Source organism: Herbaspirillum sp. WGmk3, assembly GCF_023952535.1.
Classification (GTDB): domain Bacteria; phylum Pseudomonadota; class Gammaproteobacteria; order Burkholderiales; family Burkholderiaceae_D; genus Herbaspirillum; species Herbaspirillum huttiense.
Window position 1 is genome coordinate 859922 of record NZ_JAKYWT010000002.1, and the last position, 56517, is coordinate 916438.

The window sequence follows — 56517 nt, forward strand, 5'->3', positions numbered from 1 at the left end:
GCGTTCGCTGGATGCGCTGGTGTCCGACGTGGCCGAGGATTCGATCGACCTGGGCATCCCGCTGGCCAAGCTGGGCAACAAGGATGCCAAGGGCCGCCTGTACTTCCAGACCAAGCTGCAGAACGCCGCCCTGCCGGAAGGCCTGCCCGAAGGCAAGGCCGACAACCAGATCCTGGGCGTGGTGCGCGCGCTGGACCAGCAGTATCCGGAACGTCCGGTGGTGCTGGTCTCCAAGGACATCAACATGCGCCTCAAGGCGCGTGCCATTGGCCTGCCCGCGGAAGATTACTTCAACGACCATGTGCTGGAAGATACCGACCTGCTGTATTCGGGCATCCAGCAGCTGCCGGATGACTTCTGGAACAAGCATGGCAAGGGCATGGAGTCCTGGCAGGAAAGCCGCCACGGCAGCAGCTACACCTACTACCGTGTCACCGGCCCCTATGTGCCCTCGCTGCTGGTCAACCAGTTCGTCTTCATCGAGCCCAAGAATGGTGAACCGGCCTTCTACGGCCAGGTCAGCCAGATCAACGGCAAGACTGCCGTGCTGCAGACCCTGCGCGACTTCGGCCACGCCAAGAACAGCGTCTGGGGCATCACTGCGCGCAACCGCGAGCAGAACTTCGCGCTGAACCTGCTGATGAACCCGGAGTGTGATTTCGTCACCCTGCTGGGCCAGGCCGGTACCGGCAAGACCCTGCTGGCACTGGCCTCGGGCTTGGCGCAAGTGCTGGAGACCAAGCTCTACAACGAAATCATCGTCACCCGCGTGACGGTGCCGGTCGGTGAAGACATCGGTTTCCTGCCGGGCACGGAAGAAGAGAAGATGGGCCCCTGGATGGGCGCCTTCGATGACAACCTCGAAGTACTCAACAAGTCCGATGGCGATGCCGGGGAATGGGGCCGCGCCGCGACCCAGGACCTGATCCGCTCGCGCATCAAGATCAAGTCGCTCAACTTCATGCGCGGCCGCACGTTCGTGAACAAGTTCTTGATCATCGACGAGGCCCAGAACCTGACGCCCAAGCAGATGAAGACCCTGGTCACCCGTGCCGGTCCCGGCACCAAGATCGTGTGTCTGGGCAACATCGCCCAGATCGACACGCCCTACCTGACCGAAGGCTCCAGCGGCCTGACCTATGTGGTCGACCGCTTCAAGGGCTGGGCGCACAGCGGGCATGTCACCCTGGCGCGTGGCGAACGCTCGCGCCTGGCCGATCACGCCAGCGACGTGTTGTAAGCACTTTTCTTCAGCATCAAAGCAAAAAGCCACGTGAAAACGTGGCTTTTTGCTTTTGGGCGGCCGCCGCGCTGGCAGCGACCATGAATGACGGCTTGTTACAGCACGTGCACGCCAATCCACCAGGCGATCGCCGCCACGAAGGCCGAGGCCGGAATGGTGAAGATCCAGGCCCAAACGATGTTGCTGGCCACACCCCAACGCACGGCCGACATCTTCTGCGCCGCGCCCACGCCGACGATGGCACCGGTGATGGTGTGGGTAGTCGAGACCGGAATGCCCAGGGCGGTGGCGATGAACAAGGTGATCGCACCGCCGGTTTCGGCGCAGAAACCGCCGACGGGCTTCAACTTGGTGATCTTCTGGCCCATGGTCTTGACGATGCGCCAGCCACCGAAGAGCGTACCGAGGCTGATGGCGCAGTAGCAGGAAATGATGACCCACATCGGCGGCGCATCCGGGGAGGAATAACCCGAAGCGATCAGCAGCATCCAGATGATGCCGATGGTCTTCTGCGCGTCATTGCCGCCGTGGCCCAGACTGTACATGGAGGCCGACAGCAGCTGCAGACGCCGGAACCAGCCATCGATCTTGCGTGGCGTGGAGCGGAAGAAGATCCACGACACCACGAGCATCATCAGGGAGCCAAAGACCAGGCCCAGCACGGGCGAGAGCACGATGAAGAGAATCGTCTTCAGCAGGCCCGCCGAAATCAGCGCGCCGGTACCGGCCTTGGCCACGGCCGCGCCAACCAGGCCGCCGATCAGGGCATGCGAGGACGAGGACGGGATGCCGTAATACCAAGTCACCAGGTTCCAGAAGATGGCCCCGATCAGGGCACCGAAGATGACGTACTGGTCAACGATGGCCGGTTCGATGGTGCCCTTGCCCACCGAAGCCGCCACGTGCAGTTGATGGAACACGAACACGGCCGCCAGGTTGAAGAAGGCGGCCATGGCCACGGCGGTCTGCGGACGCAGTACGCCCGTGGAGACCACGGTGGCGATCGCGTTGGCGGCGTCGTGGAAACCATTCATGAAGTCGAACAGCAGCGCCAGGACGATCAACAACGCGAGAATATGTAAGCTGATTTGGATTGTTTGCATGGGGGAAACCGTTGTGTGAAACCAGCGGCGTCCCCGTCGGAAATCGAGGGAATCGCCGCTACGCCGCGAGATCAGGCGTTTTCGACGATGATGCCTTCGATGATGTTGGCCACGTCTTCGCAGCGATCGGTGACGGTTTCCAGGATTTCGTAGATGGCCTTGAGCTTGATCAGGGTGCGCACGTCCGGTTCATCGCGGAACAGCTTGGACATGGCCGCACGCATGACGTGGTCGGCGTCGGATTCCAGGCGGTCGATTTCCTGGCAGATCGACAGGATCTGGCGCGAGTTGTCCATGTTCGACAGCAGGCCTACGGCGGCTTGCACCTTCTCCGCACAGGACAGGCACAGCTCGGCCAGGCGTTTGGCTTCCGGCGTGATGGCCTTGATGTCGTAGAGCGAGATGGTCTGGGCCGCATCTTCGAGCAGGTCCAGGATGTCATCCATGCGGGTGATCAGCTGGTGGATGTCATCGCGGTCCAGCGGCGTGATGAAGGTCTTGTGCAGCAGTTCGATGGCATTGTGCGTGACCTTGTCGGCTTCCTTCTCGACGGCTTCAATGGCGTGCACGCGAATTTCAAGGTCGTCGAAATTGGTCATCAGCGCCACCATTTCTTTCGCGCACTTGACCGCCAGCTCTGCATGCTGATTGAAAAGGTCAAAGAATTTGCCTTCAGTCGGCATCAATCGTCCAAACATTTTTCTCTCTCATCAATGGTTAGCGCTCATGTAAAGCGCCGTTTCGAACCGGCCTGCGGCTACCCCCTTGGAAGCCGGTACCCCGCCCTGCCGGTCCTGCACGAACGGCCTTGGGGACCGCTCGCCTTGCATGACACGGGCGGCCCGACGCCGCCCGTGATCCTTGTGCAGCGACACGCCCTGGTGGCGCGCCGCCGATGGCATCAGTCGCCGCCGTAAGGCTGCGCCAGATTGCCGATATAGTTGTCGTACTTGGTATACATCCCCAGGAAGGACAGACGAATGCTGCCGATGGGGCCATTACGCTGCTTGCCGATGATGATTTCCGCCGTGCCCTTGTCGGGCGAGTCCGGATTGTAAACTTCATCACGGTAAATGAACAAAATAACGTCAGCATCCTGTTCGATAGCGCCTGATTCGCGCAAGTCGGACATCACGGGACGCTTGTTGGGACGTTGTTCCAGCGAGCGGTTCAGCTGCGACAGCGCGATCACCGGGCAGTTGAGTTCCTTGGCCAGGCCCTTCAGGCTACGCGAGATTTCCGAGATTTCGGAGGCGCGGTTTTCAGAAGAGCTGCCACCGTTGCCCGACATCAGCTGCAGGTAGTCGATGATGATCAGGCCCAGCTTGCCGCATTGGCGCGCCAGGCGGCGCGAACGTGCGCGCAATTCGATGGGCGACAGCGCCGGCGTTTCGTCGATGTAGAACTGCGCATCGTTCATCTTCTGGATGGCGTGCGTCAGGCGCGGCCAGTCTTCGTCCAGCAGGCGGCCGGTACGCAGGCGGTGCTGGTCCAGGCGTCCGACTGAACCCAGCATACGCATGGCCAGCTGCGCGCCACCCATTTCCATGGAGAACACGGCTACCGGCAGGCCCGACTCGATGGCGACATGTTCGCCGATGTTGATCGAGAAAGCCGTTTTACCCATGGAAGGACGGCCGGCGACGATGATCAGGTCGCCCGGCTGCAGGCCGGAGGTCATCTTGTCCAGATCCATGAAACCGGTCGGAACGCCGGTGATGTCGCTGGTATTGTCGCGATTGTAAAGTTCGTCGATGCGCTCGACCACTTGCGTGAGCAGCGGCTGGATTTCCATGAAGCCCTGAGAGCCGCGCGACCCTTCTTCGGCGATGGCGAAGATCTTGGATTCGGCCTCGTCCAGCATGGACTTCACATCCTTGCCCTGCGGATTGAAGGCATTGCCGGAAATCTCGTCGGCCACGGTGATGAGCTTGCGCAGAATGCCGCGATCACGGACGATCTCGGCATAGCGGCGGATGTTGGCCGCAGAAGGCGTGTTTTGCGCCAGTGCATTCAGATAAACCAGCCCGCCCACCTCTTCGGCCTTGCCGCTGGTGGACATGGCTTCATAGACGGTAATGACGTCGGCCGGCTTGGTACTGTTGATGAGCTTGACGATGTGCTCGAAGATGATGCGGTGATCGTAGCGGTAAAAGTCTTCAGCGCTGACGAAGTCGGCGATACGGTCCCAGGCTGCGTTGTCCAGCAGCAGGCCGCCCAGCACCGATTGCTCGGCCTCGATGGAGTGGGGCGGCACGCGGAGCGCATCGATCTGGGGATCGGATGACTCTCTCTGGCCACGGAAAAATTCTGGATTGCCGCGGGACGATTCTTTCATGGCGCGCATTATAACCTGCTGATGTGAAGCCGTAGGTCCGGCCGAACGTTTTTGCACGGCCAGATGCTTCATGCGAACGAATGCAATATGAAGCCATTGACAAGCCGCGCCATGACGATGACCAGTGGCGGCGTGTCTTGGTACAACTGACAATAAAAAAGCCAGGCGAACCCGGCTTTTCTATTGCAAAACGAATTGCAGCAAACAGGCGTATTACGCTTGCTCGCCCTTGACTGCGATGGTGACATCGACCACCACGTCGGTGTGCAGAGCCACCGACACGGGGTGTTCGCCAACGGTCTTCAGCGGGCCGTTGGGCAGGCGCACTTGCGACTTCTCGACAGCAAAACCCTTCTTGCCCAGGGCTTCAGCGATGTCGAAGTTGGTCACGGAACCGAACAGACGACCGTCAACGCCGGCCTTCTGCGACACTTCCACGGTAGCGCCAGCCAGCTTTTCGCCTTGGGCTTGGGCAGCGGCCAGCTTCTCGGCGGCAGCCTTTTCCAGGTCAGCGCGCTTGGCTTCGAATTCAGCGATGGCTGCATCGGTAGCGCGGCGGGCCTTGCGTTGGGGGATCAGGAAGTTGCGTGCGAAACCGTCCTTGACGCGCACGACATCACCCAGACCGCCGAGATTCACGATTTTTTCCAACAGAATGACTTGCATGTTTTTCTCCTATTTCTCGACGCTGATTAGGCGTTGTGCAGATCGGTGTACGGCAGCAGAGCCAGGTAACGCGCGCGCTTGATGGCGGTGTCAACTTGACGCTGGTAGTGGGCCTTGGTACCGGTCAGGCGTGCCGGCATGATCTTGCCGTTTTCCTGGACGAAGTCCTTCAGGGTGTCCACGTCCTTGTAATCGACCTGTTCAACGCCAGCGGCGGTGAAACGGCAGAATTTCTTGCGCTTGAACAGCGGGTTTTGCTGTTGGCGCTTGTTTTTCAGCTTGCTTTTATCGAACTTTTTACCGAATGCCATGGTTGGCTCCTGTATCTAAAAATTGGGTAAGGTCTGTTTGGCTACCTTGCGCCGCTCAATCCGGCGCGACCGGGCCAAAATCAACGATATGAAACACGACGCTCTTGCTGTTGCGATTCCTGCGGGCCAAAAAGCCGGTGAACCGGAAGACTTCACCCAGTGCCGCCCTGTTGAGCGCACCGGAGATTTCCCCCGCTGCCAGCGCCGCGATCTCGAATTCGACCTGACGCTTCATGCCAGCCTCCGTCTGCTCCGACTGATGCTGCAACCTGGCAGTGACAATCGGGATACCGGCCGGCGTATAACGTAGGACATCACGTTCTGCCAGGCTGGCGATGACTTGAAACTGGTTCACTCTCCGCGATGTTCGCAGCGCTTAAGCTGCCGGAGCTTCGGTACGGCTCTTGGCCGCGTCTTCCTTCTGCACTGCCTTCAGGATGGGGGAAGGACCGGTTTCGGCCTTCTTCATCTTGACGGTCAGGTGGCGCAGGACGGCGTCGTTGAACTTGAAGCCGGTTTCGATTTCAGCCAGCGTTTCGCTGTCGACTTCGATGTTCAGGCAGACGTAGTGAGCCTTGGCCAGCTTCTGGATCTGGTAAGCCAGTTGGCGACGGCCCCAATCTTCGACACGGTGGACCTTGCCGCCGCGGGTGGTGACGATTCCCTTGTAACGCTCGATCATCGCCGGCACTTGCTCGCTTTGGTCCGGGTGGACGATAAATACGATTTCATAATGACGCATGTAGACTCCTTATGGACTTATTGAAGACGCCCACCCCGGCGTCAAGACGGGTGTGGGAAGAGGAAAACCAGAGATCATACTAGGTTTCCGTCCTGACAGCAATGCCGGCGTCACGGCACTGCGGCCGCGGGGCCACAACGCGGACCGTGCACATCGCCGCCAGCGGCTCAAAACCAGATTCTTCAGTTGCAGCGCGCTCTATATAAATGAGAAAGCTTGCCTTTTCCGCCCCGGAATATGCATGTTGCCGTTGACACAAGGATTGCACCTGTATAAAAATACAGACTGTTCATCCAGACAGCCTTCCCTCCGAGAAAGGCCACCCTCATGCTCAAACTGACTGCGCGCCAGGAACAGATCCTGAACCTGATCAAGAACGCCATCGAGAACACCGGCTTCCCTCCCACGCGTGCAGAGATCGCTGCCGAGTTGGGCTTCCGTTCCGCCAACGCCGCCGAAGAGCATCTGCAGGCCTTGGCCCGCAAGGGCGCCATCGAGATTTCCCCCGGCACCTCGCGCGGCATCCGCCTGCGCGAATCAGGTACCACAGGCATCAGTACTGCACGCCAGATGGCCCTGCCCCATCCCGCCCTGATGCAGCTGAGCCTGCCGCTGATCGGGCGCGTCGCAGCGGGCTCCCCCATCCTGGCCCAGGAACACGTGGAAAAGACTTACCAGGTCGACCCGGCCATGTTCCCGGCCAAGCCCGACTACCTGCTCAAGGTGCGCGGCATGTCCATGCGCGACGCCGGCATCCTGGACGGCGACCTGCTGGCCGTGCGGCGCGCCGACCAGGCGCGCAATGGCCAGATCGTGGTGGCCCGCCTGGCTGACGAGGTCACGGTCAAGCGCTACCAGAAGAGCGGCAGCGTCATCACCCTCTTCCCCGAGAATCCGGAATTCGAGCCCATCATCGTCAAGCCGGAAGACGACCAGTTTGCACTCGAAGGACTGGCCGTGGGATTGCTGCGCAGCTGGAACTGAATTCGGGGCGGCGCGCAGGCCCGACCGCCGGAAAGACGCTGCCAGCGGCGACTGATCGCTTGTTTATGCATGAACCTCCGCTTAAAACGGAGGTTTTTTGCTTTCTATTTAGCTCTTCACCTGTGACCGGTTACGCATATCATCCTTGCTGGACAGCTATGCCCGGCGCAATGGATGCGCCCAACCAAGAGGACCCTTTTCGATGTCGACGCGCAAGAGCAGCAACAAGCACGGCAAACATATTCCGGCCCCAGCGGCCGCCAAGTCCAACCTGCAGGATCTGCTGGACGTTCGCAAATGTCTGGACCTGCTCGACAATCGCAAGACCGAGGAAGCCAAGGCGATCTGTACAGCCGTATTGGCCCGCGCCCCCAATCTGGTGTTTGCCAACCACGCACGCGGACTGATCGCCATGCAGGAAGGCCAGTTCGCGCAAGCCGAGCAATACCTGCGCAAGGCCATCGAGGCCGATCCGAACAACGCCGAATACCTCAGCAACCTGGCCGGCACGGTGCTGAGCCAGGATCGCATCGACGAGTCCATCGCCATCTACGAGCGCGCCATCGCCATCGACAAGGAAAACCGGGCGGCACGCATCGGCCTGGCCAATGCCCTGCACGAAAAGAACGATCCGGAAGCCTCGATCAAATACTTCGAGGATGCGGCCCGGCGTGAACCCAACGCACCGGGCCCGCTGTCGCACCTGGGCCGCGCCCTGATCGACGCACGGCGCTTTGACGAGGCGGTCGCCACGATTCTGAAGTCGCTCGAATACCAGATCAATTTCGCTCCCTCCCACACCGCCCTGGGCGAAGCCTTTCATGCCATGGAGATGTACAAGGAGGCCGTGGAGTCCCACAAGACCGCCATCCTGCTCGATCCCCAGGACACCTACGCCCACAACAAGATCGCCGATAGTTATCTGAAAATCAACAAGATCGAAGAAGCCCACGAACACCTGCTGCGCGTCATCGAGATCGCCCCCAAGGATCCGAATGGCTACGTCAAGCTCGGTTCAAGCTACTTCAACACGGGCGACCGCTTCGACGATGCCATGCGCATGTTCAAGCAGGCCCTGGCGCTGGACCCCAAGCACGCCCTCACCTACAACAACATCGGCGCGATCCAGCACGATCATGGTGATTATGACGATGCGCTCGGCAATTTCCGCACGGCATTGGCGCTGCGGCCGAATTACCCGACCGCCAAGCACAACCTGGCACTGACCCTGTTGCTGCGCGGACAGTTCGAGGAAGGCTGGGAGTGCCACGAGAGCCGCCTCACCACCAAGGAACGCGCCCACGTCTACCGCCTGATCCACAAGCTGTTCGAGGTCATTCCGAAATGGGATGGCAAGTCCTCGCTGGCGGGCAAGCGCATCCTGCTGATGCACGAGCAAGGCTTTGGCGACAGCATCCAGTTCCTGCGCTATGCCCGCTTGCTCATGGAGCAAGGTGCCAGCGTGGCGCTGCATGTGAAGAATCCTCTGTACCGCCTGTTCCAATCCTTCACACCGGCAGTGACACTGGTGCGCGAAAGCGATCCCCTGCCACCCTGCGACTGCGCCTATGTGCTCATGAGCCTGCCCTATGCCCTGCGCACCCATAGCGTAGAGGATATCCCGCGCTATGCGGAAGGCTATCTGTCTGCCGATGCGTCGCTGGCGGCGCACTGGAAGCAGAAGATTTCCACCTTGACACGATCAGCGGACAATCTGCGCGTCGGCATCGTCTGGGGCGGCAATCCGGAGCATGGCAATGACCGCCATCGTTCGATTCCACTGGACAAATTCAAGCAATTGTTTGAAGTCCCCAAGATGGAATTCTACTCATTGCAAAAAGGCAAGCCTGCCGACGGCCTGAAGGACTTGCCAGCCGATTGGCCCGTCTTTGACCTGGGCAATGAGTGCCAAGACTTCGCCGATACCGCTGCCGCCATCAGCAATCTTGACCTGGTCATCTGCGTGGATACCTCGGTGGCCCACCTGGCCGGAGCACTAGGCCACCCCACCTGGGTACTGCTGCCGCATGTCCCCGACTGGCGCTGGCTCAACGACCGCGATGATTCCCCGTGGTATCCCGGCATGCGCCTGTTCCGCCAGCCGGCAGTCAGTGATTGGGACTCGGTCCTGAAAAAGGTTGGCGAAGAATTAACGCTGCTGCAACATAAGAAAGCCCAAGGCTGAGCTGGCAAGGAGCGCCCAGCCACTGCAGGAAACCGCCCTTCCCGGGCGGTTTTTGCTTTTCGGAACATTTTTCTTGGCCGCAACAGCAATTTTCCTAAAGTTTTTGGAATTGCCGTCGAAAAAGGATTTGCTTGGAGTTTCAAAGCACGCAGTTTTAGTTCGGAAAGCCTTGAAAAAGATTTTTTGCAAAAGCCCTAAACTTTTTCCAAGACTGCCCGATAAAGCAATCAACAGAGGTTGAAACGCCTGGGGCTCATGGGTAGAAGACCAACGTTAGGCACTGAAACTCGGATCATCGGTCTCAAATCTTAGGAGAATTAACATGGCAGCAGTCATTAATACCAATATTCCGTCGCTCAATACGCAACGGAACCTGAATTCCTCGCAGTCGTCGCTCAATACCTCGATCCAACGTCTGTCGTCCGGCCTGCGCGTCAACAGCGCCAAGGACGACGCCGCCGGCCTGGCCATCGCCGACCGCATGAACTCCCAGGTCAAGGGCCTGGCAGTTGCACAACGTAACGCCAACGACGGTATCTCGATGGCGCAAACCGCTGAAGGCGCTCTGTCGACCGTCGGCGACAACCTGCAGCGTATGCGTGAACTGGCTGTGCAAGCAGCCAATGGCACCAACAGCGCACAAGACCGCAAGACCCTGAACGACGAATACACCCAGCTGTCGCAGGAAGTGTTCCGTGTTCTGAACGGCACCAGCTTCAACGGCCAGAACCTGTTCACCGGTGTTGGTCAAGGCGCATCGGCCGGTACCGGCTCGAACGCTTCGAACGTGTCGGCTTCCCTGACCCTGTCGTTCCAGGTCGGCGCCAACGTGCAAGACAACAAGCTGAACGACCAGATCACCATCACCCTGGATGACCTGTCGAACAACTCCACCATCGCTACCGTCATCGGCACCAGCGCCAAGGGCCTGATCGGTCTGGGCGACACCTCCGGCGTGAGCACCGCGCAAGCGACCTACACCTCGGCCAAGGCTGCCTTGGACAACCTGTTCGCTACCGGTTCGTCCCTGTCCTCCTCGGCACTGGCTTCGTCGGCCGTGACCCTGCAAGCTGCCGTTGACAGCGCCAAGCTGTCGCTGGATCAGGCAGTTGCCGCCCCGTCCGCTCAGAGCGACGCTCAGAAGGCCATCCAGAACCTGGACAAGGCCATCAGCCTGATCTCCTCCAAGCGTGCAGAATTCGGTGCAGTGCAGAACCGCTTCAGCGCGGTCATCAGCAACCTGCAAGTGTCGAGCGAAAACATCACCGCGTCGCGCAGCCGTATCATGGATACCGACTACGCGCAGGAAACCGCGAACCTGACCCGTGCGCAGATCCTGCAGCAAGCTGGTACCGCGATGCTGTCGCAGGCCAACTCGGCACCGCAGCAGGTTCTCTCGCTGTTGAAATAAGCCAGATAGCTAGGTAGGATGACGTGCGGGGGATAGACCTTATTCTCCGCACGTTCCTTTAAGGAAGGGAGTAGTACCATGTCGATTGCCCCACTTAATATCACTGCTGCTGGTGACTCCGGTACTGCCTATGCAGCACCGAAGACCGCCGAAAAGCCCGATCCCGTGGTATCGACGGTCGCACCGGCGGCCACCCCGGAAGCACGCCGCGCAACCGAAAGTGAAGTCAACGATGCCGTTGGCAAGTTGAACGACTTTGCAGCCGCCAATGCTGCCGCACTGAATTTCTCGAAAGACCAGGACACCGGCAAGACCATCATCAAGGTTGTCGATACGGCTACCGATACCGTGATTCGCCAGATTCCCAGCGAAGAAGCGATTGCCATCGCCAAATCGATCGACAAGATGCAAGGCCTGCTGATCAAGGAAAAGGCTTGAGTATCCCCTCGAGTCTGGTACGAACTGCAGTGGCTGAACAACCGCATGCGTCAATGCCCGTTCATTGCGCATGACGGAATCGGCTACCCCAGTTCATAACGGATTCAGATAGTTATTCCGCACAGCGTCCCTCTCTGCCCTACCCGACGCCGTACTTGAGAGCCCATCTCCTCTTGACCGCGCTGGACAACCGCACAGCGCTGTGCCTCACGCAAAGTTTCAGGAGTTGAACCGTGGCGACTTCCACCGGCACCATTTCCACATCGGCAGGCCCGCTCGATGTTTCCACACTGGTCAGTCAACTGATCTCGGCCGAAAGCCAGACACAGCTGACGCCGCTGACCACCCAGGCGAGCAGCTACAACACCCTCATTTCCGCCTATGGCAGCCTCAAGAGCGCATTGTCGAGCTATCAGTCGGCCATCAAGTCGCTGACCTCGGCCAGCTTCAGCTCGCAGAAGAGTTCGGTAAGCAACGCCGGCACCGGCACCACGCTGACCACCGACCCGTTCACCGCCGATGTCAACAGCGACGATTCGACCAAGATCCTGGCGCAGAAACTGCAGTCGGCCGGCGTAAGCAGCGGCACGACCTACAACGCCGGCGATTCGATCGCCATCAAGATCGGCACCAATTCGCCCACCTTCATCACCCTGCAAGCCAACTCGACCCTGGCTGGCGTACGTGATGCGATCAATGCCTCCAAGGCAGGCGTCACCGCCTCCATCACCACCGATGGCAGTGGCGACCACCTGGTCCTGGAATCGGCCACCGGCGGCACAGCCAACACCATCAAGGTCACGGCCAACAACAGCCTGTCCGCATTTGCCTATGATCCGTCGAGCTCGACACCGAGCACCATGACGCAGATCCAGGCCCCGCGCGACGCCACCAAAGCCGCATCCGGCACCTATTCGGTGGCCGTGTCGCAACTGGCGCAAACGGCCAAGCTGAGTTCGGCCAGCATCACGCCGGGCACGACCTTTGACAACGGCATTCTGGCCATCAAGACCGGCACCGGGTCCACCACCATCATCAAGCCTGCCACCAACACCCTGGCTGGCGTGCGCGATGCCATCAACAGCAGCGATGCCGGCGTGAACGCCACCATCGTCAGCGACGGCACCAACGACCACCTGGTGATTACTGCCAAGGACAGCGGCGCGGCCAATACCATCAAGATCACCGGCACCGGCAATTATTCCGTCTTCAGCGCCGACCCCAGCGGGACCGTGATCTCGCCCAACGTCAGCACCAGCCAGACTTACAGCTCCGGCACGCTGAGCCTGAAGGTAGGCGACACCACGGTGGCCATCAACCCGACCGCCAATGGCAGCGGCAACATTGACCTGAACCAGGTCATGAGTGCCATCAACAGCGCCAGCGCAGGCGTGACCGCCTCCATCAGCAACGACGGCACCAACAACCACCTGGTACTGACTCCGACCGGCAGCAGTGCGACGGCGGCAGTCTCGCTGACCGGCAGCGGCGATTATTCGGGCCTGACCATGAGCGGCATGGGCCAGTTGCTCAAGGCGCAGGACGCCAAGCTGTCCATCGATGGCGTGGCGGTGACCAGCACCAGCAACAAGGTCGAGAACGCGATCTCCGGCGTGACGCTCAATCTGGCCAAGGTCACCACCTCTTCCGACAACTTCACCCTGAACATCAGCAACGACACCTCCGGCATCACCACCGCCGCCAACAGCTTCGTGACGGCCTACAACACGCTTGCCAAGGCAGTGGCCGGGATGACTGCGCAGACGCCCTCCACCACCCTGGGCCAGGCCAACAACTCGGCTCCGCTGGCCAGCGAGTCGTCGGTGCAGACCATCATGAACCAGCTGCGCAATACCCTGTTCGCCACAGTGGACGGCGGCAATGGAATCAGCAGCCTGTCCGACATCGGCATCAGCTTCCAGAAGGATGGCACCCTGGCGCTGGACTCCACCAAGCTGGCCACGGCGGCTACCAACAATTTCGCCGGCATTGCCAATCTCTTCACTGGCACCGATCCGGATACGACCAACACTACGTCGTCCAAAAATGGTATCGTCACCAAGTTGCAGACCTTGATGACCAGTCTGTTGAGTGACAGCGGCATCATCGCCTCCAAGACGAATGGCCTGCAGGCCAGCCTGAAGATCAATCAGGATCGCCAGACCACGGTGCAGACCCGCCTGTCGAATCTGAAGGATGACTACACCAATCAGTTCAACCGCCTCAACGTCACGCTGGCCAGCATGCAGTCCACGCAAAGCTACCTGACCCAGCAATTGGCCAGCCTGGCCAAGAGCAGTTGAAGCGACACCGCGAACATAGGAGAACGTCATGTTCGGAAGCATGAAGCGCGGGGCCAATGCCTACGCCAACATCGGGGTGGAAACCGGCGTGATCGCCGCCAGCCCGCACAAGCTGATCACCATGCTCTTCGACGGTGCACTGGTGGCCATCGCCTTGGGCAAGAAGTCCATGGGCGAAGGCAATATCAAGGACAAGGGCGAATCCATCACCAAGGCCATCCTGATCATCGACAATGGACTGCGCGCCAGCCTGAACAAGCAAGTCGGCGGCGAACTGGCGCTGAATCTGGATTCGCTGTATGAATACATGAGCCGCCGCCTGTTCGAGGCCAATGCCACGAACAATCCGGCCATCCTCGACGAAATCCACGGTTTGCTCGACGACATCCGCTCCGCCTGGGAACAGATCGGACCGAATGCAGTGCAGTCTGCTGCCCCGCCGATGGCCATGACCCAGGATGTTTCTCTTTCCAGCTTTGCAAAGGCATGACTGACATGAACGGTGACGACGTCATCGCCCTCTATGAGTCGATCTCGCAATTGACCAACGAGATGCTGTCGGCCGCCCGTGCCGGCGACTGGGATCTGCTGGCAGCATTGGAAGCCCAGTGCGGCAAGCACATCGCCAGCCTGCGCGACAGCGAGGAAAACATCACCCTGCCTGAGCCGCTGCGCCATCGCAAGGTCGACATCATCAAGAAAATCCTGGAAGACGACCGCGACATCCGCAATCTCACCGAACCGGGACTGCGCAAGCTGTCGGCGCTGATCCAGAGCAACCAGACCGAACAGAAGCTCCTCAATACCTACGGCATGGGTAGTTGACCATGTTGCCGCGGGCCGATATCGCCAGCGCCGTCCAGCCCGTCAATCCTGTCGAAGCGGCCACGGCCGTCGTTTCGGTTGCTGATGCCCGGCAGGAAGCCTTCAGTCGCCTGGCCCAGATTGCGATCGGCCAGCAGATGTCGGGCCGCATCCTCTCCAACTTCAACGACGGTACCTTCCTGGTGCGCATCGCCAATACGGCGGCGCGCATGGTGCTGCCCAACAGCGCCCAGGTCGGCGACACCCTGACCCTGACGCTGGTCTCCAAGGATCCGCGTCCGACCTTCTCGGTCAATGAAGGCAGCATCCGTCCCGACGAGGAAAGTGCATCGGTCGCCTTGAGCACCGCCGGCCGCGCGATGCAGAAGGACCTCAAGTCGCTGCAGTTCGTCACCCGCGACGAAAGCGGTGCCGGACAGATCGCCCAGAACGAGGACATCGCCGATGCCCAGGCCAAGGGTGCGCGCCAGGGGCAGTCCGGCCCGCCCGCCAGCAGCACTACCACCCTCAGCAACGCCGGCCGTCTCATCGACACGCTGCTGCACGCGTCGCAACAAGGCGACGTCACCGATCACATCAATGCGGCCACACCCTTGCTGCCCAAGGCCGGCGTCCCTGTCGACCAGATGGCCTCGGCCCTGAAGGATGCCATTGCCCACAGCGGAGTCTTCTATGAATCGCACGTCGCTGCCTGGGCCGCCGGCCAGCGCCCGGCCGACGAACTGATGAAGGAACCGCAAGCCCAGGTCGCGGCGCGCCAGGGCGGCAACATCAACCTGCTCAGCGACAGCGATCCCGCCCAGAACCAGTTGGGGCAGATCATCAATCTCCAGCTCAATGCGCTGGAACAGCAGCGTGTGGTCTGGCACGGCGAAGTCTGGCCGGGCCAGAAGATGGAATGGGAAATCAACCAGGAACATGGCCAGGACTCCCCGAAACAGGGTGCCACCGACGACGAAAACGCCCCCACCTGGCACAGCGTGGTGCGCTTCAACTTCGCCCACCTGGGCAGCGTCTCGGCTTCGATCCGCCTGATCGGCCAGCAGATCCACGTGCAGGTCAAGGCGGACAATGACGCTGCCACCGCAGCCCTGCGCGGCAACACCGGCCTGTTTGCCAATGCCATGGCGGCAGCCGGCACCTCTCTCGACTCCCTGATCGTCAAGCAAGCCGATGGAGAAACCTAATATTCCGCTGCAAAATGCCGTGGCCCTGGCCTACAACGCCAGCCAGGCAGCCCCCCAGGTAGTGGCCAAGGGCCGCGGCCTGGTGGCCGAAGCCATCATCGCGCGGGCGCGTGATGCCGGCGTCTACGTTCATGAATCGAAGGAACTGGTCTCGCTGCTGATGCAGGTCGAACTGGACCAGCAAATCCCCCCCGCCCTGTACCGCACTGTCGCCGAATTGCTGGCCTGGCTATATCGTATTGAAAATATGCAATTAAGCGGGTCAGTGATGTATGATACAGGGTCAAACTATTCCAATAATTCCTCTGGGGAAAGCGATCCTACTCGCTGAATTCCGACGTACACGACGCACAGATGGCTAACAACGACGAGATCGACGACGACAGCCCATACCGGGTTCATTCACGGCGGGAGATCATTGCCCTGCTGACCAGCATGATGGAGAAAAACCAGCTCCTGAGCCTGCTGATCAAGGGCGGATCCGAGTCCGTGATCACTTCCATTCTGGAAGTCGATGCCGATGACGACTCGCTCATCATCGACGCGGCTCCCAGCGCCATGCTCAACGAGAGCATCGTGGCCAGCAAGCGCATCGGCTTCGAAGCCTTGTACAACAGCATCCGCATCACCTTCAACGTGGACGGCGCACGGCAGGTGGAGTATCAGAGCCGCCCGGCGCTGAAGGTCGGCATTCCGGAAAGCCTGGTGCGCCTGCAGCGCCGTGAGTATTTCCGCATCCCGACTCCGATCGCCAAGCCTCTGCGCTGCACCTTCCGCATCACGCAAGCAGACGGCTCCTTCGTCACGGTGGTCACGCTGCTCAACAACATCAGCGCCGGCGGCGTCGGCATCACCGACGAGAAGAAGCTGCTGCCCACTACCCCGGGCGCCATGTATGAAGACTGCCAGCTCGAACTGGGAGATAACACCCTGGTCTCGGTCAAGCTGCAGGTGCGCGACTGCAAGGAGTTCAAGATGACCAACGGCAAGGTCGTCAATCGCTTCGGCTGCCAGTTCATCGACATCCCGCGCACCGTCCTGGCCGCCATCCAACGCTTCATCACCAAGCTGGAACGCGAACAGAACGCCAAGGCCTCGGGCATGATGTAATTCAGCGCCGCTTCCCGGCGGCGCCCATGAAAAAACACCCCAGCAACCGGAAACCGGTTCTGGGGTGTTTTTTCATGGAAGGACGAGCAACAATCCAGCCCGCCCCACAGCAGAAAACTTCACACCTGCATGGTCATGATGTCACGGTAGGCCGAAACCAGCTTGTTGCGCACCTGGATGCTGGTCTGGAAGGAGATGCTGGCCTTCTGGGAAGCGATCATCACATCCGACAGATTCACGCTGTCATCCCCCATGGCAAAGGCCTGCGACATCTTGGCGGCTTTTGCCTGGGAATCATTGACCTGGTCAATCGCGCCCTTGAGCACGTCGGCGAAGTCCACGCGCTGCGCCGGCTTCTCCGCCGCGACGCCGCTCTGGACCGGGTCCACGCCACCCTGGGCGCGGGCTGCCGCAGCCTTCAGCTGGGCCACCATTGCCTCGATCTTGCTGGTATCAATCACACTGTCGATTGCCATCTGCCACCTCTTGAGTTCATTTTGCCGCTTGGCAAAAGCACAATACGCACCTTCGCCATCTACAGCAGCACCTTAACACTGCTGCATTGACAAATCGCACCAATAAGCGGGGAATTTGCCATTCTGTTCGGGCGATCAAATTCTTCCTGCCAACGGACAATCCACACTGAGCAAAAAACCTCACAAAGGTAGGCAGTGATCAAAGTCTTTATCAAGCTGGCAATCGAGGGAACGCCAGAGGGGAAATCATGGCGGTAGCAGCCGACGGCACGATGACCGGCGAACCCAACAATCCGGGCGAACTCGGCAATATTGAGGGTATGCCCCAAGGGCAGGCCGCCCAAGGCGGCGTGATGGGCTACGCCCGTTCGCCGCAGGGCAAGCGCATTCTGCTCATCATTGCCGCCGCCGCCACGCTGGCGCTGATGGCGGGCATCTGGCTGTGGAGCCAGAAGGTCGAGTACCGCGTCCTGTTCGCCAATTTCAACGACCGCGATGGCGGAGCCATCGTGGCCTCGCTGCAGCAGATGAACGTGCCCTACAAGTATTCGGACGGCGGCACGGCCATCCTGGTCCCCGAGAACATGGTGCATGACGCTCGCCTGAAGCTGGCCTCGCAAGGCCTGCCCAAGGGCGGCAACGTCGGTTTCGAACTGATGGAAAACCAGAAGCTGGGCATTTCCCAGTTCCTGGAGCAGGTCAACTTCCAGCGCGCGCTGGAAGGCGAACTGGCACGCTCGGTACAATCGCTGGCTTCGGTGCAGACCGCCCGTGTTCACCTGGCCCTGCCCAAGGCCTCGGTGTTCGTCCGCGACCAGCAGAAGCCGACCGCCTCGGTGATCCTCAGCCTCTACCCAGGCCGCTTCCTGGACCAGCAGCAAGTCAGCGCCATCGTCCATCTGGTGGCCAGCAGCGTGCCTGAGCTCTCGCCCAAGGCCGTGACCATCGTCGACCAGAACGGCAATCTGCTCTCCGACACCACCAAGCAAGCCCAGACCAACACGCTCGACCCGACCCAGCTGAAGTATGTCCAGGACATGCAGCAGGACATCGTCAAGCGCGTCGAGTCCATCATCGCCCCCATCGTCGGCAACGGCAACGTCCGCGCCGAAGCCACGGCTGATGTCGATTTCTCCCGCAGCGAGCAGGCCTCGGAGGCCTACAAGCCCAACCAGACGCGCGACACCGCTGCCGTGCGCAGCAAGCAGAGCAGCGAGGCCAACAGCGCGACCTCGGGTACCTCGGGCATTCCGGGTGCGTTGACCAACCAGCCCCCTGCCCCTGCCACCGCGCCGATCGTCAACCCGGCAGTGGCCAATGGTGCGGCCAATCAGAACGGTACGGCGGCCACGCCCAACGGCGCCGCCCCGACCCCGGCGGCCAGCGGCAATTCGCGCAAGGACGAGACCATCAACTACGAGGTCGACAAGACCGTGCGCTACACCCAGCAACCCATGGGTGGCGTGCGCCGCCTGACGGTGGCCGTGGTGGTGAACTACAAGCGTACCCTGGACAATACCGGCAAGATCGTGATGCGCCCGCTGACCGAGGCCGAGCGCAACCAGATCACCGACCTGGTCAAGGAAGCGATGGGTTACAACAAGGATCGCGGCGACTCGCTCAACGTGGTCAATACCCAGTTCAGCACCGACATGGAACCGGAAGTGCCGCTGTGGAAGCAGCCAGGCATGATCGAACTGGCCAAGGAAATCGGCAAATACGTGCTGGTGGCCGCGGTCCTGCTGTTCCTCTACTTCCGCGTGCTGCGCCCGATCGTCTGGAAGCTGTCGGGCCGCGAAGAGCGCGAGCGCCTGGCCAAGGAAAAGGCCGAGGCCGAGGCCGCCGCCGCTGCCGCAGCGGTTGCCGCCGGCTTCGATCCGGACGATCCGGACGCCATCGTCAACCTCTCCGGCGAGCCGGCAGTCGACGAACGGGCACAGTACAAGGCCAACCTGGAAACCGCCAAGCAGTGGGCCAAGAATGATCCGAAGCTGGTGGCAAGCATCATCAAGTCATGGGTGAACAATGAGTAACGACGGCGTTCAGAAAGGTGCCATCCTCATGCTCGCCTTGGGCGAGGATGAGGCCGCCGAAGTCATGAAATACCTGGGCCCGAAAGAGGTCCAGAAGTTGGGCGCGGCCATGTCGGCCCTGCGCAACGTCAGCTTCGAGGAAATCAACGAAGTGCTGGAAGCCTTCGTCGCCGAAACCGGCCAGGCCTCCTCGCTGGGCCTGGATTCGGATGAATACATCCGCAGCGTGCTGACCAAGGCGCTGGGCGACGACAAGGCCACTTCCCTGCTCAACCGCATCCTGGGCGGGCGCGATGCCTCCGGTATCGAAAGCCTCAAGTGGATGGACGCGCAGTCGGTGGCCGAGCTCATCCGCAACGAACACCCGCAGATCATCGCCACCATCCTGGTCCACCTGGAGCGCGACCATGCCTGCGGCATCATCAACAATTTCACGGAACGTTTGCGCAACGACGTCATCCTTCGTATTGCAACCCTGGACGGCGTGCAGCCGGCCGCGTTGCGCGAACTCAACGACGTGTTGACCAAGCTGCTAACCGGCAACGAAAGCCTCAAGAAACAACAGATGGGCGGTATCCGCACCGCGGCCGAGATCCTCAACTTCATGTCGGGCGAGAACGAGACCGCGGTGATGAACAACCTGCGTTCCTACGACGAGGACATGGCGCAGAAGATCATGGACGAAATGTTCGTCTTCGAGAACATCATCGACATCGACGGCCGCGGCATCCAGCTGCTGCTGCGCGAAGTCCAGTCCGAGTCGCTGATCGTGGCGCTGAAGGGTGCCTCGCAAGGCCTGCGCGACAAGATCTTCGCCAACATGTCGCAGCGTGCGGCCGAGATGATGAAGGAAGACCTGGAATCCAAGGGACCGGTGCGCCTGTCCGAAGTCGATGCGCAACAGAAGGCCATCCTGCAGATCGTGCGCCGCCTGGCCGACGAAGGCCAGATCGTGCTGGGTGCCAAGGGCGAGGACGCGTTCGTCTGATGCGTTTGAGGCAGATGCAGGGTGCCGTCGGCATGCCGGCCTGAGGAGTCAAAGAAGCCATGCGTGCAAAGATCATTCCCAAGGAAGAGATGACGCCCTACCAGCGATGGGAGCTGGCGTCCTTCAACGAAGAACCCGAACCGGAGCCGCAGCCCGAAATGCTGCCCGAGGAAGAAGAATTCCTCGAAGAGCCGCCACCGGTCCCGCAACTGACAGCCGAACAGCTTGATGCCATCCGCGAGGCCGCCCGCCAGGAAGGTTTTGCCGAGGGCCGCGAACACGGCCTGCAGGCTGGCCGCTCCGAAGGCTACGTCGCCGGGCTCCAGCAAGGCCAGCAGGAAGTCAACGAAATCATCCAGCACTTCCGCCAGATCGCAGTCAATTTCAGCACCGAAGTCTCACAGTGCAGTGAAAAGATGGCCCCCGAACTGCTGGACCTGGCGCTGGACCTGGCCAAATCCATGCTCAAGACGGCCCTGAACGTGCGTCCCGAACTGATTCTGCCGACCGTCAGCGCGGCCATCCACGCCTTGCCGGTGCTGCAGCTGCCGGCCAGCCTGACGCTGCATCCCGAAGATGCCGCCCTGGTGCGCAAACACCTGGGCGAGGAACTGGCCCAGCAAGGCTGGAAGATCGAGGAAGACGCCCATCTCGACCGCGGCGGCTGCCGTGTCGAAACCCGCACCAACCAGATCGATGCCACCACCCCGACGCGCTGGCAGCGCCTGGGCGAGTCGCTGTCCAAGCAGCTCGACTGGCTGGAATGATTCATCCGAAGTGATAGTTACCTGAACGGGAGACCCGCATGAACTCCCCGATGCCTTCCCATAGCAGCCTGTGGCAAGCCTACCTGCACAACTGTCGCAGCCTGGTCGCCATGGCCGAGCCTACCCGCACGGCCGGGCGCATCACGCGCGTAGCCGGCCTGGTGATGGAAGCGGTCGGACTGAAGCTTCCTGTGGGCAGCCCCTGCAACGTCCCGCTGCCCAACGGCACGATGATCGAAGCGGAAGTCGTCGGCTTCCAGGATGAACGTTTGTTCCTGATGCCGCAGAGCGATGTCGAAGGCATCGTCCCTGGCACCCGCGTCTATCCGGTCGAACCGGTGCGCCCTCCTCCGCGCACCGGCCCCATCAGCTTCACTCCGCGCCGCGTCGACGAGCACAGCCGTCGCCTGCCGGTCGGCGACGAGCTGCTGGGCCGCGTGCTCGACGGAGCCGGCCGCCCGCTCGACAATCTCGGCCCCCTGCATACCGAACGCTCGGCCCCGCTGGCCGTGCGTGCGGCCAACCCGCTGGGACGCGCGCCCATCCGCGACATTCTGGATACCGGCATTCGTGCGATCAACACCATGCTCACCGTCGGCCGTGGCCAGCGCATGGGCCTGTTCGCCGGTTCCGGCGTGGGCAAGAGCGTGCTGCTGGGCATGATGGCGCGCTATACCAGCGCCGATGTGATCGTGGTCGGACTGATCGGCGAACGCGGCCGCGAAGTGAAGGAATTCATCGAACAGATTCTGGGTGCCGAAGGGCTGGCGCGCTCGGTCGTGGTGGCGGCGCCCGCCGACACGCCGCCGCTGATGCGCCTGCAGGGCGCTGCGTACTGCACCTCCATTGCCGAGTATTTCCGCGATCAGGGCAAGGATGTGCTGCTGATCATGGATTCGCTGACCCGTTACGCCATGGCCCAGCGCGAAATCGCCCTGGCCATCGGCGAACCGCCTGCCACCAAGGGCTACCCGCCTTCCGTGTTCGCCAAGCTGCCGGCCCTGGTGGAACGCGCCGGCAATGGCGATGAAGGCGGCGGCTCCATCACCGCCTTCTACACCGTGCTGACCGAAGGCGACGACCAGCAGGACCCGATCGCCGACGCCGCCCGCGCCATCCTGGACGGCCACATCGTGCTGAACCGCCAGTTGGCCGAGGCTGGCCACTATCCTGCCATCGATATCGAACAATCCATCAGCCGTGCCATGCACAGCATCACGGATGCCGACCATCAGCGGCGTTCGCGGCATCTGAAGCAATTGTATTCACGTTTCCAGCGCAACCGCGACCTCATCAGCGTCGGCGCGTACGCCGCCGGCAGCGACCCCGTGCTGGATGAAGCTATTGCCTTGTTGCCAAGAATGGAGTCCTTTTTGCAGCAGGGCATCCATGAGCAGGCCGATGTATCAGAGAGCTTGAGGCAACTTACCGCTCTATTCGGGTGATTGAGCGCGCATCCTCAAAAATATAATCAGAGTGATCATGGCTACTCCCTCCGCACTTGATACGCTGATTGAATTGGCGACCAAAGAAACCGACGAAGCGACCAAACGCCTCGGCCGGGCTATTCGCGTGAGTGAAGAAGCACAACAGAAGCTGGGTATCCTGCAGCAATACCGCGACGATTACGCCGCGCGCTTCCAGGAAACCCTGACCAATGGCCTGACCGCGCTGGCGTATCGCAACTTCCAGCTGTTCCTGGAAAAGATCGACAATGCCATCGATGGCCAGGTCAACGTGGTGCAAAGCAGCCAGCAGCGCGTGGCCGAAGCCCGTACCGCATGGCAGGCCTGCGAGCGCAAGCGCATGTCCTACGACACACTGGCCACGCGGGCGCGCGACCAGGAAATGCGCAAGGAAAACAAGCGCGACCAGAAGTCCATGGACGAGCATGCCGCCCGCATCAGCTTCTACAAGCGCTGACCGCTGAAGCAGCCAGCCAGGCAAGACAGAACCGAACGCGCGCAAGTACAGAATCGCAACCAGCATCCAGAGCAGCAGACCGCATTTACCGACAGGCCACCATCATGAACACTTCCCTGCCGCTGTTGAACGTGATCACCGGCTCCCAGGCCGCCACGGGTTCGCGCTCGGGCAATCCTGCCGACAGCTTCTCGGCCGATGTGCCTTTCAACCAGGTCCTCAACAGCCAGGTCAGCACGCGCGTACAGGACAACCAGGCGCAGGCGCGCCAGGCCCAGCAGAATGCCGACACCCAGGCGGCCAATGCCCAGGCTGCCGCCAAGCAGGCCGCTGCCAATCAGCAATCCCAGACTGCCGCCAACAATGCCAGCAAGAGCGCCGCCAACGATGGCAGCGACCAGAGCAGTCAGGTCAGCGACAAGGATGAAGACGAGGACAGCAGCGACACCGCCACCCAGGCCTCGGCTGAATTGCTGGCTCTGGTCGCCAACATCGCCCAGAACGCCGTCAAGCCGGCCGCCGATGGCAAGGCCAAGGGTGACGGCAGCGCAGCCGACCTGCTGGCCCAGGCCAAGCGCGGCAGCGGCAAGCTGTCCCTGAGCGACCAGCAGCAAGCCCTGGCGGACGACAAGCAAGGCAAGGTCGACCCGGCCGCCCTGCAGGATGCCCTGGCTGCCGCCAAGGGCAAACAGGATGCCGCCGCCAGCGAACTGGCCCGCAAGAGCAATGCCGAGGCCAACCCGGCCCCGCAGGCGAGCAATGCCAAGGACGCCAAGCCCGCCATCGACCTGGGCGCTGCCGCCAAGGCCGAACCCAAGGACGATGCCAGCGCCCTCACCGCCCGCGCCCAACTGAACAAGGCCACGCCCGAGCTCGGCGCTCCGGCCGCCAGGCAGGATGCCGCCTCGGCCGCGCCGACCCCAGTGGTGCTGCCAGCCATGCAGCAAGCCGCTGTCGCCAGCCAGCCGCAGGCCGTGTTCACCCCGGCCTACAGCGACAAGATCCAGTCCAACGTCGGCAGTGCCGGCTGGAATCAGGCCCTGGGCACCAAGATCACCTGGATGGCCACGGCGGGCATGCAAAGCGCCTCGCTAAGCCTGAATCCGCCCGACCTCGGCCCGATGCAGGTGGTGCTGAACGTGCACAACCAGCAAGCCGACGCTACCTTCATCACCGCCCAGCCCGAAGTGAAGCAGGCGCTGGAAGCGGCCATGCCCAAGCTGCGTGAAATGATGGACCAGGCCGGCATCCAGCTCGGCCAGGCCAATGTCCAGACCGGCATGCCCAATCAGCAGCAAGGTGCCGGCAACGGTCAGCAGCAGGCGCGCAGTGGTTCTTCCGGCAGCTTCGGCAAGGAGCAGGAGGCCGATGTGGCCGTCAACGGCACGGCCACCGCGACGGCGACCACCAGCGGACTCGGCCTGGTCGACACCTTCGCATAAGCGGCCGGCCCCGGGAAAACTTAAAAAACAAGCAATTTTCGTCTGCGCAAGACTCAACAATGTGATTTGCCTGCCGATAAGCAGATAACGTCGCATACCGCGCTGACGAACTGAAAGGAACAGTAGATGGCAACAAAAGGAAAAGCCCCGGCCAAGGGAGCTGAAGCAGATGCAGCACCGGCAAAATCCAGCAAGAAGATGCTGTTCATCATCGTGGGCGCAGTGCTGGTGCTGGTCATCGGCGGTGCTGCAGCGTTCTTCATGATGGGTGGCAAGGGCAAGAAGGGTGATGATCACGCTGAAGAGAAGGTTGAAGCCAAGGCACCGACCTTTGTGGTGATCGAACCCTTCGTGGTGAACCTGCAGCAGGAAACCGGCGACCAGTACCTGCAAGTGGCAATGACCCTGCAAGTGCCGGACGGCCAGACCGCTGAAGCCCTCAAACTGTACATGCCGCAAGTACGCAGCCGCCTGCTGATGGTGCTGTCCAGCAAGAAGGCCTCGGAGCTGCTCACCAGCGAAGGCAAGCGCCGCCTGACCGACGAGATCATCGACCAACTGGGCGAACCGTTCTCGGGCAAGGGCAAGGGACCGCAGATCACCGACGTGTTCTACACCTCGTTCGTGATCCAACAGCAGTAACACCGTATCGAAGTCAGAGATCGTCGACCATGGCCGAGCATTTTCTATCACAGGAAGAAGTCGATGCCCTTTTGAAGGGCGTGACGGGAGATGAAGACGAAGAAAAAATCGTCGAAGAAGCTCCTGGTACGGTACGTACCTACAACCTGGCCACGCAGGAACGCATCGTGCGCGGGCGCATGCCCACGCTGGAAATCATCAACGAGCGTTTCGCGCGTCTGTTCCGCATCGGCTTGTTCAACTTCATTCACCGTACCGCCGAAATCTCGGTCGGTCCGGTGAAGGTGTCCAAGTACAGTGAATTCATCCGCAACCTGGTGGTGCCAACCAACCTGAACCTGGTGCACATCAAGCCCTTCCGTGGCATCGGGCTGGTGGTGTTCGACCCGCAGTTCGTGTTCATGCTGGTGGACAACATGTTCGGCGGCGATGGCCGCTTCCACACCCGCATCGAAGGCCGCGAATTCACGCCCACCGAGCAGCGCATCATCATGCGCGTGCTGGAGATCACCTTCGAGACCTACGCCAAGTCGTGGGAACCGATCTATCCGATCGAATTCGAGTTCATTCGCTCGGAAATGAATACGCAGTTCGCCAACATCGCCACGCCCAACGAAGTGGTGGTTTCGACCACCTTCACCGTCGAGCTGGGACCGGTGTCGGGCGAGATTCACATCTGCACGCCCTATTCGATGATCGAACCGGTGCGTGACCGCCTCACCAGCAGCATGCAGGGCGAGGCGCTGGAAGTGGACAAGCGCTGGATCCGCCTGATGAAGCAGCAGATCCAGACGGCCGAGGTCGAACTGATCGTCAATTTCGGCACCGCCCGAGTCAATTTCACCGATCTGCTGCACATGCAGGTCGGCGACGTCATTCCGCTGCAGACCAATACGACCGTCGAGGCACAGGTTGACGGCGTACCGGTGATGGAATGCAGCTACGGCCAGTCCAATGGCCAATACGCCTTGCGCGTTGAAAAACTGCTGTCCATCACCCATCAAGAAACACCGGAAAGCTTTCAAGGAGATTAGTAATGGCTGATGAGAACGTAGCAGGCGCAGGCGCAGCGGAAGACGATCCGTGGGGCGCGGCCATGGCCGAGCAAACCGAGGCTGAAGAGGCGCAGAAAAAAGGCGAGATGGAAGACGAGAAAGGCATCACCGCAGCCCCTGCGATGGCCACCGTCTTCAAGGACCTGAGCGCCGCCGATATCAAGACCAACACTCCCAACGATATCGACTTCATCCTCGACATCCCGGTGCAGCTGACCGTGGAACTGGGCCGCACCAAGATCGCCATCAAGAACCTGCTGCAGCTGGCACAGGGCTCGGTGGTGGAACTGGACGGCATGGCCGGTGAACCGATGGACGTGCTGGTCAACGGCTGCCTGATCGCACAAGGCGAAGTGGTGGTGGTCAATGACAAGTTCGGTATCCGCCTGACCGACATCATCACGCCGGCAGAACGCATCCGCAAGCTCAACCGCTGAGCGGGATGGCTTGAGTTTGATGACACGTTTTTACGCAGCATCGATGTGGCAGGGCCTGCGCCGGATCCGTCCGGCGCCGATGTCGGCCCTGGTCTTCCTGGGGGCCAGCCTGGTGGCTGCCGCCCACGCCTGGGCCGACAATACCCCCGCCGCAGCTCCGGCTGCAGCCGCGCCAGTGGCCGCCGGCGCTTCCCTTCCCTCTTCCTCCGGCAGTGTGTTCACCATGCTCTTCGGACTGGTGGCGGTGCTGGCCGTCATGGCCGCCGTCGCCTGGCTGTTCAAGCGCATGGGCCTGGCCAACAGCCTGGGCGGCAATGCCGTGGCCAAGGTGGTCGGGGGCGTGTCGGTCGGCACGCGCGAACGGGTGATGGTGGTCGAAGTGGGCGACCAGTGGATCGTGGTCGGCGTCGCTCCCGGCCGGGTCAATGCCCTGGCCACCCTGCCGCGCCAGGAAGGCGTCGCCGCCCAACCCGCCAGCGCCGGACCGGCCTTCGCCAGCTGGCTCAAGCACACCATGGACAAACGAAATGGCGGTGCCGGCAACGGCGACCGTCCGGGTAATGATGGCAGCACATCCTAAGCCGCAAGGCCTTCTCTCTTTCCTGCTCCGCCGGAGTGGCGCGCTGCTGCGCAGCCGCTACTGGTGGATGGCGCTGCTGTGCCTGCCGCTGGCCGCTTCGGCCCAGCAAGGCCTGCCCGCGCTCAACAGCATGCCCGCCCCGGGCGGCGGTACGAATTATTCGCTGCCGATCCAGACCATGCTGTTCCTCACCTCGCTGTCGTTCATACCGGCGGCGTTGCTGATGATGACCTGTTTCACCCGCATCGTGATCGTGCTGTCGCTGCTGCGCCAGGCGCTGGGCACGCAGTCCACGCCGCCCACTCAGGTGCTGGTCGGCCTGTCGCTGTTTTTGACCTTCTTCGTCATGAGTCCGGTGTTCGACCGCATCTATACCGAGGCCTATCAGCCCTTCGCGGAAAACAAGATCCAGATGATGGAAGCCCTGGACAAGGGAGCCGCGCCGCTCAAGGAATTCATGCTCAAGCAGACCCGCCAGTCCGACCTGGCGCTGTATGTGAAGCTGTCGCGCGGTCCGGCCCTGCAAGGTCCGGAGGATGTGCCGCTGCGCCTGCTGGTCCCGGCCTTCGTCACCAGTGAACTGAAGACTTCTTTCCAGATCGGCTTCGCCATCTTCATCCCCTTCCTGATCATCGACATGGTGGTGGCCAGTATCCTGATGTCGATGGGCATGATGATGATGTCTCCGGCCATCGTCTCGCTGCCCTTCAAGCTGATGCTGTTCGTGCTGGTGGACGGCTGGCAGCTGCTGATCGGCTCCCTGGCCCAGAGTTTCTACTAGCCCAAGGCAAGGATACGTATGACACCCGAAAGCGTCATGACCATGGGCCGCCAGGCCATGGAAGTCACTCTCCTGATCGCCGCCCCGATGCTGATCACGGCCCTGCTCATCGGGCTGCTGGTGAGCATCTTCCAGGCCGCGACCCAGATCAACGAACAGACCCTGGCCTTCATTCCCAAACTGGTGGGCGTGTTCCTGGCACTGATCATCGCCGGCCCGTGGATGCTGACCATCATCCTCGACTACATGCACACCATGTTCAGCGGGATTCCCGCCATGGTCCAGTAGGCCGGTCCGCCGGGCAGGCCCGGCGGCTCCTGATCCATGCTCACCTTCACCAGCCAGCAACTCTACGCCTGGGTCGCCATGTTCATTTGGCCGACTACGCGCATCCTCGGGCTGCTGTCCATCGCCCCGCCCTTCGGCAGCGCCAGCGTGCCCATGCTGGTCAAGATCCTGCTGGGCATCGCCATCGGCGCGGTGCTGGCGCCGGATGTGCCGATTCCCCCGGCCATCGATCCGATGTCGATGACCGGACTGCTGATCCTGCTGCAGCAATTGCTGATCGGCCTGTCCATGGGCTTTGCCATGCGCGTGGTATTTGCCGCAGTGGAAGCGGCGGGCGAACTGACCAGCTCGACCATGGGCCTGTCCTTCGCGGCCTTCTTCGATCCCCAGACACAGGGCCGTACGGCCGTCATCAGCCAGGTGTTCTCGCTGCTGGCCACCATGGTGTTCATCAACCTGAACGGCCACCTGCTGCTGTTGCAGGTGATGGCAGAGAGCTTCCACACCCTGCCCATCACAGGCGTGCCGATCACCACCGAGGGCTTCCATCAGCTAGGCCTGTGGGGGGCCAAGGTCTTCAGCATGGGACTGCAATTGTCGCTGCCGCTGCTGATCGCACTGCTCATCACCAACTTCGCCCTGGGCATCCTCACCCGCGCCGCGCCGCAGCTCAATCTCTTCGGGATCGGGTTTTCGATTACCATGCTGGCGGGATTCATCCTGATCGCCTTCGCCCTGCCCTATATGCTCACCCCGCTGCAGCGCTTCCTGTCCGATGGCGTCGAGATGGTCCGCCTGCTGGGCAGCGTGCCGCCGGTCAATGCGCTGCCCAAACCGTAAGCGGCAAGCTTTGCTTGCACAACATTTACGTCTGCTGACACACGCACGGCAGCGACGGCCTCACAATGACGCCTTTGCCTGCAGCACCGCTGTGCGTCCGGCCGACCCTGTGGCCGCCCCTCATTTTCTCGCATGAATATCGCCTACTTCCGCCGCCCCAAGATCCTGCTCCTGAGTCTCGCCGTCCTGCTGGCCGGGGGCTACCTCGTGCATCGCGCACTCACGCCACCAGCGCCGCCCAGCTACCTGACCGCCACCGCGTCCGTAGCCGATATCCAGGACGTGGTCCTGGCCAGCGGCACCGTCAAGGCCTACAAGCAGGTCAGCGTGGGCGCGCAGGTGTCGGGCCAGATCAAATCGCTCAAGGTGGCGCTGGGCGAGCGCGTCAAGAAGGGCCAACTGGTGGCCGAGATCGATTCCCTGACCCAGGCCAATGCCCTGGCCAGCGCCGAATATTCGCTGCAGAACCTGCAGGCCCAGCTGCGTGCCAAGGAAGCCACGCTGAAACAGGCGCAACTGGCCTATGCGCGCCAGCAGATGATGCTGGCCGGCGACGCCAGCTCGCGCGAGAACTTCGAGACGGCCGAAGCCACCCTCAACTCCACCCGTGCCGACATCGCCGCCCTGCAGGCGCAGATCAAGGACGGTGCCATCAAGGTTGACACCGCCCGCCTGAACCTGGGCTACACCCGCATCACCGCTCCCATCGATGGCGAAGTGGTCGCCATCGTGGCCCAGGAAGGCCAGACCGTGAACGCCAACCAGTCCACCCCGACCATCATCAAGGTGGCACGCATGGATACGGTCACCATCAAGGCGCAGATCTCGGAAGCCGACGTGGTACGCGTCAAGCCCGGCCTGCCGGTGTACTTCACCATCCTCGGCGATCCCGAGCATCGCTACCGCACCACCCTGCGCGCCATCGAACCGGCACCTGACTCGATCCTGCAGGACGACACCACCACCAGCACCACCAGCACTACCACCAGCAGTTCCAGCTCGACGGCGATCTACTACAACGGCCTGCTGGACCTGCCCAATCCCGATGGCAAGCTGCGCATCTCGATGACCACCCAGGTCAACATCGTGCTCTCCGAGGCCAAGGACGCGCTGGTGGTGCCCTCCACGGCGCTGGGTGCAAAGGATGCCCAGGGCCGCTACACCGTGCGCGTACTGGATGCGCAAGGCCTGGCCCAGGAGCGCCAGGTGCGCACCGGCATCAATACCAATGCGCAGGTGCAGATCATCGAAGGACTGAAGGCCGGCGAGCGCGTCGTCACCGGCACCGCCGTACCGGGCACGGCGGACAGCAGCAGCGAACATCGCGGTCCGCCGCCGCGCATGTAAGGTGGCCATGACGACGCCATTGCTGCAACTGCGCGCACTGCGCCGCGATTTCCCGGCCGGGGATGACACCATCACCGTGCTCAAGGACGTCAACCTCGACATCGCCGCCGGCGAAATGGTCGCCATCGTCGGGGCCTCCGGTTCGGGCAAGTCGACCCTGATGAACATCCTCGGCTGCCTCGACAAGCCCAGCGCCGGCAGCTACCTGGTCGCCGGCCGCGAGACCGGCCAGCTGGCGCCGGACGAACTGGCACAGCTGCGGCGCGAGCATTTCGGTTTCATCTTCCAGCGCTATCACCTGCTGTCGGACCTGGATGCCACCGCCAACGTGGAAGTGCCCGCCGTCTATGCCGGCCAGGAACCGGCGCAGCGCCGCCAGCGCGCCGCCCAGTTGCTGGCGCGCCTCGGTCTGGCCGACCGTGGCCACCACAAGCCCGGCCAGCTCTCGGGCGGGCAGCAGCAGCGTGTCTCGATTGCGCGCGCGCTGATGAACGGCGGCGACGTGATCCTGGCGGACGAACCCACCGGCGCGCTGGACAGCCACAGCGGCCACGAGGTGATGAACATCCTCAAGGAATTGCACGCCGAAGGCCACACCATCATCATCGTCACCCACGACATGCAGGTGGCCAGCAATGCCCAGCGCATCATCGAGATCAAGGATGGCCTGATCATCGCGGATCGCCGCAACAACGCGCCCGAGGCGGCAGCGGTGAGCGGCATCATCAAGCAGGAGCGCCAGCAACACCGGCAAGCCAGCGCCTGGCGCGCCGCGCTGGACCGCTTCAAGGAAGCGCTGCGCATGTCGCTGCTGGCGATGAACGCACATCGCCTGCGCAGCTTCCTGACCATGCTGGGGATCATCATCGGCATTGCCTCGGTGGTCTCGGTGGTCGCCCTGGGCAGTGGCTCGCGCGAACAGATCCTGTCCGACATCAGCTCCATGGGCACCAATACCATCGACATCTTCCCCGGCACTGATTTCGGCGACATGAAGTCCGCCGCCATCCGCACCCTCACGCCAGCCGATGCCGCCGCCCTGGCTGAACAGAATTACGTGGACAGCGTCACGCCCAGCGTGTCCACAGCCTCCTCGGCGCGCTACGGCAACATCTCGGTCACGGCCACCATCAATGGCGTAGGTGAACAGTATTTCCGCGTGCGCGGACTGAAGATGGCCCAGGGCATGAGCTTCGACAACGACAGCATCCGCCGCCAGGCGCAGGAAGTGGTGATCGATGCCAATACCTACAAGAAGCTCTTTCCCAACGGCGGCAATGCGCTGGGTGAAGTGATCTTCCTCGGCAGCGTGCCGTGCCGGGTGATCGGCGTGACGCAGAAGCGCGAGAACGGTTTCGGCAACAACAGCTCGCTCAATGTCTGGGTGCCCTATACCACCGCCATGACGCGCGTGATCGGCCAGCGCTACCTGAGCGGCATCACGGTGCGGGTCAGCGACAAGGTCCCCGGCGCGGCAGCGGAGCAAGGCATCACCCAGCTGATGACGCTGCGCCATCGTACCAAGGACTTCTACATCTTCAACACCGACAGCATCCGCCAGACCATCGAAAAGGCCACGGCCACGCTGACCCTGCTGGTGTCGATGATTGCGCTGATCTCGCTGGTGGTCGGGGGCATCGGCGTGATGAACATCATGCTGGTCTCGGTCACCGAGCGCACCCGCGAGATCGGGGTGCGCATGGCGGTAGGTGCGCGCCAGGGCGACATCATGCAGCAGTTCCTGATCGAAGCGGTACTGGTCTGCCTGGCCGGCGGCTTGCTGGGCGTGCTGCTGGCGCTGTCCTTCGGGGCGGTGTTTGCGCACTTCGTCAGCAGCTTCCACCTGATCTATTCCACTGCCTCCATCGTCAGTGCCTTCGCCTGCTCTACCCTGATCGGCGTGGTGTTCGGCTTTCTGCCGGCGCGCAATGCTGCGCGCCTCGATCCGGTGGATGCCCTCGCCCGCGAATGAAATTGCCCGTCATGTCCAAGTTCCTGTCCTTCCCTCCTCCTTCCCGCTTCGCGCTGTTGCTGGCGCTGGCCCTGCTGGGCGGCTGCAGTTCGCTGGTGCGCACGCCCTACACCGCACCAGTGACCCAGACCCCGCCCGCCTGGCAACAGCGCGACCCGGCCGCTGCCGTCAACGCCAGCCGCTGGTGGCAAGGCTTCGGCGATGAGACCCTCAGCGCCCTGATCGATGAGGCCCTGCGCAAGAACAACAACCTGGCGCTGGCGACCATCAAGGTCAGGCGCGCCCAGTTGCAGGCCGGGATCGCCAATGATGCCTTCGTCCCGGCGCTCAGCGGACAAGTGGGCAGCACCGCCAGCAAGGCGCTCGATGGCAATCGCCAGACTGCCCGCAGCAGCCAGAATTCGCTGAGCCTTTCCTACGAGGTCGACCTGTGGGGCCGCCTGGGTGCCAATTACGACGTCGCCCGCTGGGAAGCCTTGGCCACCGAGCAGGACCGCGCGGCCACGGCGCTCTCGCTGGTCGGCACCACCGCCAACTTGTACTGGACCGGTGCCTACCTGAACCAGCGGCTGCGCACTGCCGAGCAGAGCATCGCCTATGCGCAGAAGACCCTGGACCTGATCAATACCCAGTACCGCGCAGGGGCGGTGTCGTCTGTGGATGTGCTGACCGCACAGCAGAACCTGCTGAGCCAGCAAGCCAGCTATACCGAACTGGTGCAGCAACAGGTGGAAAATGACAATGCCCTGGCCATCCTGTTCGACAGCCCGCCCGGCCAGCGCCGCAGCCTGCCTCCGGCGCTGCCGGAGCAGCCGCTGCCGGTGCTGGAGGCGGGCCTGCCGGCCGAGCTGCTGGCGCGGCGTCCGGATCTGCAGGCGGCTGAATTGCGCTTGCGCGAGTCGCTGGCCAACGTCGACCTGACGCGCGCCAGTTTCTATCCGAAGCTGAGCCTGACCGGATCGCTGGGGACCAGCAGCGACGCCTTGCTGCGCCTGGTGCAGAATCCGGTAGCCTCGCTGGCGGCGCAGTTGAGCCTGCCGTTTTTGCAGCAGACCCAGATGAAGCTGCAGATCAAGGTCTCGCAGGCCGACTATGAGAGCGCCGTCACCCAGTTCCGCCAGACTCTGTACGCCGCCTTCAGCGACGTCGAGAACGCCCTTTCGGCGCGCACGCAATACGCCCGGCAGCAGGCGCTGCTGGCGCGCAACGTCGAGGTGGCACGGGCAGCCGAACAGCTCTACGAACTGCGTTACCGGGCTGGCTCGGTGACCTTGCAATCCTGGCTGGATCAGCAGGACAAACGCCGCAGCGCCGAGAACACGCTGGCGCAGGTCCGCCTGAACCAGCTGAAAAACCAGATGACGCTGTACCAGGCCCTGGGCGGCGATGCCCGTGCGACTCCGCCGCAATGAGCGGTGGCGGTTTGTGTCCGCAGCAAATAAAAAGGCGAACCCGCGGGTTCGCCTTTTTTGCATTTTCCTTCACGGCGATCGGCCTGGAACGCCGTCGCTGTGAAAGTAAATTCATTATTTCAGGTAATTCAGCAAAGTCAGGCCACTGGTGGTGACGAACACCTTCTGCGCCGCCGACAGATAGGTCTGCTTGAGCGTCAGGTCGCTGATCAGCTCGCTGGTATCGGACAGGTTGCGGCCCAGCAGGTTGTTGATGGTCTGCGTGTAGTTTTCCTTGTTGACTTCACCGGCGGCGTCGAGGTTGTCCAGCTCGTTCTGGCGCGCGCCGATGGATGCCTTGACGGTGGACACGCTGCTGGAGATCGAGTCGATCTGGGTGTTGAACTGCGCCAGGTTGCGTGCCAGTGCCGCCTGGCTGCCGACCACCGGGGTACGTGCCGCATTGGCCGCATCCGACTGCAGCTTGAGTGCGGCGGTCGAGGTGAACTGCGCCTGGTAGCCCGGATCGTCCGGCTTCATGGCATCCAGGGTAGCCTGGGCCGCCTTGTAGGCGGCGATCGGGGTCTGGCCGCTGCCAGCGGGATAGACGTAGTTGTTGGCGGCCGTGTCATCGGCCTTGTTGGCGGCTTCGGTCACCGGCACCGACAAGACGTTGATCAGGTTGGTCATGGTCTTGAAGATGTCCTGGCCATTGCCCTGGAACACCGTCTGGCCCGAGGCGCTGACATCCATCTGGCGGGTCGAGTCCACCTGCAGCGTCATGGCCCCCTGGTCGCCGTTGTAGACCACGCCGCCGGTACCATCCAGCGTGAAGGGTTGCGTCGTGCTCTTGAAGCCGGAGAAGATGTAGTTGCCCTGCCCGTCCTGGGCATTGGCATAGCCCAGCACTTCGTTGAGGTTGCCCTTGATCTCGGACGCCATGTTGATACGCTCGGCGTTCGAGTAGGAGGCATTGCCGGCCGTGATGACGTTGGATTTCAGCTTGGTCAGCATGTTGGTCAGGCTGTCCAGGGTTCCCTGCACGGTCGACAGCGCGCTGTTGGCGTTCTGGCGATTGGTCTTGTACTGGTCGTTGAGGGCCGAGGTCTGGGTCATGTCCAGCGCGCGGGCGGCAGCCACCGGATCATCCGAGGGCAACAACACCTTCTGCTGCGCCGTCACCTGCTGCGTCAGCTTCAGGATCTGGCTCTGCATGCTGGTCAGGTCATTGTTGCTCGACTGATAGAGCATCTGGGTGCTAATACGCATGGTCGTCTTCCTTTAACTGATTAACCGCCCAGGGTGAGCAGGACATTGATCATGTCGCTGGCGGCCTGGATGATCTTGGCCGCGGCCTGGTACTGCTGCTGGTTCTTGATCATCTGCGCCAATTCCTCGTCCTGATTGACCCCGGACTCGGACTGCTGCTGGGCCTGGATCGCCGTCAGGCGCGTCTTCTCGGCCGTGTTGGTGACGTTGATCTCGTTGGTCTTGTTGCCGATGGTGGCCACCAGCTGCGAGTAGGAACCCTGGAAGGTGGTGCCATTGATGGTGTTGGCCGTCTGCAGGTTGGCCATGGCCAGCGCGTTGCGGTTGTCCGACGCGGCGCTGGTGTTGGCGGCAATGGTGAACTGGTCGCCATTGGACGGCTGGCCCGAAATCTTGAACTTGACGCCGCTGATCTCGTAGGTGTCGCCAGCGGTATAGGCCAGGCTGGTGGCACCGCCTGCGATGGCGGTGGTGGTGCCATCCTGGTGGGTGATGGTGCCGCCACCAGCAGGCACGGCCGGCGAAATGGTGAACGCCGGCGGCGTGGCCGCGGTGTTGTAGGTCAGCGTGGTCGGCTTGGTCAGCGGCGTGGTGGTGGTCAGGTACGCCGCCGTGACCGAACCGGTGTTGATCGTCGCCGTGCCCTTGTTGGCCGCCACCGGCGCGAAGTTGAACTGGTCGCCGGCCGACGGTGTGCCGGTCAGGGAGTAAGTCACGCCACCGCTGCTGATGGTCATGCCCGGCGTGTAGTTGAACGCCGTGCCGGCTGCCACCGAACCGGTGGTGCCGTCCGGATTGGTATACGTCACCGCAGGTGCCGGCGTTGCTCCGGTCCAGGCCGCCGTCAGTTGCACCTGGGTGCCGCTCAGGGAAGCCGTGAAGGCGACCGAGGAGCCCTGCTTGAAGGTAGTCGGATCCAGCGAGGTGTTGGAGATGATCGCATTGCCCGTATTGGTGCCCGGCGTGCTGGCATTGACGTTGTTGGTGGCGTTGATCGAGGTGGTGATCGGCGCGGCCGTGGCCAGCAACTGGGTATTGTTGAGCGCCAGCGAGAAGGCAGCTGCGCCGTTGGCGGTCGGCTGGATCTTGTAGGTGTTGCCGCTGGCCATGGTCGGCGCACCACCCGGGGTCGCACCGTTGGAGTAGGTCACGCCATCGAGCGTGACCGGGAAATCACCCGCGACCTTGACGGTCTTGGTGTTGTCCGACAGCCGGGTGAAGGTGTAGTTGGTGCCGTCATAGCTCAGCGTGTAGTCGCTGGTGCTCAGTGCCGAGGGATCGCTGATGGTCGCCGTCAGGTTGGTGGTCCCGGTATTGCCGGGGAAACCGATCAGGTTGGGCGAACTGACGTTGAACATGGCCGTGCCGGCATTGCCGTTCTGGTCCAGGCCCAGCTTCTGTTGCTGGTTGAAGGCCGTGCCCATGGCGATGGCGATGCGCCCCAAAGCGTTCTGGGTCGGATCCAGCGTTTCCGTGCGGTACTTGAGCAGACCGCCCAGGCTGCCGCCGTCATAGAAGAAGCTGTCGGGAATCGTGACCGTGCCGCCGCCCGCAGTGACCTGGCCGATCTGCAGACGCGAGACGTCGGTAGGCGAATTGGTCACCACCATCTGGGTGACCTGGTCGCCCGTCACCAGCGCCTGGCCGGTGCCGATGAACACGCTCACCGCGCCAGTATCCTGCGGCACAGTGGTGATCTTGACGTACTTGTTCAGCTCGGACACCAGCTGGTCGCGCTGGTCCAGCAGATCGTTGGGCGGCTGGCCGCCACCGGTACCGTTGGCATTGACGATGGCCTGGTTCAGCTTGGCGATCTGCTGGGCATAGGAATTGATGCTGGTCACCGTGGAGGTGATCTGGCTGTTGACGCTGGCGCTGCTCTGGGCCAGCTGGTCATTGATGCTGGAGACGCGCGCCACTAGCGTCGACGCCTGCGACAGCACCGACTGGCGCGAAGCCTGGGTATTCGGGTTGGAGGCCAGGTTCTGGACTGCCGCAAAGAAATCCTGCAGCGCGGGCGACAGGCCGGCCTTGGTGTCGGCCACCATGTTGTTGATCTGCGAGATCTGGGAGTAGTACGAATCCAGCGAACTGGCCGAACTCTGCGAGGCCAGCGCCTGCTTGGTCAGGAAGTCGTTGTAGATGCGCTTGATCTCGGTGACCTGGGTGCCCTGGCCGACGAAACCGTAACCGTAGTTGATGCCGCCGGCCGAGCTTTGCACGACTTCCTGGCGGTTGTAGCCGGGAGTGGTGGCGTTGGAGATGTTGTGGCTGGTGGTGGCCTGCGCCGCCATGGCCGCCTGCAACGCGCTTTGCCCGATACTGAAGATGTTAGTTGCCATGCTAGGTTGTCGTCCCTGAAAGCTTTTAGCGGAATAACCAAGTCAACGGCAGGATTGACCAAAACTTTAGAGGCTCCGGGCCAAATTTGTTTCCGGCCGGAACCGATGAGCTTGCCGCCCGGACACGCCCTGCGGCGCTGAAAAATCAGGCCGAGAGCGACTGGCGGATGATGCGCGAAAGCTTCTCCGCATAATGCGGATCGGTCGCATAGCCGGCGCGCTGCAGCCCATAGGCGAAGCCGTGGGCATCCTGGGCGCTGGCCAGTACCTTCTCGTAGCGCGGATTGCTGCGCAGCAAGTTGGCGTAATCCTTGAAGGCATCCGCATAGGAATCATAGGCGCGGAATTTCTCCACGCGCTTCTGCGGTTTGCCGTTGATGTATTCGATGGTGGTGGCCTCGACCACCTTGCCGGTCCAGTTGCCGGTGGCCTTGATGCCGAACAGGTTGTGCGCCGAGCGGCCATCGCGCGTGACGATTTCCTTCTTGCCCCAGCCGGTTTCCAGCGCGGCCTGCGCCAGCATGAACTTGGCCGGAATGCCGGTCATCTTGCTGGCCATTTCGGCGTCGGCCTGCAGGCGGTTCTGGAAGGCTTCGACGTGGGCCGGCTTGTTGGAATTGCGGCGCTGCTTGTTGCGGCCATCCTGGTCCGTACTCTCCGCCGCCTGCTGGCTGGCGAAGCTCTGGATGAACTTGGCGCGGTCGGCATCGCTCATGTCCTTGACCAACGGAATGCCCATCGGCAGGCCCTCTTCGCCCGGCAAGGGACTGCCTTCCAGGTCTTGCGCGTCCGGCAGTTTCTTGGGCAGCGAGGCCGAGAGCTGGCGCGTCAGCACGTCAGCCAGGCCCACGCCGCGCTGGGCCAGGCTCTGGCTCAGTTGCTGGTCCAGCATGGAGGTAAACATCTTGGTCTGTTCGTTGTCGAACGGGCCGTTCTGCGGGGTGGCATCCCGCATGCTCTTCATCACCATGTTCAGGAACAGCGCCTCGAATTGCTTGGCTGCGCCCTTGACGGACTCCGGCGTGTTCTGCTTGGCAGCCTCACGCAGGCCGTTCAGCCCATTCGCATCGACGGCAAGTCCCTCGGTCGGATTGGATGGGTTGATCTTGTTGAGCATGGATTACCTTGGTGGAAAGCGTTGGGTGTCGGATCAGTCCGGAGCGTCAGATCACTTCGAGTTCTGCGCGCAGCGAACCGGCCGCCTTCATGGCCTGCAGGATGGCCAGCAAGTCCTGCGGCGTGGCACCGATGGCATTGAGCGCCTTGACCACATCGGACAGCGAGGCCCCGCCCTTCAACAGCATGACCTTGCCCGGCTCCTTGTTGATCGAGACCTGGGCATTCTGCACGCCCGCGGTCTGGCCACCGGCCAGGGCATTGGGCTGGCTGACCGCATTGTCGGCCTGGATCACCACCGACAGGTTGCCGTGCGAGACCGCGCAGGTATCGAGCATGACGCTCTGGTTCATCACCACCGAGCCGGTACGGGCATTCAGGATCACCTTGGCGGCCAGCTTGCCGGGCGTGACATCGACGTTTTCGAGCGCGCCGAGGAAGGCCACGCGGTCGCCGCTGGAGATCGGTGCGCGCACCCGAATCACGCGGCCATCCTGGGCCACGGCGGTGTCGCTGCCAAAACGCTTGTTGAGCGCATCGACCACCCGGCTGGCGGTCGAGAAATCATTGTCGTTCAGTTCCAGCATGACCATGTCGCCGCCACCGAGGGAACTGGGCACCGCCCGTTCCACGGTCGCACCGCCCGAGATGCGCCCTGCCGACAGCTGGTTGATGACGGTGCTGCTGCCGGCAGCCGAACCGCCAGCACCACCGACCACGATGTTGCCCTGGGCGATGGCATAGATCTGGCCGTCCGCACCCTTCAGGGGAGCCATCAGCAGCGTGCCGCCGCGAATGCTCTTGGCGTTGCCGATGGAAGAAACCGTCACGTCGATCAGCTGGCCCGGCTGCGCGAAGGCCGGCAAGGTAGCCGTCACCATCGCTGCCGCCACGTTCTTCAGCTGCATGTTGCTGCTGGTGCCGCTGGGCACGTTCACGCCCAGTTGCTGCAGCATGCTCACCACGCTCTGCACCGTAAAGGGTGTCTGTGTGGTCTGGTCACCGCTGCCGTCAAGACCTACCACCAGCCCGTAACCTACCAGCTGGTTCTGACGCACGCCCTGGATGCTGGCCAGGTCCTTGAGGCGCTCGGCGTGGGCCGGCGCAGCAGCGGCCACGCACAGTGCGGCCACGGCAGCAGCCGACAGGAGCTTGCTGCCCATCCTGATCATGTCCATGGCGAAAAATCCTTTCCGGGTCATTGCACTACTCCACATCAGAAAGGAGAAACGCTGAAGAAGAAACGGCCCAGCGAGGACATGAAGTCAGCCATGTCGACGCGGGTATTGGTACGGTATTCGACCTTGGCGTCAGCCACCAGGGTAGACGAAACGGTGTTGCCGGTCTGGATGTTGTCGGGGCTGACGGTGCCGGAGAAGCGGACATATTCCACGCCCTTGTCCAGCGCCACCTGCTTTTCACCCGAGACCACCAGGTTGCCGTTGGGGAGCACTTCCACCACGGTCACGCCGATGGTGCCGGTGAAGGTGTTGCTGGAGCTGGTGGCGCCCTTGTCCTCGAATTTGGAGGACGAGGTACCGGAGGCGGACAACTCCTTGATGGATGTGCCGAAGATGGTCGGTGCCGGCGAGGCTACCGTGCCTGTCTTGCTGGCCGAACTCCCGGCCGACTTGACGGCACTGGTCTTTTCGTTGATGACGATGGTGATGGTGTCACCCACCAGGCGCGCGCGACGGTCTTCCAGCAACGGCCGGTAGACCGCCGACTGGAAGATCGCGCCCGAGGTCGGCGGCGCATAGGAAGCCGGTTGCGGACGCGCCGTCTTGGGCCCGGTCACGATACTGTCCGGCACGGTGGTGCAGGCGCTCACGCCCAACACGCCCGCGATGGTGGCCAATTTCAGCATGCTTTTCATCATTGCCTCGTCCTTCTTCTGCTACCGACTGCCTTGTTCAAAAACCACTGCACGACTGCATTACAGCTGCGAAATCTTGGCCAGCATCTGGTCGGAAGTGGTGATGGCCTTGCTGTTGATTTCGTAGGCGCGCTGGGTCTGGATCATGTTGACCAGTTCTTCCACCACGTTCACGTTGGAGGTTTCCACGTAACCCTGCCACAGGGCACCGGCACCGTTGGTGCCCGGGGTGTTCGGGTTCGGGGTACCGGAAGCGGCGGTTTCCACGTACAGGTTCTCGCCACGGCTTTCCAGACCGGCCGGGTTGATGAAGGTGGCGACCTGGATGGTGCCGATCTGGGTGGTGGCGGTCGAACCGGCCTGCATGATCGAGACGGTACCGTCACGGCCCACGGTCAGCTTGGTGGTGTTGAGCGGAATGGTGATCGGCGGCTGCAGCGTATAGCCGCTGGAGGTCACCATCTGGCCCTGACTGTCGGTCTGGAAGGAACCGTCGCGGGTATAGGCGGTGGTGCCGTCCGGCAGCAGGATCTGGAAGAAGCCGTTGCCCTGAATCGCCAGATCCTTGTCATTGTTGGTCTGGTTGACGTTGCCTTGGGTGAAGATACGTTCGGTGGCGACCGGACGCACGCCGGTACCGATCTGCAGGCCCGAGGGCAATTGCGTCTGCTGCGAGGACTGGGCACCGGGCTGGCGCACGGTCTGGTACAGCAGGTCTTCGAACACGGCGCGCGAACGCTTGAAACCGTTGGTGCTGACGTTGGCCAGGTTGTTGGAGATCACGTCCAGTTGCGTCTGTTGCGCATCCAGGCCGGTCTTGGAAATCCACAGGGAACGAATCATTTGTTTCTCCGGTAATCAGCGCTTGCGCTGCGGTGCATCGGTGAGGTCAGGTGCGTAGGCAGCATCAAGACAGCGACAGGATCGTGGTCGCCTTGGTGGAATCACTTTCGGCGGTCTGGATCACTTTCATGTTCATTTCGAACTGGCGCGACAGGTTGATCATGTTGACCATCGCTTCCACCACGTTCACGTTGCTGCCTTCGACCGCACCGCTGGCCAGGCGCACGTTGGCGTCGGGCTGGGCGGCACCGGTGATGGTGCGGAACAGGCCGTCGTCGCCGCGTTTCAGGTTCTTCTCGTCCGGGTTGACCAGCTTGATGCGGCCCAGCACGTTGACCGCATTGGGAATGCCGTTGGTCGGGATCGACGACACCGTGCCGTCAGCCGCGATGGCCACGGTGGTATCGGGCGGAATCGTGATCGGACCGCCGTCACCCTGCACGGACTGGCCGTTCTGGGTCTGCAGGATGCCGTTCTCGTTGATCTTGAAGCTGCCGTTGCGGGTGTAGGCTTCGCCGCCATCGGCAGTCTGCACCGCGATCCAGCCACGGCCCTGAATGGCCACATCCAGCGCACGGCCGGTGTCCTGGATCGGACCCTGCGAAAAATCATTGCCTGCAGTGGAGTCCACCACGAAAGCACGCGTCGGCAAGCCCTGCCCCACCACCGGTGCCGAACGGAAGGTATTCAATTGGGCACGAAAGCCCGTGGTCGTGGCATTGGCCAGGTTGTTGCTGGCGCTGGCTTGCTGCTCAAGCGTGTGCTTGGCGCCCGACATCGCTGTATAGACCAGACGATCCATATCACCCCTTAGTGGTGGCACCCATCCCTGGCACCACCGGTTGAAACCGGCCACCGGCGACGCCGGCAGCCTTGAAGCAGGCGCGCCGCAAGGCGCGCCGGATCACCCTGTTAGCGCAGGCTGACCAGCGTCTGCAGCACGGTATCCTGCACCTTGATGGTCTGCGAGTTGGCCTGGTAGACACGCTGCGCCACGATCATGTTGACCAGCTCGGCGGTCAGGTCGACGTTGGAGTCTTCCACCGCACGTGCCTGCAGGGTACCGAAGGTACCGGTGGTCGGCTTGCCCACCAGCGGGCTGCCGGCGGCGGCGGTGGCGGAGTACAGGTTGTTGCCCAGCGGCTGCAGGCCGTTGGGGTTGGCGAAATTGACCAGCACCACGCTGCCCAGATTCTTGGTCTGCTGGTTGCTGTAGGAACCGACGATGGTGCCGTCCTTGTCGATCGAGAAGCTCGACAGGGTGCCCGGCGGCATGCCGTTCTGGCTCTGCGCCAGGTTGACGAAGGCCGAACCGGTCTGGGTCGAGCCGGTGTAGCTCAGCGCAATGGTGCTGGCGAAGTTGCCGCCCGCCTTGGCCACCCCGGGGTTGGTACCGGTCGTAGTCAGGTCGATGGTCATGGCACCGCCCGAGGTCAGGGTACCGGTCGAATCGAACACCATCGAACCCAGCTTCAGGGGGACCGTGCCGCCCGAGGTGGTGGTCAGGGTCTTGCCGTCGACGGTGGCGTAGACGTCCCAGGTAGTGGTCGGCGGCGTGCCGGTCGGCGTGTTCTTCACATAGAAAGTCTGGACGCTGTACGGATTGCCCAGGCTGTCATAGATGGTCACGCCGGTCGAGTTGTTGTACGAGGTCGGGTCGGTGGCGCTGAAAGTGGTCGTGGTCGGCACGGTCACGCGCGAATCCAGGTTGACCTTGGTATTGACGGTGGTGGTGGTGGTCGCCGGGATCGAGGAGGTATCAATCTGCAGGCGCACCGGATCGCCACCGGTCACACCGGCTGCATAACCCATCAGGAAGGCCCCGTTCATGCTGGGGTTGACGATGTAACCGTTCTTGTCGAGCTGGAACTGGCCATTGCGGCCGTACATCGGCGACAGGTCGCTGGAGCTGGCGGCCAACTGGAAGAAACCGTCACCATTGATGGCGATATCCAGCGGGTTGTTGGACGACGTGATATTGCCCTGGGTGAACTGTTGCGCCACATTGGCGACCGTCACACCGATACCCACCGGCGAATTGCCGGAACGGTTCATGGAATTGGCGTACATGTCGGCAAACTGCGTCTGCGACTGCTTGAAACCCACCGTGCTGGCGTTGGCCACGTTATTACCGATGACGTCCAGGCTCTTGGCTGCGCCGTTCAGTCCGCTCAGACCTTGCTGAAAACTCATGAGATATCCCCTTGTTCCGAATGTTGTCGGTAATGACGATTAAAGAATTTGCACGACGTCGGTCGGCTTGATGGTGCCGACATTGGTGACGTTGAGCTTGACGCCGTCCGACGCAGTCGAGACGCTGGAAACGGTACCGAACGACAGGGTCGAAGCGGTGACTGCAGTGCCATTGTTGGAGGCACTGACGGTGAAGGTGTAATTGCCGTCGGCCACCTTGCCGCCGGTATCGTTGGAGCCGTCCCAGATCACCGGCACCACGCCGGCGGCCTGGGTGCCCAAGTCGGTGGTGTGCACCACGGCACCCGAGGAATCCTTGATGGTGACCACTACGGAGGAGGCGGTACCGGACAGGTTCACGCCGAACACCGCCTTCTGGCTGGTGGTTTCCGTACCGCTGGCATCCTTGGTGGTATCGCTGGTCAGCTGGATGCTGTTGCCCGGGGCCAGCACGCTGTGGCCGATCATGTTGGCGGTCGACAGCGCCTGCGAGGAATTGAGGTTGCTCATCAGCGTGGACAGCGAATTGTTCAGCTGGCTGATGCCCGTGACCGTCGACAACTGTGCCATCTGGGTGGTCAGCTGCGAGTTGTCCATCGGGTTGCTGGGATCCTGGTTCTTCATCTGCGCAATCAAGAGCGTCAGGAAGCGGTTCTGGATCGCGTCCGGGCTGTTGTTGTCCAGGCTGGAAGAGCTGGTGGTAGTGGACGAGCTGCTGCTCGTGCCATTCATTGCGGTGAGCAGGTCACTGGAGACGATTGCCATGGTTCAGGTCCTGGTTATTGGCCGATGGTGAGGGTCTTGACGAGCATGGCCTTGGCCGTGTTCATCGTTTCCACATTGGTCTGGTAAGAGCGGGAGGCCGAGATCATGTTGACCATTTCCTCGACCGGATTGACGTTGGGCATGGCGACGTAGCCATTGCCATCGGCCATGGGATGCTTGGGGTCGTAGACCAGCTTGGGCGGGGCCTGATTCTCGACCACGGCCGCCACTTTCACGCCGCTGTCCTTGACGCTGCCCACCGGAATGGCTTCGAACACCACCTGCTTGGCCTTGTACGGCGTGCCATCGGGGCTGGTCGCGCTGTCGGCGTTGGCGATGTTGCTGGCCGTGGCGTTGAGGCGCTGTGCCTGGGCGCTCATGGCCGAGCCGGCGACGTTGAAGATGTTGGAAAGAGACATGTTTATCAGCCCGGTTGGATAGCGTTCAGCATGGCCTTGATCTGGCCGTTCACGGAGGTGACGCCGGCTTCGTAGCGGATGCCGTTGTCTAGGAATTCATTGCGCTCCACATCCATATCGACCGTATTGCCGTCCACGCTGCCCTGGGCCGGTGTGCGGTACTGCAAGGCGGTGCCGCCGATGCTGCCCGGACCGTTGTCGGGCGCGGTGCCGGCCACGTGCGTGGCAGCAGTGCGCTCCAGCTGCAGCGGCGGGATCGTGTTGGACTTGCTGTCCAGCGCATTCTTGAGAGCGTCGGCAAAGTTGACGTCACGCGCCTTGTAGTTGGGCGTGTCCGCGTTGGCGATGTTGGACGCCAGCACCTGCTGGCGCTGGGACCGCAGGTTCAGCGCCATCTCGTTGAAACGGAAATAATCGTCGAGCTTAGAGACCATCAGGTCCTCCGGAAGTACAGCGCCCCCTGTCCTGCCCGGCCTGTTGCCGGGCCGCTTGCGGACTGCGCCGATGATGGAATTACGTAGGCTTGATCATACGTTCGCACCCCGAACTCTAAGGGGCGATAAAGAGAGAAAAGCCTCCCCTGTTTGCCCTTTTGACCTCGCGCGCGCGACGTACCATGAGTGCCAAGATTCGCCTATGCCCTGCGGGCAAGTTGCACAAAATGAAACACGCTTTCCGCGCCCTGCGCCGCACTTTCGCCGTCCTGTCCTTGCTGGCAGCCGGCCTGGGGGCGACTGCGCCTGCGCTCGCCCAGAACGACCCCAACTCCCCCCAAAAGCAGGACTTGCAAGCCTTGCAACAAGTGGCAGAGCAATTCCTGAAAAGCCAGACCTCGGGCTTGCCCGGCAGCGTCACGGTCACCATCGATCCCGCCGATGCACGCCTGACGCTGGCGGCCTGCCTTGAACCTCAAGCCTTCATGCCCAATGGTGGCCGCCTGTTCGGCCGCACCACGGTCGGCATCAAGTGCGTGGCCCCCTCCCCTTGGACCATCTACTTGCGCGCCAACGTGCAGGTGATCTCGGATTACCTGGTCGCCGCCGTCCCGCTGGCCCAGGGCCAGACCATCAGCGCCAGCGACATCACGCGCATTCGCGGCGACATGTCGGCGCTGCCCAGCGGCGTGATCACCGAAGAATCACAGGTCATCGGCCGCGTCGCCAACATGTCGCTGCGCGCCGGTACGCCGCTGCGCCTCGATACCATCCGCAACCAGCGCGTGGTGCAGCAAGGCCAGGCGGTACGGGTCGTATCGATCGGCCCGGGCTTCCAGATTTCCACCGAAGCGCGCGCCCTGACCAATGCCAACGAAGGCCAGATGGCCCAGGCGCGGACGGCGGCCGGCCAAGTGGTGAGCGGTATTGCCAAAGCGGGCGGGATTCTGGAAATCAACTATTGAGTCGGTGGCCCCGGTTTCTCCATTGATATGAAGCAATTTCCCGCAGGGCAAGTCCCGCGCGAAACGCAGCGGATCGCCCGGACAGGAATGTGAAGAAAAGTACCCGAATTCAGCTTAATTCAGGTGCGGGAATGTTAAAGTTTGCCCAGAACTGGTCGATAATCCATACGACAGGCGGGTGCGAAGCGCCCCCACCCTACAAGGAATACTGCCGTGAACGTTAACGACGCCCTCAAATCTGCTGCCCTCAACACCGAGCAGACGCAAACGCAGACCCGCAACACGACTGCCGCCAATCCTGCGGGCACTGACCCGGCCGCCACCAAAGCGGCTTCGGACAGCGTGCGCTTGTCCAGCACCTATCAGGCGCTGGAAACCAAGGACACCAAAAACGGCGGTTTCAATGCCGAAAAAGTGGAAAAGCTGAAAGCGGCCATCGCCAACGGCACTTTCCAGATCGATGCCGACAAGATCGCCGACGGCGTGATCGATACTGTCAAGAATCTCATCAGCGCCCGCCCGGCCTGATTCCCGTTTTACCGCTCAGAGGATCTTTCGCATGAATCCGGCCAGCAACCTGTCCCTGGAACACGCCGCGCTGTCGCGCCTGGTGGAAAAACTGAGCCAGGAACAGGCACTGCTGGCGGAAGCCACCGCCGAAGGCCTGACCGACATCATTACCGAAAAGGCCGCCATCGTTGCTGAAATGTCCACGCTGGCCGGCAATCGCCATGCGCTGCTGGGCAGCCTCGGCTACAGTGCAGATGAAAGCGGCATGCAACAGTGGATGAATGAGCAAGCCGGCGACGCTGACCGCGAGATCTGGGCCAGCCTGTTCGAACTTGCGCAGGACGCCAAGGAACTGAACCGCGTCAATGGCCTGCTGATCGGCAAGAAGCTGTCCATCAATCAGAGCGCCCTGACCATCCTGCAGGGCAAGACCGGCACCGGCAATTTCTATGGCCCGGACGGCCAGAACAGCATCCGGTCCTCGGGACGCCGTCTGGGCGTGGTATAAGTTTCAGCCGCTTCCCGCTCACGGAAGCACAGCAAGATCGCATCAACAAAAAGCCCGGCATTTGCCGGGCTTTGTCGTTAACGCGTCCTGCGTCCTCTCTCGGATCTGCGCCCTGAAGGCAGGCAGCCTCAGGCCACCCCGCTCCAGGAATGCTCGCGCAGATACGAACGCATGCGCGAGATCGCCTGGCTGTGCAACTGGCACACGCGCGATTCGGAAACGCCCATGACGGCGCCGATTTCCTTGAGGTTCATTTCCTGCTCGTAGTACAGCGCCATCAGGATCTGCTCACGCTCGGGCAAGGCCTTGATGGAATCCACCACGGCTTCACGGAAACCGCCATTGATCAGGCTCTGCAGCGGATCATCATCGCCGTCGCCGGTCTGGTAGCGGTCCAGGAAGTGTTCGTGGCCGCCATCGTCGTCGTGAAAATCTTCGTAATAGATCAACTGGTGGCCGCCGCAGTCGGTCAGCAGCGACTGATACTCGGCCAGGCTGATTTTCATGTGCTGCGCCACTTCCGCTTCTTGCGGCTGACGGCCCAGTTGCTGCAGCAGGGACTGCATGGCTTCTTCCACCTTGCGCGCATTCTGGCGGATGCTGCGCGGCAGCCAGTCGCTGCTGCGCAGCTCATCCAGCATGGCACCACGGATGCGCTGCACGGCGTAGGTCTCGAACTGCGCGCCATGGGTTTCCTCGTAGCGGTTGACGGCGTCGAGCAAGCCCATCATGCCGGCCTGGATCAGGTCGTCCACCTCTACGCTGGGGGGCAGCTTGGCCTTGAGCTGATGCGCCAGTTTCTTGACCAGCGGCGCATGCTGCTCCAGTACGTCGTTCTTGCCCTTTTTTCCCTTGACGTTATACATGCACGTCACACTCCCAGACTGGCACCGTCGGTGGCCATCCCGTAGCTGCTGCGGGCTGCATCCGGACCGGCCGTGAAGCGCTTGGAGAGGCGCTGGAAGGCCAGCGCGGCACCGGCGAAGGGAAACACGTCCATCACCGCCCGCCCCTGTCCGGTGGCGCGGCGAATATGGTCATCCGCCGGAATCGCGCCGATGAAATTGAGCTGCGCCGCCAGGTAGCGGCTGGCCGCCTGGGCCATGTTGGCGTAGACGGTACGGGCTTCGGCTTCGGTGGCATCGTTGACGATGAGACTGAAGGGACGGCGGCCGATGCGGTCGCTCAAGCTCTTCAGCAGCACATAGGCCGCCTTGATGGAAGACGCCGTGGTCGAGACCTGGATCACGATCTCGCCCATTTCCATGGTCGGCACCGGCAGCGACAGGTCGCGCGCCAGCACGCCATTGACGAGCGTAATCTCGGCCTGCTCGATGAGGCTGTCGAAGATCTCCGCCAGACGGCCGGCATGCGGATCGGTCGCCGAGGGCACGCTGCGGCGGGCGATGCGCGCCATCGAAAAACCTTCCGGCAGGAGCCGTGTGGCTTCCGCCATGGGACGCTCCATCCGCGCCACTTCCTGCAGCGTCGCCACGTCGTGACGCAGGCCGATGCGGGTCAGCAGACCGGTCGTGGCAACGTCGCCATCCACCACCAGCACGCTGTGCTTGGCCTGCGACAGGGACGCCGCCAGATTGATGAGCATGGCACTCTTCTCTTCCTCACCCAGCACCGAGAAGAAGGTGAACAGCCTGGGCACCGGACGCTCCAGCATCCGGCGCAGCCCTGCTGCCTGGTCGATATCGTAACTAGCCAAAGCTCACCTCACGCAGTCCCCGGTCATTCATGGACATGGCAGTAGGACCGATCACGCCCGGCAACTCACCTTCCTGGAATTCGAAAGGGGCGGTTTCGCGCTTCTGCTTGAAGGCACGGTCGGCCAGGTAGAGCTTGTTGGCCACATGCAGGTCTTCGGGCACGCGCTGGCCATTGGCCACGTAATGCAGGTTGAGCTTGTGGCGGATCACCACATCCAGCACGTTGCCGATGGTGGCGGCTTCGTCCAGCTTGGTGATGATGCAGCCGGCCAGCCCGGAGCTGGAATAGGCATGCACCACTTCATTGAGCGTACCGCCGGTGGCGGTGGCATTCAGGCACAGCAGGCGCTTGATGTCCACGCCGGCACCGGCCAGCATGGCGTCCTGCTCGGCCACCATCTGGTCGCGCTGGCCGACACCGGCGGTGTCGATCAGTACGGTGTGCTTGCCTTTGAGTTCTTCCAGGGCGATGCGCAAGTCGGTCTCATCCTTGACCGAGTGCACCATCACGCCAAGGATCTTGCCGTAGATGCGCAGTTGTTCGTAACCACCGATACGGTAGCCGTCGGTCGTGATCAAGGCCAGCTTGCCGGAGCCGTGGCGCATCACGCAGCGCGCCGCCAGCTTGGCGGTGGTGGTGGTCTTGCCAACGCCAGTGGGGCCGACCAGCGCGAAGACGCCGCCGTTTTCCAGCAGTTCGTTTTCGTTGGCCAGGGTATTGAGATTGCGCGCCAGCACCGACTTGACCCAGAACATGATGTCCTGCGACTTGGAGTTGGCAGGCAGGTTTTCGGTGATCAGGCGCGACAGGCTGGCCGAGAAGCCGGCCGCCAGCATTTCCTTCAGTACCACGCCCTTGAGCGGATCGCGTTTCTGCGTACCGCCCCAGGAAATCTCCGCCAGCTGGGTTTCCAGCACGCCGCGCATGGAGCGGATCTCGCTCATGACTTCGGAGAGGATTTCGTCGTAGTCCTTGCCATCGAATTCAGGCAGGGCCGAACGTGGACGCTGGTCATGTTCCCCGGATTCCTGCGCCTGCTGGGCCGAGGCCGGACGGCCACCGGCCGCCTGCTCCGCACGGCGGCTGCGCCAGACGCGGGCATCGCTGGCCGGAGCAGCTTCCACCGGGCGCGCAGGCGCGCGGCCGTGGGCCGGCTGGTCCAGCAATGGCGCATGCTCGGGACGCGCGGCGCGGGGCGGCTGCTGGGCCAGCGGCGACGACAGCAGCGCCGGACGCTTGGCCTGCTGTGCGTTCGGCGCACCGGACTGCTGCTGCAGCGAGGCCGCCTGCGGGCGAGCATTGGGGTCGCGCGCGCCGGTCGGGGCCACCAGGGTGGTCATGTCCTCGTTGGCCATGGCCAGGATCTCCACCCCGTCAGGAATATTGCGGTTGGAGAGAATGACGGCATCCGGGCCAAGCGCCTCGCGCACCTGACGCCAGGCCTCGCGAGAAGAATTGGCGATAAATTTCTTGACGTTCATGCTTGCCCTCCAACTAGGCTGGTAACTTTAATCGTTTTCGACTCGGGTACTTCAGCGTGCGACAGCACGCGCAACTGCGGCATGGCGCGGCGCAGGAAGCGCGCCAGCAAGGTCCGCAGCGGTGCGCCGACCAGCAACACGGGCGACAGGCCCATCTGCTCCTGGCGCTGCGCCGCCATTTCGGTCTGCTGCACCAGCGAATCGGCCAGGCCCGGCTCGATGCCGCCGGTGTCGCCACTGGCCTGCAGTGCCTGCATGAGCAGGCGTTCGAGCTTGGAATCGAGGGCCATGACGGCCAGCTCGCTCTCGCCCGGGAAAATCTGTTGCACGATGGCGCGTCCCAGCGCAATCCGTACAATCGCCGTCAGGTCGGTCGGATCCTGAATGCGGGCGGCGTGTTCGGCCAATGTTTCGATGATAGTGCGCATATCGCGGATATGCACGCCTTCCAGCAAGAGGTTCTGCAAGACCTTCTGCAGCGTGCCCAGCGGCAGCATCTTGGGCACCAGGTCTTCCACCAGCTTGGGGGCTTCCTTGGCCAGGTGATCCAGCAGGCTCTGCACTTCCTGGCGGCCCAGCAGTTCGGCCGCATGCGTGGTGATGAGGTGATTCAGGTGCGTCGCCACCACGGTACCGGCATCGACCACGGTGTAACCCATGGTGGAAGCCTGTTCGCGCAGGCTGCTGTCGATCCACACGGCCGGCAGGCCGAAAGCGGGATCGGAGGTCATCATCCCTGGCAGCGGACCAGTCACCATGCCTGGATTGATGGCCAGGTACTGGCCGGCATGCGCCTCGCCGTTGCCCACTTCCACACCCTTCAGGGTGATGCGGTAGGCCGACGGTTTCAGTTCCAGGTTGTCGCGGATGTGAATCGGCGGCGAAAGGAAACCGACTTCCTGGGCGAATTTCTTGCGGATGCCCTTGATGCGCTTGAGCAGTTCGCCACCCTGCCCCTTGTCCACCAGCGGGATGAGGCGATAGCCGACTTCCAGGCCCAGGGTATCGACCGGCATGACGTCGTTCCAGGTCGCCTCTTCCGCTTCCGAGGGCGCAGCTGCGGCGGCAGCGGCCTGCGGAGTGGCCGCGGCGGCTTCGGCCTTGGCCGTTTGCACCCGCTTGCTGATGGCGTATGCACCGCCGGCCATGGCCGCAGCCAGCAGCAGGAAGGCGATGTGCGGCATGCCCGGGATCAGGCCCATGCCGCCGATGATGACGGCGGTAATGTAGAGCACTTCCGGCTTGGCGAAGAGCTGATTGATCAGCTGCCCGCCGACGTCCTGGTCGTTGGCCACGCGCGAGACCACCACACCGGCGGCGGTCGAGATGATCAGCGAAGGGATCTGCGCCACCAGGCCGTCACCGATGGCCAGCAGCGTGTAGTTCTTCAGCGCGGCATCGAAGGCCAGGTCGTGCTGCACCATGCCCACCACCAGGCCGCCGACGATGTTGACCACCGTCACGATGATGCCGGCCACGGCATCGCCGCGCACGTACTTGGAGGCACCGTCCATGGCCCCGTAGAACTCGGATTCCTGCGCCACTTCCTTGCGGCGGGCGCGGGCTTCGGGTTCACCGATCATGCCGGCGTTGAGGTCGGCGTCGATCGCCATCTGCTTGCCGGGCATGGCGTCCAGGGTGAAGCGCGCGCCCACTTCGGCGATACGGCCGGCACCCTTGGTCACCACCATGAAGTTGATGATGGTCAGGATCACGAACACCACGATACCAACGGTGTAGTTGCCGCCGATCAGGAAGTGGCCGAAGGCTTCGATCACCTTGCCGGCCGCATCCGGACCGGTGTGGCCTTCGGTCAGCACCACCCGGGTGGAGGCCACGTTCAGTGACAGGCGCAGCATGGTCGACACCAGCAGCACCGCCGGGAAGGCGATGAAGTCCAGCGGCTTGACGGTGTACAGCGCAGTCATCAGCACGATCACCGACAGCGAGATGTTGAAGCTGAACAGCAGATCCAGCATGAAAGCCGGCAGCGGCAACACCATCATCGCCAGCATCATGACGATCAGGATCGGGGCCGCCAGCGCCCGGCCGCTCTTGAGCGGGACCCAGGCCGGGATTTTCATGGTATTGAGTTTGGTTGCCATCGTTACTGCCTGTTTCTATTCTTGGGGCCGCGAGGCTTCTTGGGCGCAGTGGCCGGATCAAGGTCCTTGGGCACGTTCAGTTCGGTCGGTTCCACCGGACGGTTGCCGCCGAACTGACCGAAGGTACGCAACTGGAACACGTAGGCCAGCACTTCGGCCACGGCGGTGTAGAGCGCTTCGGGAATCTCGTCGCCGATCTCGGTATGGGCGTGCAGCGCACGTGCCAGCGGCGGCGCTTCCAGCAACGGCACCTTGTGCTCGCGTGCCAGCTCGCGAATCTTGGCGGCGACGTCGTCGGCGCCCTTGGCCACCACCTTGGGCGCGCCCATCTTGCCTTCGGTGTACTTCAGGGCGACCGCGAAGTGGGTCGGGTTGGTCACCACCACATCGGCGGTCGGCACTTCGGCCATCATGCGGCGGCGGGCCATGGCGCGCTGCATCGCGCGAATCTTGCCCTTGATGTGCGGATCGCCTTCGGATTCCTTGTGTTCCTGCTTGACCTCTTCGCGCGTCATGCGCAGCTTGCGGCCGTAATTCCAGATCTGGTAAGGCACGTCCAGCGCCGCGATCAGGATCAGCGCCGAGACCATGGTGATGAAGCTGATCCACAGCAGCTGCGCGGCATGTGAACCGGCGGTCTTGAGCGATTCCACGCCCAGGCCCATGACGGCATCGAGCTGGCTGCGGATGGCGATCCAGGCCACGGTACCGACCAGCAGCGTCTTGAGCACCGCCTTGCCCAGTTCGACCAGGGAATTGATCGAGAACATGTTGGCGAAGCCGCTGATGGGATTGAGCTTGCTGAATTTGGGCGCCAGCGAATCGACGTTGAACAGCCAGCCGCCCAGCATCAGCGGCGCGGCCATGGCGGCCAGGGTCATCAGGAAGGCCAGCGGGATCATGGAAACGGCCACATCCAGCATATGGGCACTGAGCATGTCGAACAGCAGCGCCGGGTCGAAGGCGGCCGCCCGTTCGAAGGTCAGGGTCGCCACCATGATGCGATCCAGGGCGGTCACTACGGGGCCGCTGAAAAGCCAGACACAGCTGCCGCCGACCAGCAGCATCAAGGTCGTGGCCAATTCGCGCGAACGCGGGACATCCCCCTGCTCACGGGCACGCTCAATGCGTTTGCCCGTGGCGGGTTCGGTCCGCTCCATGTCGCTGTCTTCGGCCATCCGCCGTATCCCCCTGCTAAACCGCTTTTCCGCCAGCGCCGGCGCTGGACGGATTTGTAGAACAATAGGCTAGGATTATTGGCGAGCGGCCGCCCGGATCATCAGGGGAATAGGGGCGAAAAGGTCCCCCATTTCGGACTAGGCAAAACCGCAAGGGTCTGCCTTGGACAAAACGCTGCGTATCGGGCCGTCAAAATGTGAAGAAAGTCAAGCTGGACGGGCACTTGCGGCCACCTGTCCGGCCTGAAAAGCCCGCCCGGCGTGGCGTAGCGGCCACATCAAGACAAAACGCTCCGGACTTGCCTGATTGGCAAGTGCCGAAGCGTCTATCCGGGTCGGGAGATGCGGAGAAACCGGCTTCAGAAGCCCAGACTCTCCAGCAGGTCGTCCACCTGCCCCTGGTTGGCGATGACATCCTTGCCGGCAGGATCGATCTGGGGACCGTTGAGCAGTCCCGTATCCTCGCGCTTGGTTTCGGTGGGCGCGTAGTCCACCAGCAGCTGCACCAGTTGCGATTCCAGGTCGTGCGCCAGCTTGGTGACGCGCTTGATGACCTGGCCGGTCAGATCCTGGAAGTCCTGCGCCATCATGATATCCAGCAGTTGCTGCTTGGTGACGCTGCTGTCTTCGCTGGTTTGGGCCAGGAAGGCGGAGGTCTTCGCCGCCAGCGCGCGGACATCGGCTTCGGCAAAACTGCCGGTAGCAGCCGCATCCCATTGCGCCTTGAGCTCGCTGGCACCTTCATTGATGCGCTCCTGCAGCGGGCTCGCCAGTTCGGTAGCGTTGAGCACGCGCTGGGCGGCCTGTTCGGTCATGCGGGCCACGTATTCCAGGCGGTCACGCGCGTCCGGCATGTCGCTGGCGGCTTTTTCCAGCAGCCGGTCGAAGCCCAGGCCGCGCAAGCTGTCGTGCAGGTTGCGCGTCATGTGGCCGATACGGACCAGCACCTCGTCGTTGACCCCGGTGCCCTCGGCGGAGGGCGTGCGAGCAGGATGAGCGGCGTTGTCCACCTCAGCCACCTGCGGCCATTTTTTCGAAGATCTTGCCCAGCTTTTCATCCAGCGTCGCCGCGGTGAAAGGCTTGACCACGTAGCCATTGGCACCGGCCTGGGCGGCGGCGACGATATTTTCCTTCTTGGCTTCGGCCGTCACCATCAGCACGGGCAGCTTGGACAGGGCCGGATCCTTGCGGATTTCCTGCAGCATGGTCAGGCCATCCATGTTGGGCATGTTCCAGTCGGAGACGACGAAGTCGAACTGGTCGCTGCGCAGTTTCTGCAGCGCCTGCACGCCGTCTTCGGCCTCGTCCACGTTGGTGTAGCCCAATTCCTTGAGCAGGTTGCGCACGATGCGGCGCATGGTCGAAAAGTCATCGACGACTAAGAACTTGGTATTGGGACCCGACATGCTAAGACTCCATCTGAACAATTGAATTCTTGATTATCGGCAAGTTGCGCAACGAACTTGAACCGACCTCTCTTTTTTACCTCAGCACGGGCGGGAGAGCCCATGCTGCCTCTTATCTGCAACGCATTGTAGTGCAGCAAAACAAAATTGGCAGAACAATAAGCGCTGAAAAATGCTTCATACGCGCAATGCGCGGCTTCCGTGTTCTGCCAGCCACGCCAGCACCCGGCCCGGCATGGATTGCAGCGACAGCACTTCGTGCGCGGCCCCGATGGCTATCGCTTCGCGCGGCATGCCGAAGACCACGCAGGATGCTTCATCCTGGGCAAAGTTGTAGGCCCCGGCATTGCGCATCTCCAGCATGCCCTGGGCACCATCCTTGCCCATGCCGGTCAGGATCACGCCGACCGCGTTCTTGCCGGCACAGGTAGCGGCCGACTGGAACAGGACATCCACCGAAGGGCGATGCCGGTTCACCGGCGGGCCCTGGTCGAGCTGGGTCATGTAGTTGGCACCGCTGCGCACCAGTTTCAGGTGCGAGTGTCCCGGCGCGATGTAGGCATGGCCCGGCAGCACGCGTTCGTTGCCGGCCGACTCCACCACCGAGATCTTGCACAGGTTGTTGAGGCGCTGGGCGAAGGAGCGCGTAAAGCCCTCCGGCATGTGCTGGGTGATCAGGATGCCCGGGCAATCCGAGGGCATGCGGATCAGGAATTCCTTGATGGCTTCGGTGCCGCCGGTGGAGGCCCCGATGATGATCAGTTTTTCGCTACTGGTGAGCGGATTGCGGATCTGCGGCAAGACCTCGCCGGGCGTGGCCGCCTGCTCGGAGGCGCGCGACGGACGGGCGCGCACGCGCGCCTTGGCGGCAGCGCGGATCTTGTCGGCGATCATGTCGGCATATTCCTGCATGCCGCTCTGGATTGAGATCTTGGGCTTGGTCACGAAGTCGATCGCGCCCAGTTCCAGCGCACGCAGGGTGATTTCGGAGCCGCGCTCGGTCAGCGAGGACACCATCACCACCGGCATGGGGCGCAGGCGCATCAGCTTTTCCAGGAAATCCAGGCCATCCATGCGCGGCATTTCCACGTCCAGCGTCAGCACGTCCGGATTGGTCTGCTTGATCAGCTCGCGGGCAATGATCGGGTCCGGCGCCACGCCGACCACTTCCATGTCCGGCTGGCTGCCGATGATCTCGCGCATCACGCTGCGGATCAGTGCCGAATCGTCGACGATAAGAACTTTAATTTTCATCACTCAATCACTCAATCACTCAAACTCAATGTTGCAGGTTGCCCTGAGATGCCTCGGGTGTCGTCCACCCTGCCCCATCAGAACAGATCCACCTCGCCGCCGACCGGCTTGGTGACCAGCTTGCTGGCGTAGGCTTTTTCGCGGTTCACCAGGGTGTCGTTGTGCATCTGTTTCAGCTTCTTGACCAGCACCTTGCCGGTACGCGGGAAGAAGTACACCTTGCGCGGATAAATGTCATTGAGGTCTTCGGCAACCACGCGGATGCCTTCGGCCTTCAGATAGCGCCGCACGAATTCGGCATTGCGCTCGCCCACGTTGATGGCCG

General features: G+C 62.2%; 58 protein-coding genes (2 of these 58 only partly in view). 30 read left to right on the forward strand and 28 right to left on the reverse strand.

Features of this window, described 5'->3' with window-relative positions; genetic code table 11:
- Window positions 1–1240, forward strand: partial view of a PhoH family protein gene (locus MKD49_RS09720; protein ID WP_199725020.1) — the 3' portion only. The gene continues 464 nt to the left of window position 1, outside the view; only the last 1240 of its 1704 coding nucleotides appear in the window; the start codon falls outside the window, past its left edge; it ends in the stop codon at window positions 1238–1240.
- A 98-nt stretch (window positions 1241–1338) separates the two neighbouring features.
- Here MKD49_RS09720 and MKD49_RS09725 read toward each other — a convergent pair whose 3' ends face one another.
- The 7 genes from MKD49_RS09725 to rpsF all read right to left on the reverse strand — a co-directional run bounded on the left by MKD49_RS09725 (window position 1339) and on the right by rpsF (window position 6403).
- On the reverse strand, window positions 1339–2346 hold the full coding sequence (locus MKD49_RS09725) for an inorganic phosphate transporter (protein WP_039788418.1): 1008 nt from the start codon (window positions 2344–2346) through the stop codon (window positions 1339–1341).
- Between the two features lie 71 nt (window positions 2347–2417).
- A complete protein-coding gene (locus tag MKD49_RS09730; RefSeq protein ID WP_034330265.1) occupies window positions 2418–3044 on the reverse strand; it encodes a DUF47 domain-containing protein in 627 nt (208 codons plus the stop codon).
- 203 nt (window positions 3045–3247) lie between these two features.
- A complete protein-coding gene (locus MKD49_RS09735; protein ID WP_121039791.1) occupies window positions 3248–4693 on the reverse strand; it encodes a replicative DNA helicase in 1446 nt (481 codons plus the stop codon).
- A 204-nt stretch (window positions 4694–4897) separates the two neighbouring features.
- The gene (gene rplI / locus MKD49_RS09740; RefSeq protein WP_121039788.1) at window positions 4898–5350 is read right to left on the reverse strand and encodes a 50S ribosomal protein L9; all 453 of its coding nucleotides are present in this window, start codon (window positions 5348–5350) and stop codon (window positions 4898–4900) included.
- 26 nt (window positions 5351–5376) lie between these two features.
- Window positions 5377–5661, reverse strand: a complete 285-nt coding sequence (gene rpsR, locus MKD49_RS09745) for a 30S ribosomal protein S18 (protein WP_006462643.1) — start codon at window positions 5659–5661, stop codon at window positions 5377–5379.
- A gap of 55 nt (window positions 5662–5716) precedes the next feature.
- On the reverse strand, window positions 5717–6016 hold the full coding sequence (gene priB, locus MKD49_RS09750; RefSeq protein WP_121039785.1) for a primosomal replication protein N: 300 nt from the start codon (window positions 6014–6016) through the stop codon (window positions 5717–5719).
- A gap of 21 nt (window positions 6017–6037) precedes the next feature.
- Complete coding sequence (rpsF, locus tag MKD49_RS09755) at window positions 6038–6403, reverse strand: 30S ribosomal protein S6 (RefSeq protein ID WP_006462645.1); 366 nt, start codon at window positions 6401–6403, stop codon at window positions 6038–6040.
- A gap of 327 nt (window positions 6404–6730) precedes the next feature.
- On the opposite strand from rpsF, the gene lexA reads away from it, so the two are divergent.
- From lexA to MKD49_RS09805, 10 genes are all read left to right on the forward strand, one after another.
- Window positions 6731–7387: a transcriptional repressor LexA gene (gene lexA / locus MKD49_RS09760; RefSeq protein ID WP_034332791.1), complete on the forward strand. Its 657-nt coding sequence runs from the start codon at window positions 6731–6733 to the stop codon at window positions 7385–7387.
- A gap of 202 nt (window positions 7388–7589) precedes the next feature.
- Window positions 7590–9572 (forward strand): tetratricopeptide repeat protein, encoded by a 1983-nt coding sequence (locus MKD49_RS09765; protein WP_209580665.1) that lies wholly within the window; start codon window positions 7590–7592, stop codon window positions 9570–9572.
- A 322-nt stretch (window positions 9573–9894) separates the two neighbouring features.
- Window positions 9895–10983: a flagellin gene (locus MKD49_RS09770; RefSeq protein ID WP_121039776.1), complete on the forward strand. Its 1089-nt coding sequence runs from the start codon at window positions 9895–9897 to the stop codon at window positions 10981–10983.
- Window positions 10984–11061: 78 nt separating this feature from the next.
- Entirely contained in the window at window positions 11062–11421 is a 360-nt protein-coding gene (locus MKD49_RS09775) for a flagellar protein FlaG (protein ID WP_034332788.1), read from the forward strand.
- 233 nt (window positions 11422–11654) lie between these two features.
- A complete protein-coding gene (fliD, locus tag MKD49_RS09780; RefSeq protein WP_121039769.1) occupies window positions 11655–13724 on the forward strand; it encodes a flagellar filament capping protein FliD in 2070 nt (689 codons plus the stop codon).
- 28 nt (window positions 13725–13752) lie between these two features.
- A complete protein-coding gene (fliS, locus tag MKD49_RS09785) occupies window positions 13753–14214 on the forward strand; it encodes a flagellar export chaperone FliS (protein ID WP_034332785.1) in 462 nt (153 codons plus the stop codon).
- A gap of 5 nt (window positions 14215–14219) precedes the next feature.
- Window positions 14220–14549, forward strand: coding sequence for a flagellar protein FliT (locus MKD49_RS09790; protein ID WP_034332793.1), 330 nt, complete (start codon window positions 14220–14222; stop codon window positions 14547–14549).
- A 2-nt stretch (window positions 14550–14551) separates the two neighbouring features.
- A complete protein-coding gene (locus tag MKD49_RS09795) occupies window positions 14552–15736 on the forward strand; it encodes a flagellar hook-length control protein FliK (RefSeq protein WP_121039766.1) in 1185 nt (394 codons plus the stop codon).
- Window positions 15723–16067 carry an EscU/YscU/HrcU family type III secretion system export apparatus switch protein gene (locus tag MKD49_RS09800; protein ID WP_034332781.1) on the forward strand — a complete coding sequence of 115 codons (345 nt, stop codon included), beginning with the start codon at window positions 15723–15725 and terminating at the stop codon, window positions 16065–16067. Before MKD49_RS09795 ends, MKD49_RS09800 begins: the two co-directional genes overlap by 14 nt.
- Window positions 16068–16090: 23 nt before the next feature.
- A complete protein-coding gene (locus MKD49_RS09805) occupies window positions 16091–16846 on the forward strand; it encodes a flagellar brake protein (protein ID WP_121039763.1) in 756 nt (251 codons plus the stop codon).
- A gap of 119 nt (window positions 16847–16965) precedes the next feature.
- Here the strand turns inward: MKD49_RS09805 and fliE are convergent, their stop codons facing one another.
- On the reverse strand, window positions 16966–17322 hold the full coding sequence (gene fliE / locus MKD49_RS09810) for a flagellar hook-basal body complex protein FliE (protein ID WP_039788439.1): 357 nt from the start codon (window positions 17320–17322) through the stop codon (window positions 16966–16968).
- 248 nt (window positions 17323–17570) lie between these two features.
- Between fliE and fliF the strand changes: the two genes are divergently transcribed.
- The 16 genes from fliF to MKD49_RS09890 all read left to right on the forward strand — a co-directional run bounded on the left by fliF (window position 17571) and on the right by MKD49_RS09890 (window position 33829).
- Complete coding sequence (gene fliF, locus MKD49_RS09815) at window positions 17571–19355, forward strand: flagellar basal-body MS-ring/collar protein FliF (protein ID WP_121039760.1); 1785 nt, start codon at window positions 17571–17573, stop codon at window positions 19353–19355.
- Window positions 19348–20343 carry a flagellar motor switch protein FliG gene (fliG, locus tag MKD49_RS09820; protein ID WP_034338562.1) on the forward strand — a complete coding sequence of 332 codons (996 nt, stop codon included), beginning with the start codon at window positions 19348–19350 and terminating at the stop codon, window positions 20341–20343. Before fliF ends, fliG begins: the two co-directional genes overlap by 8 nt.
- 59 nt (window positions 20344–20402) lie before the next feature.
- Window positions 20403–21110 carry a flagellar assembly protein FliH gene (gene fliH / locus MKD49_RS09825; RefSeq protein WP_039788445.1) on the forward strand — a complete coding sequence of 236 codons (708 nt, stop codon included), beginning with the start codon at window positions 20403–20405 and terminating at the stop codon, window positions 21108–21110.
- Window positions 21111–21148: 38 nt separating this feature from the next.
- A complete protein-coding gene (gene fliI / locus MKD49_RS09830; RefSeq protein WP_121039755.1) occupies window positions 21149–22555 on the forward strand; it encodes a flagellar protein export ATPase FliI in 1407 nt (468 codons plus the stop codon).
- A gap of 37 nt (window positions 22556–22592) precedes the next feature.
- A complete protein-coding gene (gene fliJ, locus MKD49_RS09835; RefSeq protein WP_034338552.1) occupies window positions 22593–23033 on the forward strand; it encodes a flagellar export protein FliJ in 441 nt (146 codons plus the stop codon).
- Between the two features lie 104 nt (window positions 23034–23137).
- Window positions 23138–24475, forward strand: coding sequence for a flagellar hook-length control protein FliK (locus MKD49_RS09840; RefSeq protein ID WP_252696175.1), 1338 nt, complete (start codon window positions 23138–23140; stop codon window positions 24473–24475).
- Between the two features lie 126 nt (window positions 24476–24601).
- Window positions 24602–25117, forward strand: a complete 516-nt coding sequence (gene fliL / locus MKD49_RS09845) for a flagellar basal body-associated protein FliL (protein WP_121039749.1) — start codon at window positions 24602–24604, stop codon at window positions 25115–25117.
- Window positions 25118–25146: 29 nt separating this feature from the next.
- The gene (gene fliM / locus MKD49_RS09850) at window positions 25147–26151 is read left to right on the forward strand and encodes a flagellar motor switch protein FliM (protein ID WP_017450944.1); all 1005 of its coding nucleotides are present in this window, start codon (window positions 25147–25149) and stop codon (window positions 26149–26151) included.
- Window positions 26152–26153: 2 nt separating this feature from the next.
- Window positions 26154–26609 (forward strand): flagellar motor switch protein FliN, encoded by a 456-nt coding sequence (gene fliN / locus MKD49_RS09855; protein WP_121039746.1) that lies wholly within the window; start codon window positions 26154–26156, stop codon window positions 26607–26609.
- A 19-nt stretch (window positions 26610–26628) separates the two neighbouring features.
- The gene (fliO, locus tag MKD49_RS09860) at window positions 26629–27189 is read left to right on the forward strand and encodes a flagellar biosynthetic protein FliO (RefSeq protein ID WP_252696176.1); all 561 of its coding nucleotides are present in this window, start codon (window positions 26629–26631) and stop codon (window positions 27187–27189) included.
- Window positions 27173–27970, forward strand: a complete 798-nt coding sequence (gene fliP / locus MKD49_RS09865; RefSeq protein ID WP_371925453.1) for a flagellar type III secretion system pore protein FliP — start codon at window positions 27173–27175, stop codon at window positions 27968–27970. The genes fliO and fliP overlap by 17 nt, the downstream gene beginning before the upstream one ends.
- 18 nt (window positions 27971–27988) lie before the next feature.
- Window positions 27989–28258, forward strand: a complete 270-nt coding sequence (gene fliQ / locus MKD49_RS09870; RefSeq protein ID WP_034331685.1) for a flagellar biosynthesis protein FliQ — start codon at window positions 27989–27991, stop codon at window positions 28256–28258.
- 36 nt (window positions 28259–28294) lie between these two features.
- Window positions 28295–29098 carry a flagellar biosynthetic protein FliR gene (fliR, locus tag MKD49_RS09875; RefSeq protein ID WP_121039743.1) on the forward strand — a complete coding sequence of 268 codons (804 nt, stop codon included), beginning with the start codon at window positions 28295–28297 and terminating at the stop codon, window positions 29096–29098.
- 132 nt (window positions 29099–29230) lie between these two features.
- Entirely contained in the window at window positions 29231–30445 is a 1215-nt protein-coding gene (locus MKD49_RS09880) for an efflux RND transporter periplasmic adaptor subunit (RefSeq protein ID WP_134135253.1), read from the forward strand.
- Between the two features lie 7 nt (window positions 30446–30452).
- Window positions 30453–32417, forward strand: a complete 1965-nt coding sequence (locus MKD49_RS09885) for a MacB family efflux pump subunit (protein WP_252696177.1) — start codon at window positions 30453–30455, stop codon at window positions 32415–32417.
- A gap of 11 nt (window positions 32418–32428) precedes the next feature.
- A complete protein-coding gene (locus tag MKD49_RS09890) occupies window positions 32429–33829 on the forward strand; it encodes an efflux transporter outer membrane subunit (RefSeq protein ID WP_252696178.1) in 1401 nt (466 codons plus the stop codon).
- A 114-nt stretch (window positions 33830–33943) separates the two neighbouring features.
- Here the strand turns inward: MKD49_RS09890 and flgL are convergent, their stop codons facing one another.
- The 11 genes from flgL to flgB form a co-directional block, all read right to left on the reverse strand.
- Window positions 33944–35077 (reverse strand): flagellar hook-associated protein FlgL, encoded by a 1134-nt coding sequence (flgL, locus tag MKD49_RS09895; protein WP_121039734.1) that lies wholly within the window; start codon window positions 35075–35077, stop codon window positions 33944–33946.
- A gap of 20 nt (window positions 35078–35097) precedes the next feature.
- Window positions 35098–37419: a flagellar hook-associated protein FlgK gene (gene flgK, locus MKD49_RS09900; protein ID WP_252696179.1), complete on the reverse strand. Its 2322-nt coding sequence runs from the start codon at window positions 37417–37419 to the stop codon at window positions 35098–35100.
- 145 nt (window positions 37420–37564) lie between these two features.
- A complete protein-coding gene (gene flgJ, locus MKD49_RS09905; RefSeq protein WP_039788487.1) occupies window positions 37565–38536 on the reverse strand; it encodes a flagellar assembly peptidoglycan hydrolase FlgJ in 972 nt (323 codons plus the stop codon).
- 46 nt (window positions 38537–38582) lie between these two features.
- On the reverse strand, window positions 38583–39713 hold the full coding sequence (locus MKD49_RS09910) for a flagellar basal body P-ring protein FlgI (RefSeq protein WP_134135252.1): 1131 nt from the start codon (window positions 39711–39713) through the stop codon (window positions 38583–38585).
- A 38-nt stretch (window positions 39714–39751) separates the two neighbouring features.
- The gene (locus MKD49_RS09915) at window positions 39752–40411 is read right to left on the reverse strand and encodes a flagellar basal body L-ring protein FlgH (protein ID WP_134135366.1); all 660 of its coding nucleotides are present in this window, start codon (window positions 40409–40411) and stop codon (window positions 39752–39754) included.
- A gap of 60 nt (window positions 40412–40471) precedes the next feature.
- The gene (gene flgG, locus MKD49_RS09920; protein WP_034331590.1) at window positions 40472–41254 is read right to left on the reverse strand and encodes a flagellar basal-body rod protein FlgG; all 783 of its coding nucleotides are present in this window, start codon (window positions 41252–41254) and stop codon (window positions 40472–40474) included.
- A 64-nt stretch (window positions 41255–41318) separates the two neighbouring features.
- Window positions 41319–42056 carry a flagellar basal-body rod protein FlgF gene (flgF, locus tag MKD49_RS09925; protein WP_034331591.1) on the reverse strand — a complete coding sequence of 246 codons (738 nt, stop codon included), beginning with the start codon at window positions 42054–42056 and terminating at the stop codon, window positions 41319–41321.
- Between the two features lie 110 nt (window positions 42057–42166).
- On the reverse strand, window positions 42167–43447 hold the full coding sequence (gene flgE / locus MKD49_RS09930) for a flagellar hook protein FlgE (RefSeq protein ID WP_252696180.1): 1281 nt from the start codon (window positions 43445–43447) through the stop codon (window positions 42167–42169).
- A 39-nt stretch (window positions 43448–43486) separates the two neighbouring features.
- A complete protein-coding gene (locus MKD49_RS09935) occupies window positions 43487–44212 on the reverse strand; it encodes a flagellar hook assembly protein FlgD (RefSeq protein ID WP_034329667.1) in 726 nt (241 codons plus the stop codon).
- Between the two features lie 14 nt (window positions 44213–44226).
- Window positions 44227–44631 (reverse strand): flagellar basal body rod protein FlgC, encoded by a 405-nt coding sequence (gene flgC, locus MKD49_RS09940; protein WP_034329665.1) that lies wholly within the window; start codon window positions 44629–44631, stop codon window positions 44227–44229.
- 5 nt (window positions 44632–44636) lie between these two features.
- Window positions 44637–45065, reverse strand: a complete 429-nt coding sequence (gene flgB / locus MKD49_RS09945) for a flagellar basal body rod protein FlgB (RefSeq protein ID WP_039788493.1) — start codon at window positions 45063–45065, stop codon at window positions 44637–44639.
- Between the two features lie 227 nt (window positions 45066–45292).
- Here flgB and flgA point away from each other — a divergent pair, with 227 nt between their 5' ends.
- The 3 genes from flgA (at window position 45293) to MKD49_RS09960 (ending at window position 47048) form a co-directional block, all read left to right on the forward strand.
- Window positions 45293–46030: a flagellar basal body P-ring formation chaperone FlgA gene (flgA, locus tag MKD49_RS09950; protein WP_227022625.1), complete on the forward strand. Its 738-nt coding sequence runs from the start codon at window positions 45293–45295 to the stop codon at window positions 46028–46030.
- A gap of 213 nt (window positions 46031–46243) precedes the next feature.
- Complete coding sequence (flgM, locus tag MKD49_RS09955; protein ID WP_039788497.1) at window positions 46244–46558, forward strand: flagellar biosynthesis anti-sigma factor FlgM; 315 nt, start codon at window positions 46244–46246, stop codon at window positions 46556–46558.
- A 31-nt stretch (window positions 46559–46589) separates the two neighbouring features.
- Window positions 46590–47048, forward strand: coding sequence for a flagella synthesis protein FlgN (locus MKD49_RS09960; protein WP_134135250.1), 459 nt, complete (start codon window positions 46590–46592; stop codon window positions 47046–47048).
- A gap of 128 nt (window positions 47049–47176) precedes the next feature.
- Here the strand turns inward: MKD49_RS09960 and MKD49_RS09965 are convergent, their stop codons facing one another.
- The 9 genes from MKD49_RS09965 to cheD form a co-directional block, all read right to left on the reverse strand.
- Window positions 47177–47914 carry an RNA polymerase sigma factor FliA gene (locus tag MKD49_RS09965; RefSeq protein ID WP_121039722.1) on the reverse strand — a complete coding sequence of 246 codons (738 nt, stop codon included), beginning with the start codon at window positions 47912–47914 and terminating at the stop codon, window positions 47177–47179.
- Between the two features lie 5 nt (window positions 47915–47919).
- Window positions 47920–48723 (reverse strand): antiactivator of flagellar biosynthesis FleN protein, encoded by an 804-nt coding sequence (locus MKD49_RS09970; RefSeq protein ID WP_039788501.1) that lies wholly within the window; start codon window positions 48721–48723, stop codon window positions 47920–47922.
- A gap of 34 nt (window positions 48724–48757) precedes the next feature.
- Window positions 48758–50248 (reverse strand): flagellar biosynthesis protein FlhF, encoded by a 1491-nt coding sequence (gene flhF / locus MKD49_RS09975; protein ID WP_121039719.1) that lies wholly within the window; start codon window positions 50246–50248, stop codon window positions 48758–48760.
- The gene (gene flhA / locus MKD49_RS09980; RefSeq protein ID WP_039788504.1) at window positions 50245–52353 is read right to left on the reverse strand and encodes a flagellar biosynthesis protein FlhA; all 2109 of its coding nucleotides are present in this window, start codon (window positions 52351–52353) and stop codon (window positions 50245–50247) included. Before flhA ends, flhF begins: the two co-directional genes overlap by 4 nt.
- Before the next feature lie 2 nt (window positions 52354–52355).
- Window positions 52356–53531: a flagellar biosynthesis protein FlhB gene (gene flhB, locus MKD49_RS09985; protein WP_121039716.1), complete on the reverse strand. Its 1176-nt coding sequence runs from the start codon at window positions 53529–53531 to the stop codon at window positions 52356–52358.
- Window positions 53532–53890: 359 nt separating this feature from the next.
- Complete coding sequence (gene cheZ, locus MKD49_RS09990; protein WP_134135248.1) at window positions 53891–54550, reverse strand: protein phosphatase CheZ; 660 nt, start codon at window positions 54548–54550, stop codon at window positions 53891–53893.
- Window positions 54543–54938 (reverse strand): chemotaxis response regulator CheY, encoded by a 396-nt coding sequence (gene cheY, locus MKD49_RS09995; protein WP_006712751.1) that lies wholly within the window; start codon window positions 54936–54938, stop codon window positions 54543–54545. Before cheY ends, cheZ begins: the two co-directional genes overlap by 8 nt.
- 177 nt (window positions 54939–55115) lie before the next feature.
- Complete coding sequence (locus tag MKD49_RS10000) at window positions 55116–56192, reverse strand: chemotaxis response regulator protein-glutamate methylesterase (protein WP_252696181.1); 1077 nt, start codon at window positions 56190–56192, stop codon at window positions 55116–55118.
- 77 nt (window positions 56193–56269) lie between these two features.
- Window positions 56270–56517, reverse strand: partial view of a chemoreceptor glutamine deamidase CheD gene (cheD, locus tag MKD49_RS10005; protein ID WP_039788508.1) — the 3' end only. The gene runs 358 nt beyond the window's last position; only the last 248 of its 606 coding nucleotides appear in the window; the start codon falls outside the window, past its right edge — the gene reads right to left on this strand; it ends in the stop codon at window positions 56270–56272.

Bases quoted from the DNA above. Each gene is read 5' to 3' on its own strand.
- MKD49_RS09725 (WP_039788418.1), bottom strand. From the start codon at position 2,346: ATGCAAACAATCCAAATCAGCTTACATATTCTCGCGTTGTTGATCGTC.
- MKD49_RS09730 (WP_034330265.1), bottom strand. From the start codon at position 3,044: ATGTTTGGACGATTGATGCCGACTGAAGGCAAATTCTTTGACCTTTTC.
- MKD49_RS09735 (WP_121039791.1), bottom strand. From the start codon at position 4,693: ATGCGCGCCATGAAAGAATCGTCCCGCGGCAATCCAGAATTTTTCCGT.
- rplI (WP_121039788.1), bottom strand. From the start codon at position 5,350: ATGCAAGTCATTCTGTTGGAAAAAATCGTGAATCTCGGCGGTCTGGGT.
- rpsR (WP_006462643.1), bottom strand. From the start codon at position 5,661: ATGGCATTCGGTAAAAAGTTCGATAAAAGCAAGCTGAAAAACAAGCGC.
- rpsF (WP_006462645.1), bottom strand. From the start codon at position 6,403: ATGCGTCATTATGAAATCGTATTTATCGTCCACCCGGACCAAAGCGAG.
- lexA (WP_034332791.1), top strand. From the start codon at position 6,731: ATGCTCAAACTGACTGCGCGCCAGGAACAGATCCTGAACCTGATCAAG.
- MKD49_RS09765 (WP_209580665.1), top strand. From the start codon at position 7,590: ATGTCGACGCGCAAGAGCAGCAACAAGCACGGCAAACATATTCCGGCC.
- MKD49_RS09770 (WP_121039776.1), top strand. From the start codon at position 9,895: ATGGCAGCAGTCATTAATACCAATATTCCGTCGCTCAATACGCAACGG.
- MKD49_RS09775 (WP_034332788.1), top strand. From the start codon at position 11,062: ATGTCGATTGCCCCACTTAATATCACTGCTGCTGGTGACTCCGGTACT.
- fliS (WP_034332785.1), top strand. From the start codon at position 13,753: ATGTTCGGAAGCATGAAGCGCGGGGCCAATGCCTACGCCAACATCGGG.
- MKD49_RS09790 (WP_034332793.1), top strand. From the start codon at position 14,220: ATGAACGGTGACGACGTCATCGCCCTCTATGAGTCGATCTCGCAATTG.
- MKD49_RS09795 (WP_121039766.1), top strand. From the start codon at position 14,552: ATGTTGCCGCGGGCCGATATCGCCAGCGCCGTCCAGCCCGTCAATCCT.
- MKD49_RS09800 (WP_034332781.1), top strand. From the start codon at position 15,723: ATGGAGAAACCTAATATTCCGCTGCAAAATGCCGTGGCCCTGGCCTAC.
- MKD49_RS09805 (WP_121039763.1), top strand. From the start codon at position 16,091: ATGGCTAACAACGACGAGATCGACGACGACAGCCCATACCGGGTTCAT.
- fliE (WP_039788439.1), bottom strand. From the start codon at position 17,322: ATGGCAATCGACAGTGTGATTGATACCAGCAAGATCGAGGCAATGGTG.
- fliF (WP_121039760.1), top strand. From the start codon at position 17,571: ATGGCGGTAGCAGCCGACGGCACGATGACCGGCGAACCCAACAATCCG.
- fliG (WP_034338562.1), top strand. From the start codon at position 19,348: ATGAGTAACGACGGCGTTCAGAAAGGTGCCATCCTCATGCTCGCCTTG.
- fliH (WP_039788445.1), top strand. From the start codon at position 20,403: ATGCGTGCAAAGATCATTCCCAAGGAAGAGATGACGCCCTACCAGCGA.
- fliI (WP_121039755.1), top strand. From the start codon at position 21,149: ATGAACTCCCCGATGCCTTCCCATAGCAGCCTGTGGCAAGCCTACCTG.
- fliJ (WP_034338552.1), top strand. From the start codon at position 22,593: ATGGCTACTCCCTCCGCACTTGATACGCTGATTGAATTGGCGACCAAA.
- MKD49_RS09840 (WP_252696175.1), top strand. From the start codon at position 23,138: ATGAACACTTCCCTGCCGCTGTTGAACGTGATCACCGGCTCCCAGGCC.
- fliL (WP_121039749.1), top strand. From the start codon at position 24,602: ATGGCAACAAAAGGAAAAGCCCCGGCCAAGGGAGCTGAAGCAGATGCA.
- fliM (WP_017450944.1), top strand. From the start codon at position 25,147: ATGGCCGAGCATTTTCTATCACAGGAAGAAGTCGATGCCCTTTTGAAG.
- fliN (WP_121039746.1), top strand. From the start codon at position 26,154: ATGGCTGATGAGAACGTAGCAGGCGCAGGCGCAGCGGAAGACGATCCG.
- fliO (WP_252696176.1), top strand. From the start codon at position 26,629: ATGACACGTTTTTACGCAGCATCGATGTGGCAGGGCCTGCGCCGGATC.
- fliP (WP_371925453.1), top strand. From the start codon at position 27,173: ATGGCAGCACATCCTAAGCCGCAAGGCCTTCTCTCTTTCCTGCTCCGC.
- fliQ (WP_034331685.1), top strand. From the start codon at position 27,989: ATGACACCCGAAAGCGTCATGACCATGGGCCGCCAGGCCATGGAAGTC.
- fliR (WP_121039743.1), top strand. From the start codon at position 28,295: ATGCTCACCTTCACCAGCCAGCAACTCTACGCCTGGGTCGCCATGTTC.
- MKD49_RS09880 (WP_134135253.1), top strand. From the start codon at position 29,231: ATGAATATCGCCTACTTCCGCCGCCCCAAGATCCTGCTCCTGAGTCTC.
- MKD49_RS09885 (WP_252696177.1), top strand. From the start codon at position 30,453: ATGACGACGCCATTGCTGCAACTGCGCGCACTGCGCCGCGATTTCCCG.
- MKD49_RS09890 (WP_252696178.1), top strand. From the start codon at position 32,429: ATGTCCAAGTTCCTGTCCTTCCCTCCTCCTTCCCGCTTCGCGCTGTTG.
- flgL (WP_121039734.1), bottom strand. From the start codon at position 35,077: ATGCGTATTAGCACCCAGATGCTCTATCAGTCGAGCAACAATGACCTG.
- flgK (WP_252696179.1), bottom strand. From the start codon at position 37,419: ATGGCAACTAACATCTTCAGTATCGGGCAAAGCGCGTTGCAGGCGGCC.
- flgJ (WP_039788487.1), bottom strand. From the start codon at position 38,536: ATGCTCAACAAGATCAACCCATCCAATCCGACCGAGGGACTTGCCGTC.
- MKD49_RS09910 (WP_134135252.1), bottom strand. From the start codon at position 39,713: ATGGACATGATCAGGATGGGCAGCAAGCTCCTGTCGGCTGCTGCCGTG.
- MKD49_RS09915 (WP_134135366.1), bottom strand. From the start codon at position 40,411: ATGAAAAGCATGCTGAAATTGGCCACCATCGCGGGCGTGTTGGGCGTG.
- flgG (WP_034331590.1), bottom strand. From the start codon at position 41,254: ATGATTCGTTCCCTGTGGATTTCCAAGACCGGCCTGGATGCGCAACAG.
- flgF (WP_034331591.1), bottom strand. From the start codon at position 42,056: ATGGATCGTCTGGTCTATACAGCGATGTCGGGCGCCAAGCACACGCTT.
- flgE (WP_252696180.1), bottom strand. From the start codon at position 43,447: ATGAGTTTTCAGCAAGGTCTGAGCGGACTGAACGGCGCAGCCAAGAGC.
- MKD49_RS09935 (WP_034329667.1), bottom strand. From the start codon at position 44,212: ATGGCAATCGTCTCCAGTGACCTGCTCACCGCAATGAATGGCACGAGC.
- flgC (WP_034329665.1), bottom strand. From the start codon at position 44,631: ATGTCTCTTTCCAACATCTTCAACGTCGCCGGCTCGGCCATGAGCGCC.
- flgB (WP_039788493.1), bottom strand. From the start codon at position 45,065: ATGGTCTCTAAGCTCGACGATTATTTCCGTTTCAACGAGATGGCGCTG.
- flgA (WP_227022625.1), top strand. From the start codon at position 45,293: ATGAAACACGCTTTCCGCGCCCTGCGCCGCACTTTCGCCGTCCTGTCC.
- MKD49_RS09960 (WP_134135250.1), top strand. From the start codon at position 46,590: ATGAATCCGGCCAGCAACCTGTCCCTGGAACACGCCGCGCTGTCGCGC.
- MKD49_RS09965 (WP_121039722.1), bottom strand. From the start codon at position 47,914: ATGTATAACGTCAAGGGAAAAAAGGGCAAGAACGACGTACTGGAGCAG.
- MKD49_RS09970 (WP_039788501.1), bottom strand. From the start codon at position 48,723: ATGCTGGAGCGTCCGGTGCCCAGGCTGTTCACCTTCTTCTCGGTGCTG.
- flhF (WP_121039719.1), bottom strand. From the start codon at position 50,248: ATGAACGTCAAGAAATTTATCGCCAATTCTTCTCGCGAGGCCTGGCGT.
- flhA (WP_039788504.1), bottom strand. From the start codon at position 52,353: ATGGCAACCAAACTCAATACCATGAAAATCCCGGCCTGGGTCCCGCTC.
- flhB (WP_121039716.1), bottom strand. From the start codon at position 53,531: ATGGCCGAAGACAGCGACATGGAGCGGACCGAACCCGCCACGGGCAAA.
- cheY (WP_006712751.1), bottom strand. From the start codon at position 54,938: ATGTCGGGTCCCAATACCAAGTTCTTAGTCGTCGATGACTTTTCGACC.
- MKD49_RS10000 (WP_252696181.1), bottom strand. From the start codon at position 56,192: ATGAAAATTAAAGTTCTTATCGTCGACGATTCGGCACTGATCCGCAGC.